Annotated in this window: 53 protein-coding genes and 1 pseudogene; 22 read left to right on the top strand and 32 right to left on the bottom strand. The window is 69.8% G+C overall.

The window, feature by feature from the left end:
- On the bottom strand, positions 1-1,095 hold a 1,095-nt coding region (locus ACIPEK_RS30065; protein WP_402002488.1), incomplete at its 3' end, for an SH3 domain-containing protein.
- A 485-nt stretch (positions 1,096-1,580) separates the two neighbouring features.
- Between ACIPEK_RS30065 and ACIPEK_RS30060 the strand changes: the two genes are divergently transcribed.
- Positions 1,581-2,756, top strand: coding sequence for a glycosyltransferase (locus ACIPEK_RS30060; protein ID WP_402002297.1), 1,176 nt, complete (start codon positions 1,581-1,583; stop codon positions 2,754-2,756).
- Between the two features lie 262 nt (positions 2,757-3,018).
- Here the strand turns inward: ACIPEK_RS30060 and ACIPEK_RS30055 are convergent, their stop codons facing one another.
- Positions 3,019-3,654 carry a TetR/AcrR family transcriptional regulator gene (locus ACIPEK_RS30055; protein WP_402002486.1) on the bottom strand — a complete coding sequence of 212 codons (636 nt, stop codon included), beginning with the start codon at positions 3,652-3,654 and terminating at the stop codon, positions 3,019-3,021.
- Positions 3,655-4,017: 363 nt separating this feature from the next.
- On the opposite strand from ACIPEK_RS30055, the gene ACIPEK_RS30050 reads away from it, so the two are divergent.
- On the top strand, positions 4,018-4,488 hold the full coding sequence (locus tag ACIPEK_RS30050; RefSeq protein WP_402002294.1) for a hypothetical protein: 471 nt from the start codon (positions 4,018-4,020) through the stop codon (positions 4,486-4,488).
- 168 nt (positions 4,489-4,656) lie between these two features.
- On the opposite strand, the gene ACIPEK_RS30045 is transcribed toward ACIPEK_RS30050, so the two are convergent.
- The 5 genes from ACIPEK_RS30045 to ACIPEK_RS30025 form a co-directional block, all read right to left on the bottom strand.
- The gene (locus ACIPEK_RS30045; protein ID WP_402002292.1) at positions 4,657-5,991 is read right to left on the bottom strand and encodes a dicarboxylate/amino acid:cation symporter; all 1,335 of its coding nucleotides are present in this window, start codon (positions 5,989-5,991) and stop codon (positions 4,657-4,659) included.
- Between the two features lie 412 nt (positions 5,992-6,403).
- A complete protein-coding gene (locus ACIPEK_RS30040; RefSeq protein WP_402002484.1) occupies positions 6,404-6,658 on the bottom strand; it encodes a DUF4229 domain-containing protein in 255 nt (84 codons plus the stop codon).
- 185 nt (positions 6,659-6,843) lie between these two features.
- Positions 6,844-7,368, bottom strand: coding sequence for a GNAT family N-acetyltransferase (locus tag ACIPEK_RS30035; protein ID WP_402002289.1), 525 nt, complete (start codon positions 7,366-7,368; stop codon positions 6,844-6,846).
- A 121-nt stretch (positions 7,369-7,489) separates the two neighbouring features.
- A complete protein-coding gene (gene mqnE / locus ACIPEK_RS30030) occupies positions 7,490-8,653 on the bottom strand; it encodes an aminofutalosine synthase MqnE (protein ID WP_383066986.1) in 1,164 nt (387 codons plus the stop codon).
- 90 nt (positions 8,654-8,743) lie between these two features.
- Positions 8,744-9,199 carry an Lrp/AsnC family transcriptional regulator gene (locus tag ACIPEK_RS30025; RefSeq protein WP_093898451.1) on the bottom strand — a complete coding sequence of 152 codons (456 nt, stop codon included), beginning with the start codon at positions 9,197-9,199 and terminating at the stop codon, positions 8,744-8,746.
- A gap of 132 nt (positions 9,200-9,331) precedes the next feature.
- Between ACIPEK_RS30025 and ACIPEK_RS30020 the strand changes: the two genes are divergently transcribed.
- Entirely contained in the window at positions 9,332-9,466 is a 135-nt protein-coding gene (locus tag ACIPEK_RS30020; RefSeq protein WP_327274611.1) for a hypothetical protein, read from the top strand.
- A gap of 8 nt (positions 9,467-9,474) precedes the next feature.
- Here the strand turns inward: ACIPEK_RS30020 and ACIPEK_RS30015 are convergent, their stop codons facing one another.
- The gene (locus ACIPEK_RS30015; RefSeq protein ID WP_383066984.1) at positions 9,475-10,149 is read right to left on the bottom strand and encodes a UbiX family flavin prenyltransferase; all 675 of its coding nucleotides are present in this window, start codon (positions 10,147-10,149) and stop codon (positions 9,475-9,477) included.
- Between the two features lie 123 nt (positions 10,150-10,272).
- Here ACIPEK_RS30015 and ACIPEK_RS30010 point away from each other — a divergent pair, with 123 nt between their 5' ends.
- Complete coding sequence (locus ACIPEK_RS30010; protein ID WP_402002284.1) at positions 10,273-10,908, top strand: rhomboid family intramembrane serine protease; 636 nt, start codon at positions 10,273-10,275, stop codon at positions 10,906-10,908.
- 28 nt (positions 10,909-10,936) lie between these two features.
- On the opposite strand, the gene ACIPEK_RS30005 is transcribed toward ACIPEK_RS30010, so the two are convergent.
- The 4 genes from ACIPEK_RS30005 to ACIPEK_RS29990 all read right to left on the bottom strand — a co-directional run bounded on the left by ACIPEK_RS30005 (position 10,937) and on the right by ACIPEK_RS29990 (position 15,946).
- Positions 10,937-11,635: a DUF4232 domain-containing protein gene (locus tag ACIPEK_RS30005; protein ID WP_402002281.1), complete on the bottom strand. Its 699-nt coding sequence runs from the start codon at positions 11,633-11,635 to the stop codon at positions 10,937-10,939.
- Between the two features lie 663 nt (positions 11,636-12,298).
- Positions 12,299-13,216 carry a menaquinone biosynthesis prenyltransferase MqnP gene (gene mqnP / locus ACIPEK_RS30000; RefSeq protein ID WP_402002278.1) on the bottom strand — a complete coding sequence of 306 codons (918 nt, stop codon included), beginning with the start codon at positions 13,214-13,216 and terminating at the stop codon, positions 12,299-12,301.
- Positions 13,213-14,670, bottom strand: a complete 1,458-nt coding sequence (locus tag ACIPEK_RS29995) for a menaquinone biosynthesis decarboxylase (RefSeq protein WP_093898521.1) — start codon at positions 14,668-14,670, stop codon at positions 13,213-13,215. The genes mqnP and ACIPEK_RS29995 overlap by 4 nt, the downstream gene beginning before the upstream one ends.
- 319 nt (positions 14,671-14,989) lie before the next feature.
- Positions 14,990-15,946: a LysR family transcriptional regulator gene (locus ACIPEK_RS29990; protein WP_402002274.1), complete on the bottom strand. Its 957-nt coding sequence runs from the start codon at positions 15,944-15,946 to the stop codon at positions 14,990-14,992.
- 70 nt (positions 15,947-16,016) lie between these two features.
- Between ACIPEK_RS29990 and ACIPEK_RS29985 the strand changes: the two genes are divergently transcribed.
- The 7 genes and pseudogenes from ACIPEK_RS29985 (at position 16,017) to ACIPEK_RS29955 (ending at position 23,416) form a co-directional block, all read left to right on the top strand.
- Positions 16,017-16,949, top strand: coding sequence for an NAD-dependent epimerase/dehydratase family protein (locus ACIPEK_RS29985; RefSeq protein ID WP_402002271.1), 933 nt, complete (start codon positions 16,017-16,019; stop codon positions 16,947-16,949).
- A gap of 15 nt (positions 16,950-16,964) precedes the next feature.
- Positions 16,965-17,849, top strand: a complete 885-nt coding sequence (locus ACIPEK_RS29980) for an aldo/keto reductase (protein ID WP_402002268.1) — start codon at positions 16,965-16,967, stop codon at positions 17,847-17,849.
- 273 nt (positions 17,850-18,122) lie between these two features.
- Positions 18,123-18,524: pseudogene (locus ACIPEK_RS29975) on the top strand (SAM-dependent methyltransferase); the annotation flags it as partial.
- 72 nt (positions 18,525-18,596) lie between these two features.
- Positions 18,597-19,001, top strand: coding sequence for a PLD nuclease N-terminal domain-containing protein (locus ACIPEK_RS29970; protein ID WP_114245120.1), 405 nt, complete (start codon positions 18,597-18,599; stop codon positions 18,999-19,001).
- 126 nt (positions 19,002-19,127) lie between these two features.
- On the top strand, positions 19,128-19,556 hold the full coding sequence (locus ACIPEK_RS29965; RefSeq protein WP_402002482.1) for a nucleoside deaminase: 429 nt from the start codon (positions 19,128-19,130) through the stop codon (positions 19,554-19,556).
- Between the two features lie 115 nt (positions 19,557-19,671).
- Positions 19,672-21,858 carry a hypothetical protein gene (locus tag ACIPEK_RS29960; RefSeq protein WP_402002265.1) on the top strand — a complete coding sequence of 729 codons (2,187 nt, stop codon included), beginning with the start codon at positions 19,672-19,674 and terminating at the stop codon, positions 21,856-21,858.
- Positions 21,851-23,416 carry an ABC transporter substrate-binding protein gene (locus ACIPEK_RS29955; RefSeq protein WP_402002262.1) on the top strand — a complete coding sequence of 522 codons (1,566 nt, stop codon included), beginning with the start codon at positions 21,851-21,853 and terminating at the stop codon, positions 23,414-23,416. The genes ACIPEK_RS29960 and ACIPEK_RS29955 overlap by 8 nt, the downstream gene beginning before the upstream one ends.
- 7 nt (positions 23,417-23,423) lie before the next feature.
- Here ACIPEK_RS29955 and ACIPEK_RS29950 read toward each other — a convergent pair whose 3' ends face one another.
- The 8 genes from ACIPEK_RS29950 to hemL all read right to left on the bottom strand — a co-directional run bounded on the left by ACIPEK_RS29950 (position 23,424) and on the right by hemL (position 31,978).
- Positions 23,424-23,951 carry an SRPBCC domain-containing protein gene (locus ACIPEK_RS29950; RefSeq protein WP_402002259.1) on the bottom strand — a complete coding sequence of 176 codons (528 nt, stop codon included), beginning with the start codon at positions 23,949-23,951 and terminating at the stop codon, positions 23,424-23,426.
- 55 nt (positions 23,952-24,006) lie between these two features.
- Positions 24,007-25,092, bottom strand: a complete 1,086-nt coding sequence (gene ccsB / locus ACIPEK_RS29945) for a c-type cytochrome biogenesis protein CcsB (protein ID WP_402002256.1) — start codon at positions 25,090-25,092, stop codon at positions 24,007-24,009.
- Positions 25,089-26,864 carry a cytochrome c biogenesis protein ResB gene (locus ACIPEK_RS29940; RefSeq protein ID WP_402002253.1) on the bottom strand — a complete coding sequence of 592 codons (1,776 nt, stop codon included), beginning with the start codon at positions 26,862-26,864 and terminating at the stop codon, positions 25,089-25,091. The genes ccsB and ACIPEK_RS29940 overlap by 4 nt, the downstream gene beginning before the upstream one ends.
- Before the next feature lie 5 nt (positions 26,865-26,869).
- A complete protein-coding gene (locus tag ACIPEK_RS29935) occupies positions 26,870-27,634 on the bottom strand; it encodes a cytochrome c biogenesis CcdA family protein (RefSeq protein WP_402002250.1) in 765 nt (254 codons plus the stop codon).
- A gap of 4 nt (positions 27,635-27,638) precedes the next feature.
- A complete protein-coding gene (locus ACIPEK_RS29930; protein WP_402002247.1) occupies positions 27,639-28,250 on the bottom strand; it encodes a TlpA family protein disulfide reductase in 612 nt (203 codons plus the stop codon).
- A 67-nt stretch (positions 28,251-28,317) separates the two neighbouring features.
- The gene (locus tag ACIPEK_RS29925) at positions 28,318-29,562 is read right to left on the bottom strand and encodes a hypothetical protein (RefSeq protein WP_402002244.1); all 1,245 of its coding nucleotides are present in this window, start codon (positions 29,560-29,562) and stop codon (positions 28,318-28,320) included.
- A gap of 410 nt (positions 29,563-29,972) precedes the next feature.
- Complete coding sequence (locus tag ACIPEK_RS29920) at positions 29,973-30,665, bottom strand: histidine phosphatase family protein (protein ID WP_402002241.1); 693 nt, start codon at positions 30,663-30,665, stop codon at positions 29,973-29,975.
- Complete coding sequence (gene hemL / locus ACIPEK_RS29915; protein ID WP_383066951.1) at positions 30,662-31,978, bottom strand: glutamate-1-semialdehyde 2,1-aminomutase; 1,317 nt, start codon at positions 31,976-31,978, stop codon at positions 30,662-30,664. Before hemL ends, ACIPEK_RS29920 begins: the two co-directional genes overlap by 4 nt.
- Before the next feature lie 129 nt (positions 31,979-32,107).
- Here hemL and ACIPEK_RS29910 point away from each other — a divergent pair, with 129 nt between their 5' ends.
- Positions 32,108-32,698 carry a hypothetical protein gene (locus ACIPEK_RS29910; RefSeq protein WP_383066949.1) on the top strand — a complete coding sequence of 197 codons (591 nt, stop codon included), beginning with the start codon at positions 32,108-32,110 and terminating at the stop codon, positions 32,696-32,698.
- 266 nt (positions 32,699-32,964) lie between these two features.
- Here the strand turns inward: ACIPEK_RS29910 and ACIPEK_RS29905 are convergent, their stop codons facing one another.
- The 4 genes from ACIPEK_RS29905 to ACIPEK_RS29890 form a co-directional block, all read right to left on the bottom strand.
- Positions 32,965-34,227, bottom strand: a complete 1,263-nt coding sequence (locus ACIPEK_RS29905) for a mannosyltransferase family protein (protein WP_402002237.1) — start codon at positions 34,225-34,227, stop codon at positions 32,965-32,967.
- A gap of 78 nt (positions 34,228-34,305) precedes the next feature.
- Complete coding sequence (locus ACIPEK_RS29900; RefSeq protein ID WP_402002235.1) at positions 34,306-34,683, bottom strand: hypothetical protein; 378 nt, start codon at positions 34,681-34,683, stop codon at positions 34,306-34,308.
- Complete coding sequence (locus ACIPEK_RS29895) at positions 34,676-35,173, bottom strand: SigE family RNA polymerase sigma factor (RefSeq protein WP_402002232.1); 498 nt, start codon at positions 35,171-35,173, stop codon at positions 34,676-34,678. The genes ACIPEK_RS29900 and ACIPEK_RS29895 overlap by 8 nt, the downstream gene beginning before the upstream one ends.
- 472 nt (positions 35,174-35,645) lie before the next feature.
- Positions 35,646-36,206 (bottom strand): NAD(P)H-dependent oxidoreductase, encoded by a 561-nt coding sequence (locus ACIPEK_RS29890; protein ID WP_402002229.1) that lies wholly within the window; start codon positions 36,204-36,206, stop codon positions 35,646-35,648.
- Positions 36,207-36,320: 114 nt separating this feature from the next.
- Here ACIPEK_RS29890 and ACIPEK_RS29885 point away from each other — a divergent pair, with 114 nt between their 5' ends.
- Entirely contained in the window at positions 36,321-36,974 is a 654-nt protein-coding gene (locus ACIPEK_RS29885) for a TetR/AcrR family transcriptional regulator (protein WP_402002226.1), read from the top strand.
- A gap of 25 nt (positions 36,975-36,999) precedes the next feature.
- On the opposite strand, the gene ACIPEK_RS29880 is transcribed toward ACIPEK_RS29885, so the two are convergent.
- The 3 genes from ACIPEK_RS29880 to ACIPEK_RS29870 are packed head-to-tail and all read right to left on the bottom strand — an operon-like array spanning position 37,000 to position 39,636.
- Positions 37,000-37,722, bottom strand: coding sequence for an FAD:protein FMN transferase (locus ACIPEK_RS29880; protein ID WP_402002479.1), 723 nt, complete (start codon positions 37,720-37,722; stop codon positions 37,000-37,002).
- 34 nt (positions 37,723-37,756) lie between these two features.
- Complete coding sequence (locus ACIPEK_RS29875) at positions 37,757-38,197, bottom strand: FMN-binding protein (protein ID WP_402002223.1); 441 nt, start codon at positions 38,195-38,197, stop codon at positions 37,757-37,759.
- A gap of 23 nt (positions 38,198-38,220) precedes the next feature.
- A complete protein-coding gene (locus tag ACIPEK_RS29870) occupies positions 38,221-39,636 on the bottom strand; it encodes a ferric reductase-like transmembrane domain-containing protein (RefSeq protein WP_402002220.1) in 1,416 nt (471 codons plus the stop codon).
- Between the two features lie 221 nt (positions 39,637-39,857).
- Between ACIPEK_RS29870 and ACIPEK_RS29865 the strand changes: the two genes are divergently transcribed.
- On the top strand, positions 39,858-40,592 hold the full coding sequence (locus ACIPEK_RS29865) for a response regulator transcription factor (protein ID WP_383066932.1): 735 nt from the start codon (positions 39,858-39,860) through the stop codon (positions 40,590-40,592).
- The gene (locus ACIPEK_RS29860; protein ID WP_402002215.1) at positions 40,589-42,013 is read left to right on the top strand and encodes a sensor histidine kinase; all 1,425 of its coding nucleotides are present in this window, start codon (positions 40,589-40,591) and stop codon (positions 42,011-42,013) included. The genes ACIPEK_RS29865 and ACIPEK_RS29860 overlap by 4 nt, the downstream gene beginning before the upstream one ends.
- Positions 42,014-42,286: 273 nt before the next feature.
- Here ACIPEK_RS29860 and ACIPEK_RS29855 read toward each other — a convergent pair whose 3' ends face one another.
- Together ACIPEK_RS29855 and ACIPEK_RS29850 are read right to left on the bottom strand one after the other, a co-directional pair.
- Complete coding sequence (locus ACIPEK_RS29855; protein ID WP_402002212.1) at positions 42,287-44,731, bottom strand: glycoside hydrolase family 65 protein; 2,445 nt, start codon at positions 44,729-44,731, stop codon at positions 42,287-42,289.
- A complete protein-coding gene (locus ACIPEK_RS29850) occupies positions 44,731-45,489 on the bottom strand; it encodes an HAD family hydrolase (protein WP_402002209.1) in 759 nt (252 codons plus the stop codon). Before ACIPEK_RS29850 ends, ACIPEK_RS29855 begins: the two co-directional genes overlap by 1 nt.
- Before the next feature lie 195 nt (positions 45,490-45,684).
- Here ACIPEK_RS29850 and ACIPEK_RS29845 point away from each other — a divergent pair, with 195 nt between their 5' ends.
- Both ACIPEK_RS29845 and ACIPEK_RS29840 read left to right on the top strand, forming a co-directional pair.
- On the top strand, positions 45,685-46,146 hold the full coding sequence (locus tag ACIPEK_RS29845; protein ID WP_402002206.1) for a cyclic nucleotide-binding domain-containing protein: 462 nt from the start codon (positions 45,685-45,687) through the stop codon (positions 46,144-46,146).
- 271 nt (positions 46,147-46,417) lie between these two features.
- Positions 46,418-47,311 carry a universal stress protein gene (locus tag ACIPEK_RS29840; protein ID WP_402002203.1) on the top strand — a complete coding sequence of 298 codons (894 nt, stop codon included), beginning with the start codon at positions 46,418-46,420 and terminating at the stop codon, positions 47,309-47,311.
- 123 nt (positions 47,312-47,434) lie between these two features.
- Here ACIPEK_RS29840 and ACIPEK_RS29835 read toward each other — a convergent pair whose 3' ends face one another.
- A complete protein-coding gene (locus ACIPEK_RS29835; RefSeq protein ID WP_402002200.1) occupies positions 47,435-47,725 on the bottom strand; it encodes a hypothetical protein in 291 nt (96 codons plus the stop codon).
- A 165-nt stretch (positions 47,726-47,890) separates the two neighbouring features.
- Here ACIPEK_RS29835 and ACIPEK_RS29830 point away from each other — a divergent pair, with 165 nt between their 5' ends.
- Together ACIPEK_RS29830 and ACIPEK_RS29825 are read left to right on the top strand one after the other, a co-directional pair.
- A complete protein-coding gene (locus tag ACIPEK_RS29830) occupies positions 47,891-49,051 on the top strand; it encodes a hypothetical protein (protein WP_402002197.1) in 1,161 nt (386 codons plus the stop codon).
- A 147-nt stretch (positions 49,052-49,198) separates the two neighbouring features.
- Positions 49,199-49,516 carry a hypothetical protein gene (locus ACIPEK_RS29825; protein WP_402002194.1) on the top strand — a complete coding sequence of 106 codons (318 nt, stop codon included), beginning with the start codon at positions 49,199-49,201 and terminating at the stop codon, positions 49,514-49,516.
- A gap of 22 nt (positions 49,517-49,538) precedes the next feature.
- Here the strand turns inward: ACIPEK_RS29825 and ACIPEK_RS29820 are convergent, their stop codons facing one another.
- Complete coding sequence (locus tag ACIPEK_RS29820; RefSeq protein ID WP_402002191.1) at positions 49,539-49,751, bottom strand: hypothetical protein; 213 nt, start codon at positions 49,749-49,751, stop codon at positions 49,539-49,541.
- 183 nt (positions 49,752-49,934) lie between these two features.
- Here ACIPEK_RS29820 and ACIPEK_RS29815 point away from each other — a divergent pair, with 183 nt between their 5' ends.
- Positions 49,935-50,747, top strand: coding sequence for a DUF6597 domain-containing transcriptional factor (locus ACIPEK_RS29815; RefSeq protein WP_402002188.1), 813 nt, complete (start codon positions 49,935-49,937; stop codon positions 50,745-50,747).
- 69 nt (positions 50,748-50,816) lie between these two features.
- Positions 50,817-51,362, top strand: a complete 546-nt coding sequence (locus tag ACIPEK_RS29810) for a GNAT family N-acetyltransferase (protein ID WP_402002185.1) — start codon at positions 50,817-50,819, stop codon at positions 51,360-51,362.
- Positions 51,363-51,406: 44 nt separating this feature from the next.
- On the opposite strand, the gene ACIPEK_RS29805 is transcribed toward ACIPEK_RS29810, so the two are convergent.
- Positions 51,407-51,844, bottom strand: a complete 438-nt coding sequence (locus tag ACIPEK_RS29805; RefSeq protein WP_383066912.1) for a GNAT family N-acetyltransferase — start codon at positions 51,842-51,844, stop codon at positions 51,407-51,409.
- A 165-nt stretch (positions 51,845-52,009) separates the two neighbouring features.
- On the opposite strand from ACIPEK_RS29805, the gene ACIPEK_RS29800 reads away from it, so the two are divergent.
- Positions 52,010-52,392, top strand: a 383-nt coding sequence (locus tag ACIPEK_RS29800; RefSeq protein WP_402002181.1) for a DUF4277 domain-containing protein, incomplete at its 3' end; no start/stop codon positions are given.

The raw sequence follows: 52,392 nt of genomic DNA, 5'->3' as shown, positions 1-52,392 counted from the left end.
ACCAGTCGCACCGTCCGCACCATTGGTACCGGACGCACCCGTCGCACCCGTCGGACCGGCAGGACCGGTGGAACCGGTGGCACCCGTGGCGCCGTTGGCACCGGACGCACCGGTAGCGCCGGTGGCGCCCTGCAGACCCGTCGCACCCGTCGGACCGGTAGCACCGGTAGCACCGTTAGCGCCATTGGCACCCGTCGGACCAGCAGGCCCAGTCGCACCGGTGGCACCGTTAGCACCATTAGCACCTGTCGGACCAGTAGCACCCGGGGCGCCGTTGGCACCGGACGCACCGGTGGCACCGGTGGCGCCCTGCAGACCCGTCGCACCCGTCGGACCAGCAGGCCCAGTCGCGCCGGTGGCACCGTTAGCACCGTTAGCACCATTGGCACCCGCCGGACCGGTGGCACCGGTGACGCCCTGCAGACCCGTCGCACCCGTCGGACCAGCAGGACCAGTCGCACCGGTGGCACCGTTAGCACCGTTAGCACCATTGGCACCCGTCGCACCCGTGGCACCGGTGACGCCCTGCAGACCCGTCGCACCCGTCGGACCGGTCGCACCGGTCGGGCCGTGAGCACCAACAGCACCGGACGCACCCGTGGCACCGGTGGCACCCTGCAGACCCGTCGCACCCGTCGGACCAGCAGGCCCAGTCGCACCGGTGGCACCGTTAGCACCATTGGCACCCGCCGGACCCGTGGCGCCGGTGGCACCGTTAGTACCCGGCAGACCCGTCGCACCCGTCGGACCAGCAGGCCCGGTCGCACCGTTGGAACCTGCCGGACCCGTCGGGCCCGTGGGTCCCATGGGCCCCGTCGGGCCGGTGTCGCCCGAGCCCGGGTAGTCGTCACAGAACGGCACTGTGGTCTGCGTCGAGATGTAGCGCGCGCTCATCCAGCCGCTGCCGTCGGACAGCAGGTACCAGAATGAGTTCCCGCCGACGTTCTGGCCGACTACCTGGCAGGCGATGGACACAATGCCGCCGGACGGCACGCTGCCCACGATCTGCGACTGGGTGGTGGGACCGCTACGGATGTTCTGAGAGGTCTGGGAGATGACCGTCCCGGACACGCTGGCCGCCACCCGGCCGGCCATCACTCGGTTGGCAGCCGCCGAACCCGTGGGGTTCGGCGCTCCATGAGCGATGTCCATGGGGCACAGCGTCAGGGTCACACCCAACGACATGGCACCCAGGGTTGAACGGGACAGGATGTCCCAGCTTCTCGATTTGTGCATCTTCGGATTCCTTACCGGGTCTGCGTGTATCGGAGCCGTGACTGTGACAGCCGCAACAGGGCAAGGGCATATGCGCCACGCCGATGATCTACCGTCTGAGTGCTGACAGCTCCCCTTGTGAGTGAGTAAAGCTTCGACCATCTGCCCCTATTCGCATATTAGTTAGGCCCGTTGGCCATTTCGGCCCGGCCGGCTGCGCACCCCGAGAATTCCGTGTCGCGCCACGGCCACTGCATTCCGGCGCACTAGCGTCGCTTTTCTCGGTGACCGGATCGGCCGATCCCGTACACCGCACCAATTCGCCGTGGAGCATTACTCCATAGAAGCCAGATTGGGAGATGTATATGACAAATCTGATCGACCGTCCCACCGAAGAACGGCCGCCCGCCCTGCACCGCAAGCCGTCGATCTGCCTGTGCATGATCGTCAAGGACGAGGCGAAGGTCATCGAACGATGCCTGAACTCCGTACGCGACCTGGTGGACACATGGGTCATCTCCGACACCGGCTCCAGTGACGGAACACAGGAACTGATCCGCGCCACGATGAAGGGGATTCCGGGGGAACTCCACGAGGACCTCTGGGCCAACTTCGGCCACAACCGCACCCTGAACATCCAGCGCGCACGCGGCAAGGCCGACTATCTCCTGCTCATCGACGCCGACATGGCCGTCCGACGGGAGGGCTCACTGTCCGAACTGTCCGAACTGAGCGCCGACTCCTACATGCTGCGGCATCTCGGTGCCCTCGAATACCGCATCCCCCGACTGGTCAAGGGGGACATCCCATGGCGCTACGAGGGTGCGACCCACGAATTTCTGACCACCGCCCAGCAGCACACCGTCGCCGATCTCCCGGCCCTCAGCATCGAGCATTTCGCCGACGGCGGCTCGCGCGGGGACAAGTTCACCCGGGACGCCCGCCTGCTGCGCGAAGACCTCAAGCGCAACCCGGACAATCCCCGCACGGTCTTCTACCTCGCGCAGACTCTCCGCGACATGGGTGAGACCCGAGAAGCGATCGCGGCGTACGAACGTCGGGCCGGTATGGGCGGATGGGACGAGGAGGTGTACTACGCCCTGCTGCAAGTGGGAGTGCTCAAGGCCGACTCCGGTGACTGGCCCGGCGGCATGGACGCTCTCACCCGCGCATGGGAGAGCCGGCCGCAGCGGTTGGAGGCCTGCTACGAACTGACCTGCCGGCTACGGAAGATGGGACGCTATCAAGTGGCCAACGCAGTCGCCGTCGCCGGTCTCAATCGCCCCATCCCCGAGGACTGGCTGTTCATGGAGCCCTGGATCTACAGCTGGGGCCTGCTCTTCGAGCACTCCATCACGTCCTACTGGACCGGCGACGCGCGCGGATCACTGGCTTCCTGCGATCGCCTCCTCGCCCTGCCCGACCTTCCGGCCGACTACCGCGAACAGACCATCAACAACCGTAAGTTCGCGGCCGACCTTGTCGCCGCACGCTCCCGCCGGTCGGCACCCGCCACTTTTGCCCGCCCTAAGACCGCATGACAGGCGCGCGGGACGGCTGAGGGGAAACCGGGAGAGGCGCGGAACAGGTCCGGCCCCGGTGACGATGTGCCGCCGCTTGCTCGGTCACTTCCGGTACAACGCCTCGATCTCCTTCTCGAAGTCCCGTGCGATCACATCCCGTTTCAGCTTCAGCGACGGCGTCAGGTGTCCGCCCTCCTCCGTGAAGTCCCCGGGCAGCACAGCGAACTTGCGGGATCGACGACGCGGGACGGCGGGGGAGCGGATTCGTGACCGGCCGCTGCTACCTCCGACCGGCAAACTGGCTCGGCGGCAGCCACGGGCGACCGTGCATGAGGTTCCCCAGACCCGCCCAGGCGAAGTTCATCAGCGTGGCCGCGGCTTCCTTCGCCGAGACGCCCGGGGTGTCGTTGGCCCAGCCGGCGAGCGACTCCGCGGCCCCCACGAGGGCCTGCGCCAGACCCGCCACATCGCGGTCCGGCAGTGCCGGATCATGGTGGGCCTCACGGGCCGCCGCACCGATCAGACCCGTCACGAACGCAACGATCTCGTCGCGCATCACCATGACCTCGGTGGCGAACGGCTCCCCGTGCGTACGCGCCTGCCGGTGCAGTACCGCCCAGCCGTCCGGGTTCTCCGCGGTGTGCGTGAAGAATGCCCGCAGCCCCGCCCACAGTTGCCGATCCGCCGGAAGCTCCGGCTCCACCCCCGACTGCACCGCTGCGACCAGTGCTTTCGCCTCGCGCTGGATGCAGGCGGTGAAGAGCTCCTCCTTGGAATTCAGATACAGATAGACCAGCGGCTTGGACACCCCGGCCAGCTCCGCGATCTCGTCCATCGAAGCGGCCCGGTATCCGCGCTGCCCGAACGTCCGTACCGCAGCGTCCATCATCTGCTGCTCGCGCACGGCACGCGGCATCCGTTTGCTCTTCACAGCACCCACGTCCGACTTCCTCCCGCCCCCACTGCCCTGCTCCTCGGCAAGAGTACGGCGCAGGCCCCTCGCCCGTCGTACGGAGAGGGCTTCCGCGGCCGCCGGGTGGCCGGTTGCGCCCCCGCCGAATGCCATGTCTCCCGGGCCCGGGATCACCCTGTGGTGGGACAGCGGTTCCCCCTGCGCGCGATGTTCCCGCACGGTCGGATCCGTAGCGTCCTCACCTGCCCAGCCCCGCGACGCCGCCCCCATGTGCCGGTCGGTCCATGTCGCGTCCTTCTTCGATCTGCATCTGCGGGGCACGCCCCAGCCGCTCCTGGACGGCCCGACACCGGACAACCCGACAAGGTGCTGCACGCCATCGCCGACCCCGCTGCCGCACTGCGCGAGGCGCGGCGCGTCCTGATCGCCGGCGGGCGGGCCGTCCTGATCGGACAGGACTGGGACACCTTCGTCATCGACTCCGACTACCCCGCACTCACCCGTACCGTCGCGCACGCGAAGGCCGACACGGTACCGAGCCCCCGGGCCGCCCGCCGCCACCGGAATCTGTTGCTGGACGCGGGCTTCGAGGACGTCGGGGCGCAGGTGCATACGGCAGTCCTCACCGACGCCGCGGCGCTGCCGGTGATCACCGGACTGGCAGAGGCGGCTGGCGCAAGCCTCCCGAGGTCACGTCGATCAAGGTCACGCCGGTCGGCGCAATGGACGAGGGTCCTTCGAGCTGACCGGCTTGGCCCGGTCGGCGAGGCAGCCGTCGATGGACGTCCTCCCACACCGGTTCCACGACAGGGGCATAGTCGTGCACCTCGACAGTGAAGCCCACATCTCCGGTGTGCAGCCCGGCGACCAGCCACAGAATTCCGGGCGCCGCGGCTCCGAGGCCCGAACCCAGATCATCGGCGCACGCGCAGCACACCCACCACCGGAACGTGCCCCACACCCAAATCGCAGGTGCGCGGCACGTTCCGTACGAGCCTGGGGACGTCAGGCGGCGGCGAGCACAGCCTGCGGCTCGTCCACGGGGGAGGACGTCGCCGCGTTGTACCTGTCGCGGTCGAGGATCTTCTCCCGCGAAGCCACAATCAACGGAGTTACAACTTGACCAGCAACGTTCGTGGCCGTGCGCATCATGTCCAGGATCGGGTCGATGGCCATGAGCAGACCGACGCCCTCCAGCGGGAGGCCCAGCGTCGACAGCGTGAGGGTCAGCATGACCGTCGCACCGGTCAGACCGGCGGTGGCCGCGGAACCGATCACCGAGACGAACGCGATCAGGACGTAGTCACCGACACCCAGCTGGACGTCGAAGATCTGCGCGATGAAGATCGCCGCCAGCGCCGGATAGATCGCGGCGCAGCCGTCCATCTTGGTGGTCGCGCCGAACGGGACCGAGAAGGAGGCGTACTCCTTCGGGACGCCGAGGCGCTCGGTGACCTTCTGGGTGACCGGCATCGTGCCGACCGAGGAGCGGGAGACGAAGGCCAGCTGGATCGCCGGCCAGGCGCCCTTGAAGAACTGCAGCGGGCTGAGCTTGGCGACGGTGACGAGCAGCAGCGGGTACACACCGAACAGCACCAGGGCGCAGCCGATGTAGACGTCGGCGGTGAACGTCGCGTACTTGCCGATCAGGTCCCAGCCGTAGTCGGCGATCGCGTAGCCGATGAGGCCGATGGTGCCGATGGGCGCGAGGCGGATGACCCACCACAGGGCCTTCTGGAGGAGCTCCAGGACGGACTCGCTGAGGGTGAGGATCGGCTGGGCCTTCTCACCGAGCTGGAGAGCCGCGATACCGGCGACGGCCGCCATGAAGACGATCTGGAGCACGTTCAGCTCGGTGAACGGCGTGATCACGTTGTCCGGGATGATGCCGGTGAGGAAGTCGAGCCAGGAGCCCGCGTGCTCCGGGAGCTTGCCGTCCTTCGGGGTCAGTCCCGTACCGGAACCCGGGTTGGTGATCAGGCCGATCGCGAGGCCGATGGCGACCGCGATCAGCGAGGTGATCATGAACCAGAGCAGGGTGCGGGTGGCCAGCCGGGCGGCGTTGTTGACCTTGCGCAGGTTGGTGATCGACACCAGGATCGCGAAGAAGACGAGCGGCGCGACGGCCAGCTTCAGCAGCTGGACGAAGATGTGGCCGACCTTGTCGAGCGTGGCGTAGAGCCAGTTGATGTCGTATGTACGGGCAAGCCACCCGAGTACGACGCCGAGGACGAGACCGGCGACTATCTGGGCCCAGAACGGGACCTTGGGTATACGGAAACCGGAGCCGGAGCCTGACGGGCTGTCGGTCGCGGCGGCGGACGCGGGATTCGCGGACACGGACACACTCCAGATGTGACGCATCGGGGCGCACGAGAACGTCGTGCGGGGGGACGGGGGTGCGGCGCCCGCGTCAGGGGCGGCGCCGCTGCATGGTGCCGGTTCAGACGTTGCGGCAACAGACCGCGGACATACAGCGGCATAGATCGACGTGCAGGCGCTCCACGAGCGGGACGCTCGTGGTGAATCGATGGCGCACTGCTGTCTTCATGTCGAACACGTTAACACTTGAACTTTGAGAACCTCAAAGGTCTTCTTTGAGCGAGAACGCGGGCCCCGGAGCGTCCGGCACACGTGCGGGAACGACGAAACCCCAGTACAGGAGCGCTCGCTCCGGCACCGGGGTTCCATACGGAAACTGTGCGGGGTGTGAGGAACCTTACGTAGCCCTTACGTCGTCCTCACCGGGTCGTCACTGGGTGACGTGGTCCTCGCGGGTCCGGTTCGCTTCGAGCCGCGCCTTCGTGCGGTCGACCCTGGACACGATCTGCGCGGACATCTCGTCACGCTGCTTGCGCAGCAGCACGTAGCTGAGCGGCGCGGAGAGGACCAGCGCGAGCAGGATCACCCAGATGAAATTGGAGCCACTCGCCCCCGAGGGAAGCAGACCGAAGTGGACGGCCACGGCTGCGACGGCGAAGCAGCCGACGAAGATGCTGAGGCGCATCGCGGTGTACCGAATCGTCGCGCTCGGCTTGGCAGCGGACACAGTTGGCCCCTCTCTCTACGTACGACAGTCCTGCGATCCTGCCCGACCAGTGAAGCATGCCCCGGAATCGATCACTTCGGAGGGCTGCACCAAAAGGAGGCCGACGGGCCGCGTACCCGTCCGGCGGATCGGGGCCGAGGACCTCAGGCGAGCGGCAGCAGCATGATGATGTCGTCGCGGTCGTCGCCGTCCGCCACCCGTATCGCGTCGGGCACCCGCCCGACCTCCTTGTACCCGCACGAGGTGTAGAACCGGTCGGCACCGGTGCCGCCGCGGCAGGTGAGCCGGATCGCCTCCACCCCCTCCATCCCGCGCGCGGCCTCCGCCGCGGCGTCCATCAGGTCGCGCCCGTAGCCCTTGCCCTGGTGGCGGGGGTGGACCATCACCGTGTAGAGCCAGAGCCAGTGGGCCATCAGCCGGTGTGTGTTGAATGCCAGGAAGGCGGTGGCCGCGACGGCGCCCTCCTCGTCGTAACCGACCAGCAGCCGGGTCCGCCCCTCGGCCATGGCGACCAGGTGCTTGACCAGTTCGGGCCGGACGTCGTCGGCCGTGACGGGCGGTACGAAGCCGACCGCACCGCCCGCGTTGGAGACATCGGTCCACAGCTCGGCGATGCCGTCCCGCAGGGTGCGGTCGAACTTGGGATCCAGCTCAAAAGTAAGTGCCATAGGTGGAGATTAACTATTACCGATCCATCACCTCAAGCCTGTCCGGTACACGAGAAAGCCCCGGCCGACGGCCGGGGCTTTCGTACATCCGAACTATTGACGACGCGACAGGCCGGACCGGTCAGACGCGCATCGGCTGCGGCGACTCGCGCCGCCCGGCGTCCGGGCCCGGGTACTCGCGGATGATCTCGTACCGCGTGTTGCGCTCGACGGGCCGGAAGCCCGCGTCACGGATCAGGTCCAGCAGATCCTCACGGCCGAGCTTGTTCGGCGTGCCGTAGTTGTCCGCATCGTGCGTGATCTTGTACTCGACGACCGAGCCGTCCATGTCGTCCGCACCGTGCTGCAGCGCGAGCTGGGCGGTCTGCACACCGTGCATCACCCAGAAGACCTTGACGTGCGGGACGTTGTCGAAGAGCAGCCGCGAGACCGCGAAGGTCTTCAGCGCCTCGGCGCCGGTCGCCATCGTCGTCCGCGCCTGGAGCTTGTTGCGGACCTTGCCGTCCTTCATGTCCACGAAGTCGTGCTGGTAGCGCAGCGGGATGAAGACCTGGAAGCCGCCGGTCTCGTCCTGCAGCTCGCGCAGTCGCAACACATGGTCGACGCGGTGACGCGGCTCCTCGATGTGCCCGTACAGCATCGTCGCCGGGGTCTTGAGCCCCTTCTCGTGGGCGAGACGGTGGATGCGCGACCAGTCTTCCCAGTGGGTGTTGTGGTCCACGATGTGCCGGCGGACCTCCCAGTCGAAGATCTCCGCGCCGCCACCGGTCAGCGACTCCAGACCGGCCTCGATCAGCTCGTCGAGGATCTCGGATGCCGAAAGCCCGGAGATGGTCTCGAAGTGGTGGATCTCGGTGGCGGTGAACGCCTTGAGGGAGACCTGCGGCAGGGCCTCCTTCAGCGCACTGAGCGAGCGCGGGTAGTAACGCCACGGCAGGGTGGGGTGCAGCCCGTTGACGATGTGCAGCTCGGTGAGGTTCTCGCCCTCCATCGCCTTCGCGAGGCGGACGGCCTCCTCGATGCGCATGGTGTACGCGTCCTTCTCGCCCGGCTTGCGCTGGAACGAGCAGTACGCGCACGACGCGGTGCACACATTGGTCATGTTGAGGTGCCGGTTGACGTTGAAGTGCACGACGTCGCCGTTCTTGCGCGTACGCACCTCGTGCGCGAGGCCGCCGAGCCAGGCCAGGTCGTCCGACTCGTAGAGGGCGATGCCGTCCTCGCGGGTCAGCCGCTCCCCTGCGCGGACCTTCTCCTCCAGCTCGCGCTTGAGCCCAACGTCCATGCGGCTGCCTCCCAGTTGTCGACGCGCTGTGCCTTTCCCGGTGATACCGGGCGAAACCCCCGGTCACCCGGGGGCTCCACCACGTTACGCCTACGCCTCCTCGGGAAGTTCCCCGACCCGGTTCTCCCACTTGGTGGAGAGCACGATCGTGGTGCGCGTGCGCGAGACGCCCTTCGTACCGCTGAGCCGGCGGATGGTCTTCTCCAGGCCGTCCACGTCACCGACCCGCACCTTGAGCATGTACGAGTCGTCGCCCGCGATGAACCAGGCGTCCTCGATCTCCGCGAGGTCCTTCAGCCGGCGCGCCACGTCCTCGTGATCGGCGGCGTCGGAGAGCGAGATACCGATCAGGGCCGTGACCCCGAGCCCCAGGGACGCGGCGTCGACGGTGGCGCGGTAGCCGGTGATGACACCGGCGGTTTCCAGCCGGTTGATGCGGTCGGTGACGCTGGGCCCGGAGAGCCCTACGAGCCGCCCCAGCTCGGCGTACGAGGCCCTGCCGTTCTCCCTGAGGGCCTGGATGAGCTGCCTGTCCACCGCGTCCATATGACTGAAACCTTCCATTGTTCAGCAGTATCGCGAGTTTACGTGTAGAATCTAAGGCATGCAGGCTTCAACGCCTGTAAATCTTTCCGAACATCCAAAAAATGCTTTCGAATCTTCAGGAGTGAGAACACCGTGTACACGATCGAGATGGCCTACGCCCGAATGCGCGAGCTGCAGGACCTGGCCAACCGCTCGCGTGCCCACCAGCCCGCCGCCGCGCACCGGGTCGACAAGACCCGCACCTCGCGCGCCAAGAAGAAGCGCTGACCACAGGCTCAGCCTCCGGAGCCCCGAGAGCCGCCACCGAGCTCTCCCTCCCACCGGCGGTACAGGTCGTGCGGCACCCCCGCCGCGTCCAGCACCCGCCCCGCGACGAAGTCCACCAGATCCTGGATGTGCGTCGCCCCCGCATAGAACGCCGGAGAGGCGGGCAGCACGACGGCGCCCGCCTCGTCCAGGCTCACCAGATGCTTCAGCGTCTGCCCGTTCAGCGGTGTCTCGCGCACCGCGACGACCAGCTTCCGCCGCTCCTTGAGCGTCACGCTCGCGGCCCGCTGGAGCAGATCCTTCGAGAGTCCGAGCGCCACCCCGGCCACACATGCCGTCGAAGCCGGGACGATCAGCATCCCCTTCGCCGGGTACGACCCCGAGGACGGTCCGGCGGCAAGATCACCGGCCGCCCAGTGCCGTACATCCTCGACGTCCACATCGAAGGTGTGCGGCTTCCCGTCCGCCCCTCGCGCCAGCCAGCTGCGCAGATCCTCCTGCCAGTGCGCGTCGCGGAACGCGATCCCGGTCTCGTCCAGCAGCGTCAGCCGCGACGCCCGGCTCACCACCAGATCGACGCTCTCCCCCGCGGCCAGCAGACCGCGCAGCACGGCGGCGGCGAATGGGGTGCCCGAAGCGCCTGAAACCCCGACAATCCAAGGCTGCCGCTGGTGCTGACTCACTGAAGTCCCGGAATCCACACAGCCGAGCCTATCCGGCTGCCCGAACCCGGAACCGAGTAAGGTGCCTCAGCCGTTCTGAGGGGTGGAAGCAGGGGCGACACAGGAGACCGGCAGGGGGCCGCGATGGCCGCATCGTCAGATCGAATTGCGCCGGCGTGGACCGCGGGCGACCGCGCGAAGACCGCGGCCAAGCTGATGCTGGGCTGGGTGGCGTTCCTCTGGATACTCGAAGTCGTCGACGTGTCGAGTGGCCACGCACTGGACACGTACGGGATCGAGCCGCGCCGGCCCGGCGAACTGCTGGACATCGTGCCCGCGTCCTTCATCCACTTCGGCTTCGGCCATGTCGCCTCCAACAGCGTGCCGCTGCTGGTCTTCGGCTTCCTGGCCGCGCTGGGCGGCATCCGCCGGTTCGCGGCCGTGGCCGCGCTGATCATCGTGGTCGACGGTCTCGGGGTCTGGCTGGTCTCGCCGGCCGGCTCCAACACGGCGGGCGCGTCCGGCCTGGTCTTCGGCCTCTTCGGCTATCTGCTGGTCCGCGGCTTCGTGGACCGCAGAGTGCTGGACATCGGCGCCGGTCTGGTGATCGGCGCGATATGGGGGTCGTCGATCCTGCTGGGGATCTCCCCCACCAACACCTCGGTCAGTTGGCAGGGCCACCTGTTCGGACTGGCGGCGGGCGTGGCGGCGGCGTTCGTCTTCCGCCGCCCCGCGCGCGGCCGGAGCACGGTGCCGCCCGCCCGGCCGCTCATACCGTAGAGCGCGGACGGATCCCCTGGTGTCCGGGTCAGCCCTCGCCCTGACCGGCGCTCCCCATCGGGCCGACCTTCACCGGGGAGCCGGAGCCGTCCGTGACGGGCAGCGTGGCGGCGCCCGGCCATTCGAGGGAGAACGACTTCGTCTCGTCCGGCGGGGTCACCACCAGGGCCGTGATGCGGACGCCGGAGCCGCCCGACTTGTTGATCGGGTAGTTGATACCGAAGTACACCGACTTCCCGTCCTTGAGGATCATCGGGGTGGCCTTCTCACCGGTACGCTCCGCGGACAGCGACCCCGAGCTGGTCTTCAGGTCGACACCCGCGTACCCGGAGAGCACGCAGTCCCGGCCGCCGCCGTTCTTCAGCTCCACCGCGACGGTCCCGTCGGGGTCGCCGTCGATGGTGCTGTCCGACGCGGTGATGTCCAGGTCGTCGGTGCGGCACTTGCCGACCTTGCCGTTCCCGCTGGAGCCGGTCCCGACGGCCGTGCCCTGCCCGCCGGCCCCCTTCCCGGCGACCGTGCCCTGCCCGCCGGACCCCTTCCCGGCCGAGTCCTTCCCGCTGTCCTGGTCCGAACCGCCCGAGCCCGAACCGCCGCTCGCGGAAGACGCGGAGGACGCGGACGACGGGGCGGTCTGTCCCATGTCGTTCTCGCCGTTCTGACAGGCCGTGAGCGAGAGACCGGCGACAACGGCCAGGGCGGCGAAGGTGAGCTTCTGTACGCGCATGGTTTCTTCCTCAGTGTCGGTGGGGGGTGTCGGCCGCTCTGCACGGTCGGTACGAGCGAGCGTTTCTGATCACCAAGAGCCGCCCGGCCCGGCGACCCGTTCCGCCCAACCACCCGCTAATACACCCCTGTTACACGCACAGCCAGGCACAACGCGCCCCACCACCGGGCACACCCCGCCCGCACCCGCCCCCTGCCGCACTTGCTCCCTGCCGTCGTCCGGCACGGGAAACGGGGCCCGAACACAGTGCGCCGCACCACTCCGGGGCACGCCAGCGACGGGCCGGGACGGCGGTTCCCGCCACCGTTTCGCACCTGTTGGCGCCCGCAGCCCACTGGGACGGACCCGTGACGCGGCGGTCCTTGACCACAACAGGTGACATGCCTCCTCGGCCCGCCTCGCGCGCGCCCGGGGCAGCCGTCCGCCGAGGACGAGGTCCTGGATCCGCCGGACACGACCCCGGGCAGGCTCAGAGCCTGTCGGGTGACCTCCGACCGGGCGGCCACGCCCTGGCACGCACGCTTCCCGCGTTGTCGTCAGTCACCAACTCCCCCATAGCTGAAGGCATGGGGGACCCCCTTCGCGTCGACTCCCTCCTCCGCCTTGGAATCGCACGCACCAGACCGCGTCCGCTATCCGATCGGAGGTCACCCGACAGGCGTCTCAGACGGTCAGACCCCGCACCAGCAGATCCAGCAGCGCGCACGCGAACAGCGCTATTCCGATGAACCCGTTGACCGAGAAGAACGCCCGGTTCAGCCGGGACAGATCGTGCGGCCGCACCACCCTGTGCTCGTACACGAAGGCGACCGCGACGATCACCATGCCGATCCAGTAGAACAGGCCGGCCTCCGTGGCCAGCCCGAACCAGACGAGCAGCCCGGTCGTCACCACATGGCAGACCCGCGCACCCCACAGCGCGGCCGGGATCCCGAACCGGGCCGGCACCGACAGCACCCCGTGCGCCCGGTCCGCCTGGACGTCCTGGCAGCCGAAGATCAGGTCGAAGCCACCGATCCAGATCCCGACCGCGAGACCGAGGATCACCGCGTCCCACGACCAGCTGCCGGTCACGGCCAGCCAGGCGCCGATCGGCCCTATCGCCTGCGCGATGCCGAGGATGGCGTGCGGGTAGTGGGTGAACCGCTTCCCGTACGGATAGACCACCATCGGCACGACGGCGACCGGCGCGAGCGCCAGACAGAGCGGGTTCAGCAGAGCCGCCGCCCCGAGGAAGATGACAACGGCGACGAGCGCCCCCGCCCACGCGGACTTCACGGACACCGCCCCGGTGACCAGTTCCCGGCTCGCGGTGCGCGGGTTACGGGCGTCGATCTCCCGGTCGATGATCCGGTTGCAGGCCATCGCGAACGTCCGCAGCCCCACCATCGCAATGGTGACGAGCAGCAGCGTGAGCCAGTGGATGGACTTGTCCGCCCGGAACATCGCGGTCAGGGCGGCGATGTACGCGAAGGGCAGCGCGAAGACCGAGTGCTCGATCATCACGAGCCGCAGAAACGCCTTGACCTTGCTGTTCGGTTGTACGGGCCCTGAGCCCAGTGCTGCTTCGGCGGCGCTCACAGTCCGTATTCCTTCCACCGGCGGTCGACCTTCGCCGCCGTCCGAGGGTCGGACTCGACCATGTTCGGCCAGCCCCCGTCCCGGGTGTAACCCTCCTCGGGCCACTTCTTCGTCGCGTCGATGCCCGCCTTGCCACCCCAGAACTGCTGGTAGGAAGCATGGTCGAGATGATCGACGGGCCCCTCGGTGACGGTCAGGTCCCGCGCGTAGTCCGTGTTTCCGAGCGCCCGCCAGGCCACCTCGTGCAGATCGTGGACGTCGCAGTCGGAGTCCACGACGACGATCAGCTTGGTCAGCGACATCATGTGCGCACCCCAGATGGCACTCATCACCTTCTGGGCGTGCTTCGGGTACTTCTTGTCGATCGAGACGATCGCACAGTTGTGGAAGCCGCCCGCCTCCGGCAGGTGGTAGTCCACGATGTCCGGCACGATGATCTTGAGGAGCGGCAGGAAGAACCGCTCCGTGGCCCGCCCCAGCGGCCCGTCCTCGGTCGGCGGCCGGCCCACCACGATCGACTGCAGCAGCGGACGCTTCCGCATGGTCACGCAGTCGATGGTCAGTGCGGGGAACGGTTCCTGCGGCGTGTAGAAACCGGTGTGGTCGCCGAACGGCCCCTCGGGAAGCATCTTCCCGGGCTCCAGCCACCCCTCGATGACGACCTCCGCCTGCGCCGGGACCTGCAACGGCACGGTCTTGCAGTCGACCATCTCGATCCGCTTGCCCTGGATGAACCCGGCGAAGAGGTACTCGTCGATGTCGCCCGGCAGCGGCGCGGTGGAGGCGTACGTCACCGCGGGCGGCGCCCCGAACGCGATCGCGACCGGCAGCCGCTCCCCGCGCTTGGCGGCGACCTGGTAGTGGTTGCGGCTGTCCTTGTGGATCTGCCAGTGCATCCCGATGGTGCGCCGGTCGTGACGCTGGAGCCGGTACAGGCCCAGGTTCCGCACACCTGTCTCCGGGTGCTTGGTATGGGTGAGCCCCAGATTGAAGAACGATCCGCCGTCCTCGGGCCAGGTGAAGAGCGCGGGCAGCTGATCCAGATCCACGTCGTCGCCGGTGAGCACGACCTCCTGCACGGGCGCGCTCTCGGACTTCACCTTCTTCGGCGGCACATGCACCATCGAGCCGAGCTTCCCGAATGCCTCCCGCACCCCCACGAAGCCGTGCGGCAGCTCCGGCTTGAGCAGCCCGCCGATCTTGTCGCTGATATCGGCGTACGACTTCAGCCCGAGCGCCTTGAGCAGCCGCTTGTCGGTCCCGAAGACATTCATGGCCAGGGGCATCGAGGACCCCTTGACGTTCTCGAAGAGCAACGCGGGCCCGCCCGCCTTGTTCACCCGGTCGACGATCTCGCCGACCTCCAGATACGGGTCGACCTCGGCCTTGATGCGCTTGAGCTCGCCCTCGCGCTCCAGGGCCCGGAGGAGGGAACGAAGATCGTCGTAAGCCATGCCGTCCAGTTTGTCATCACCCCGGTGGATCACCCGGGGTGCCCCACCTCTCCGCCTCTCCACCTCTCCGCAACAGGGACGCGCGCGTTGAGGGTGGCCTCGATCGAAGCGACGTCAGAGGATGGGCGGCCTGCCGGCGGAAGCGAGTCGCGCCACGATGTCCCAGCTCATCGGTGACCGCTCGCCCTGGCCGCCGCGCAGTCCCTCCCTGAAGCCGTCGAGGAGGGCCCGTAGCGCGGCGCGGTCGCGAAACCGCCACAGGGTCAGCAGGGCCCAGGTGGCGAGATACTTGGCCGGTCGGAGACGGATGTGCGGTCAGTCACGCAGGACTGGCAGCGGCTGGGCTGCCTGGCAGTCGTTGTTCGGGCCCCGCTGATTGATGCATCGCCTGCTCGCGGAGGGCCTCGATGAACGTTGTGACGTGTGGGTGGTCGCGACGGCGGCCGATCGTGGCAACGCCGATGTGCCGGGTCGGAGTCGGCGGCTGGATCGGGACGACGCGCAGACCCGGCACCGTCGGGACGAACGCGATGGAAGGGATCAGGGAGATTCCCATTCCCGCGGCGACGAGCGAGCGGGCAAAGAAGTAGTCGGTGGTGGTGCCGCGTACTTCCGGTTCGAAGCCTGCCCGCTCGGCGTAGCGGCGCAGGTATGTCTCGGTCTTGAGGCAGCCGAGTACCCAGGGCTCGGCCGCCAGCTCGGTGATGTCGAGCGAATCGCGGTCGGCGAGTCGGTGCTCCTCGTGCATGACGACGTGCAGGGGGTCTTCCAGGAGTGCGGCCCACCGCAGGCTGGAGCCGGGGCCCGGCCCGACGGGCAGCGGGCCGTCGAAGTGGTAGGCGAGTGCGAGGTCGACGGCGCCCTGTCGGACGAGGGGCAGGGTCTCTTCGGGCTCGCCCTCCTTGACGTGGAGCAGGGTGCGGGGATGGGTTGCCATGAGCCGGGGGAGAGCGCCGGGCAGCAGGTGCCTGCCGCCGCTGGTGAAGGTGGCGACGGTGAGCTGTTCGTGACCCGTGCTGAGTTGCTCGACCTGTTGCTTTGCCTGTTCGAGCTCGGCTGCGACGGACTCGGCGGCCCCGACCATGATCTGGCCGGCCTGAGTGAGGGTGACCCCGCGCGTACTGCGTGCCACGACCTGGGCACCGAGGCTGCGTTCCAACACCGCTACGTGCTGGGAAACCGCGGAGGGGGTGAGACGGAGAGCCGTGGCCGCCTTGCTGAAGCTGCCGTGGTCCGCCACCGCTCGCAGGACGCGGAGCCGCTGCACATCGATCAACAGTATTCCTTAATACGCTTTCAGTAAGTCGCTACTTCTGCTGATGACGGTAGGCATCCAGGGTGGGGGCATGCAAAGGATCTGTGTCATCGGCGGAAGCCGGTACTTCGGAAGGCTCCTGGTCGAGCGTCTGCAGGCCACCGGTCACCAGGTCACTGTGATCAACCGCGGCTCCACCCAGCCGCCCGCCGGAGTCGAGCACCTCGTTGTCGACCGCAACGACGAGGCATCTCTCATTGCCGCGCTCGGCTCCCGCATCTTCGAAGTGGTTGTCGATCAGGTCTGCTACACCCCCGTACAAGCCGCGATCGCTGCCCGCGCCTTCGCCGGCCGCACCCGGCGCTACATCATGACCTCCACGATCGAGGTCTACGACCCGGCGACCGCCGCGCTGCCGGCAGGCACCTCGGTGCCGGAGGAGAGCGTGGACCCGGCCACCTGGCTGGTGGCCATGGATCTGCCCTGGCACGACGAGGCGTACCTGGAGGCTCACTACGCCGAGGGCAAGCGCCAGGCGGAGGCCGTCTTCACCCGCGCCGACAGCTTCGCGTTCGCCTCTGTGCGCAGCGCGCATGTGCTCGGCGGCGGCGCGCAGGAGTTCACCGGCCGACTGGCGCACTACACCGAGCGCATCGCCCGGGGCGACGAGATCGCTGTGCACGCCGAGGCACTGCCGACGGTGTTCATCCACCACGAGGAGCTGGCGGACCTGCTGCTGTGGGCGGCCACTGCCCCAGACTTCAGCGGTCCGGTCAACGCCTGCTCCGACGGCCTGCTCGACGTGCACGACCTGGCCGCGATCATCGCCGCGCAGACCGGCCGCGAGCCCGTCTACCGGACCGTCGACGCGGGCGGGACCGCCTCGCCTTTCTCCTTCGACCGCCGCTACGCCATGAGTAACACCCGCGCGAAACAGCTGGGCTTTGCCTTCTCCCGTACTGCCGACTGGCTGCCTGGCGCCGTCGCCGAAGCCCTCACAGCATCCGCCGCCCCCGTCGCCTGAGGAACACGAACCGCCATGGAACACCGCACCATCGCAGACACCACCGTCAGCGCCGTCGGACTGGGCGCCATGCCGCTGTCCATCGAGGACCGCCCGGACGAGACGCGGGCCATCGCCACCGTCCACGCCGCCCTCGACGCCGGCGTCACGCTCATCGACACCGCCGACAGCTATCACTGGCACGCCGACGAGGTGGGCCACAACGAGCTCCTGGTCGCCCGCGCGCTGGCCAGCTACGGCGGCGACACCTCCGGCGTCCTGATCGCGACCAAGGGCGGCCGCGGACGGCCCGGAGACGGCAGCTGGACCGTCACCGCCGCCCCGGAACATCTCAAGCGCGCCGCCGAAGCCTCCGCCAGGCGACTGGGCGTCGAAGCGATCGGCCTGTACCAGCTGCACAAGCCGGACCCGGCAGTGCCCTGGGCGGAGTCCGTCGGCGCTCTGCGCGACCTGCTCGACGCCGGCACGATCCGCGCCGCCGGCATCTCGAACGTGACCATCAGCCAGATCCGACAGGCGCATCAGATCCTCGGCGACGGGCTCGTCTCGGTACAGAACCAGTACTCGCCCGCCGTCCGGGACAGCGAGCCCGAGCTGCAGCTGAGCACCGAGCTGGGCCTGGCGTTCCTGCCCTGGAGCCCCCTCGGCGGCATCTCCCGCAGTTCCCTCGACGGCCCCTCCGGCCCGACCTCCATCGGCACCGCTTTCCACCGCATCGCGGCCGAACACGGCGTCAGCCCGCAGCAGATCGCCTTGGCGTGGCTGCTGAGCCGCTCCCCCGCGGTGATCCCGTTGCCGGGAGCCAGCCGCCCCGCCTCCATCACTGACTCGGCCCGGGCCGCGGAACTCACACTGAGCCCGGGGGAGCTGACGCAGCTTGACCACACGCTTCCGGGCTGATGCAGCTCCAGGCGTCGATGCTGAGCTCCTCGGCCGAGGACGGCCGCTCCCACCAGTCGACTCGGCCACCACCCGACGGCGGGGCGGGTTGCGCCAGTGCTCACGAGGACGAGTCCTTGTCCGGTCGAGCTGGGCTTGCGTGCCCGTCACCTTCATGTCACGTTGCCGACGGCGCCCCCAAGCCTCCAGGGGTGCGTCACCGCCTCGGTATTCACGGCCCGTGAACATCTTCGGGCTCCGCGCCCCACCCCGCCGGCCTGCCCTGCTTAAGCCGTCCGGCCCGGCGGCCTCGTCGCCGCGGCGGGCATCAACCGGTACGCCTCGCTGTTCGAGCACACCGCCTTTGCCCACCTCGACCGCCCGGCCCTCCAGGACGGCATCGGCCGCATCCTGGCCACCGGTTCGCACGACGGGAAGAAGGGATTCACCGAAGCGCACTTCCACACCGGTCCCGAGCTGGAGGCGGAAATGTGCGAGGCCGGCTTCACCGACACCCGGGTATACGGCGTCGAGGGCCCCGCCTGGGCGCTGCTGAAAGCGACCGAGCAGCATACCGGTGAGTCACTCACCGGATCACGGATGTTCACCTCCGCGCTGGCCGCGGCCCGCATGGCGGAGCCGTACCCCGACCTGCTCGCCGCCAGTTCCCACCTGCTCGCCGTGGGCCGTAATTGACACCGGCTACTCTGGGCCCGTCACCGGGGCGGGACAAGCCCCGCCAACTCTCCGCAGGGGGACCTTTCCACCATGTTCCGGGCCCTGATCTATCTCCTGCCTCTGGCGCTGACGATCTACGCGTTCATCGACTGCCTGAACACCCCCGAGGACGAGGCCAAACACCTGCCGAAGATCGCCTGGGTCTTCATCATCCTGCTGTTCTGGATCGTCGGCCCGATCGTCTGGCTGGCCGCGGGCAAGATGCGCCAGGTGCCCGCCGGGGGCCGTACGCCGTCGGAATGGCACCGCAATCACCGCTCGCAGTGGGTGGCGCCGGACGACAATCCGGAGTTCCTGAAGGCGCTGAAGGAAGAGAACAAGAAGGACGAGTCGCTCCTCAAGGACTGGGAGGCGGATCTGCGCCGCCGTGAGGAGGAGCTCAAGCGTCGCGAGAGCGGGGCGGGGCCGGAGGAGTCGGCGCCACCCGCTTCGTAATCGCGAAGGGCCGGCCGGCCCTTGTCGGCGGCCCGTACATGTCGTTGGACACGCTGCGGCCGTCGTGGGTGCCGGGAATCGACTGTCCGCACGGTGGAGAGTGGGCGCGTGAACGACTACCGCGCCATGCTCGCCACCGCCCTCGCCGAGGCCCGCGCCGGGCTCGCCGAGGGCGGCATTCCCATCGGTGCCGCGCTCTACGGGCCGGACGGCAGCCTCCTCGGCCGCGGCCACAACCGCCGTGTCCAGGACGGCGATCCGGCCATGCACGCGGAGACGGCGGCTTTCCGAGCGGCCGGACGGCAGCGCTCGTACCGGGGCACGACGATGGTGACGACGCTCTCCCCGTGCTGGTACTGCTCCGGCCTCGTGCGGCAGTTCGGGATCTCGCGGGTGGTGATCGGCGAGGCGGAGACCTATCCCGGCGGGCAGGACTGGCTGGCCCGGCACGGGGTGGAGATCGTGCTGCTCGACGATGCCGAATGCGTCGCACTCATGCGGGACTTCGTACGGGACCATCCCGACGTGTGGAACGAGGACATCGGCGTTGACTGATTTACCGCCCCGCGTCCCCGATCGTTCGAAAAACTTCACCTTGCTCCAACACCCTGCCGATATCCTCGTGTTGACGGTGTGACAGATCGGGTGGGACATCGGCGCTGGGGGTCCTGTGGAGAGAGAGCTGTACGGGCGCGAGGCGATCTTCGGCAACGACGGACTTGCGGCGCGTCTGACAGGTCTCACTCCGTACGGCTCCGCCCGGGTCGCCTACGAGCACCGTGACGATCCGCCGGTCGCCGTGCTGACCGGCGGCCGCGGCATGGGAAAGACGGCCGCGCTCAAGCAACTGCGCCATCTGTACCGGGAGATCACCCCGGTGGCCCTGGTCGACTGCGAGACCGTCGTGCCGCCCGCGGACCCGGGCCCCGGCTGGACTCCGGTCACCGGGGCGCTGCCGGAGCTCGCCACCCAGCTGACGGCGAAGGTGCATGCCGCGAGGCCGGTGCAGTTTCCCCGGCTGAGCCTCGGGCTCGTGGCGGTCGCCTCGATCTCCTGGACGCGGGAGGACGAGACGCGGGCGCAGCGGGATCTGCAGTCGCTCGGACCGGTGCTGGCGACGGTCGACACCCGTGGGGACGCGGCGACGGGCTGGGTCACCAAGGTGCTGACGAAGCTGGCCGCGAGTGCCTTCGACTCGGTGGTCCCACTGGCCGGGATGGTCGCCGAGGCCACGATCGAGACGGTGCTGGAGGAGACGTTCAGCCGGTTCCAGCGGCGTTCGGCGGACTGGTACGGGAGTTATCCGCACGCGGGCGGCAACGGCAGGATCGGGCTGCGGCAGCTGGCGGTCGACTTCGAGCGCGGCGGCGATCTGCGCCGCCGGGCCGAGGATCATCTGGTGCTCGCGCTGGTCGCGGATCTGGTGCGGGCGTACGGGGGTCTGGCGCGGGGTGCCCGCCGGGGCCGTCCTGTGCTGCTGCTGGACAACGCGCACACGTTGCTGGGCCGGCAGCTGGTGGAGCCGGTGCTGCGGCAGCGGGCCTCCGGGGTGCGCGATCAGATCGCCCTGTTCGCCTCCTCGCGCGCCCGTGACCACGAGGGGCTGAGCCATGCGGTGCGCCGGCGGCTGCCCGAGGTGGCGCACGGCTCGCACTGGGCCCGCGGTTCGGAGGTGACGTCCGGGATTCTGGCCGTGGAGCTCACCGCGCTGGGCCCGGCGCACGTGCAGGCGGCGTTCGACCGGCACGATCCGGTGGGCCGTACCCCGGCCGGGCTGGCACGTGGGGTGCACCGGCTGACGGGTGGGCGCCCGCTGGGTGTGGCGCTGTTGGCGCAGGCGGCGGGCGAGGCGCTGGTGCCGGGGACGCCGCGGCCGGGATCGTCGCAGCCGGGCAGCACATCGCAGCCGGGCTCGCTGGTGCCGGGGGCGCTGCTGGACCGCACGGTGGAGCTGCGTGAGGACCGGGCGCCGGTGCGGGTCGCGGACGAGCTGTTGGCTCAGCTGCTGCCTGGGCAGCAGCTCGACGTACTGAGTGTGCTGGCCGCCGCGCACGGGGAGGACTCGGCGCGGCTGCTGGCCACGGCCCGGCTGCGCGGCCGGTCGCTGGACGGCGATGTGGCGCTGCAGGTGCGGGACGTGCTGCGGGCCCAGGACTGGCCGGTCGGCCCCGAGTACTTCGTCGCCGATCCGCTGCTGCGTGCGCTGCTGCTGCACCGGCTGCGGTTCCAGGACGACGACCATCCGTACTACGCGGTGTGGCGTGCGGTGCACGAGACGCTGCGCACGGCGTACGCGCCCGGGGGCCGCTGCCCGAGCGTCCCGCACCGGCTGCACCAGGAACTGGTGCTGGGCAGGACGAGGGACTGCGTGACGCATCTGCGGGAGCGGTTCACCGACGGGGATGTCACCGCCTGGCTCGGCTCGTTGCGGTTCATCGCCTCGGCCCCGTATCCGCGTCCGCCCGGTTACGCCGGCCCCGATCCGCGGCGGGCGGTCGCGCTCGGCCGCGAGGCGGCCGGTTCGCTGCCGGACGGGGAGACGGGGCTCGCGGGGCTCGGCGAGCGGGCCGTGGAGCTCCAGTTGCAGCTGCGCCGGCTGCTGCACGCCGTATGGCTGCTGTCCGATCCACTGGCTCTGCCGGACGAAGAGGTGATCGACAAGATGGCGCACGAACTGCGACAACTGTCCGGCAGGCATCCGACGGGCAACAGCGTGCTGTGGGACGCGGCGACGCACTGGCCGCAGGACATCAGGGCCTGGCGGCCGCTGTCCATGCCGCCGGGGTCGCCGGACACGGGCGGACCGGGCACGGGCGGCAGCGGGCAGAGGCGGGGGGACGGTGGCTCGGATGCGTAATCCACTGCGCTATCGCGTCTGGTACACGGCAAGGCAGAAAGTGGTCACCACGGTGGTGGTCGGCGCCCTGGTCGTCACGTCCGGCTGGTACGGCATCGGCCGGCTCACCGCCCCCGAGGACCGCTCCTGCGCGAAGGGTGTCGAGCGGCCGCAGGGCAGCGACGAGTGCATAGGTGTCTCCGGCGACGGCTACGACTTCGGGCGGCCGAAGCTGACCGAGGTCGCCGCGGCCATCGCCCGGGAGAACGACACCCTGAAGCCCGGCCGGTACGCGACGGTCGCGCTGCTGCTGCCGCTGACGTCGACGGACGAAGCCATGCAGACCAAGATGCAGCGCGAGCTGCAGGGCGCGTTCGCCGAGCAGTACCGGGCCAACCATCTGTCGAACGAGCAGGTGCCGGGGATCCGGCTGGTTCTCGCCAACACGGGGAAGAACAACCTGCTGTGGCAGCCGACGGTGGACCGGCTGAAGAAGATGACCGGGGCCCCGGACCATCTGCGGGCCGTGTCTGGGGTCGCCACCAGCAGTACGCAGGTCAGGTCGGCGGTCAAGGAGCTGACCGCCGCGCACATCGCGGTCGTCGGTACCACGATCACCGCCGACGACATCGCCAACGGCCCGGGCGGCGACCCGTTCCCCGGTCTGGCGCGGGTGTCGCCGACGAACCGGGACGAGGCGCGGGCGCTGGCGCACTTCGGGAAGGTGAAGGCGGACAAGGCGCTGCTGGTGCAGGACACCCGCACCGGGGACCACTACACGGACACGCTGCGGGCGGCGTTCACCTCGCTGGTGAAGGGCACACAGTACGAGCCGCAGCTGTTCACCTCGCGCAAGGACCCCAACGACGAGGGCACCACGGCCAACACGTTCCAGCAGATCACGCATCTCATCTGTGACACGGACGCGGATACGGTGTTCTTCGCCGGACGCCACACCCAGCTGCGGCAGTTCATCAACGCGCTCGGGGCCCGCGGCTGCCAGAGCCGCCCGTTCACGATCCTGACCGGCGACGAGGGCTCGTACCTCGGCAGCGACAAGAAGCTCGACCGGGGCGCGCTGCGCCGCAAGGTGACGGTCCGCTACGCCTCGCTGGCGCACCCGGACGCCTGGGCGGTGGCGAAGGAGAAGGGCGGGGCGGCGACGGGCGGTTCCCCGGCGGACTACCGCAGCTTCCTGGACCTGCTGGCCACGGTGGCGAAGAAGCCCGTGGGACCGATCGGTCCGACCGGTCACCAGGAGCTGACCGACGGCCAGGTCATCATCGCGCACGACGCGATGTCGCTGGCGGTGCACGGCATCCGGCAGGCGACGCCGGACGGCAAGCAGCTTCCGCAGCCCGCGGACGTGGGTGAGCAGTGGCCGCGGGTGAAGGGTTCGCTGCGGGTGTCGGGGGCCAGTGGCTGGATCTGCCTGGACAACCACGGGAACCCGTACAACAAGGCGGTGCCGGTGGTGGAGCTGGCACCTGAGGACGCCCGTCAGCGGTTCGTGGCGATCGCCTGGCCCGAGCGCACGCCGCCGGACCCGAAGTGCCTGCCGCCGTCCTCGGCACCGTGACGCCGCGTCACCGCTCGGCCGCCGCGTACTCCTCGCGCAGCCCCGCCCACCGGACCGGGGTCCACTTCGACCAGTCGGCGGGATATCCGTCGAGCGCGTCGACGAGGTAGCGGAAGTGGTCGTGCCAGCCGGCGAGGCAGTCCAGGCGCAGCTCGTCGTCGCCCCGGAACTCGTTGGTGAAGCGCAGCAGCACATGGTCGCCGCGCGGTGGCTCCAGGTGGAAGCGGATGCGGCCGTGGAGTCCTTCGAGGGTGTATTCGGCGACCCGCTCGATGTCCCAGGCGGTGACGGTGCCGGAGGCGACCGTGGCATGCCCGTCCGGGTCGGTGTTCAGCCAGCGCAGCGTGACGGCCCCGCCGATGCGCGGTTCGAACGGGTCGGCGGCGGCGAGCCAGCCGGGCAGCCCCTCGGAACTGGCAACGGCTGCCCACACCCGTGGGACGGGGTGGGGCAGCCGTAGCGTGAACCGCAGCATGTGCTGGTCACCATGGGTTTCGCTGGTGCCACGCTCGATGACGGGGATCGCATCGGTCATGGTTCCAGCGTGGCCCGGTGGTGCGGGATCCGCACCCGTACGGGGTGGGGGCCGGTCAGACGCCTGCGTAGGAGTGCTTGCCGGTGACGAAGATGTTCACGCCGTAGTAGTTGAAGAGCCAGCAGCCGAAGGCGACCAGTGCCAGGTAGGCGGCCTTGCGGCCCTTCCAGCCTGCGGTGGCGCGGGCGTGCAGGTAGCAGGCGTACGCGACCCAGGTGATGAAGGACCAGACCTCCTTGGGGTCCCAGCCCCAGTAGCGGCCCCATGCGTCGCCCGCCCAGATGGCGCCCGCGATGATCGTGAACGTCCACAGCGGGAAGACCGCGGCGTTGATGCGGTACGAGAACTTGTCGAGCGTCGAGGCGGCGGGCAGCCGGGAGAGCACGGACCGGGCGAACGAACCGGGCTGCCCGCCGCCCGCGAGCTTGCTCTCGTAGCTGTCGCGGAAGAGGTAGAGCAGCGTGGCGACCGCACCGATGTAGAAGACGGCACCGCAGATGATGGCGGTGGAGACGTGGATCCACAGCCAGTACGAGTGCAGTGCGGGCACCAGCTGGTCGCTGGACGTGTAGAGCACCGTGGTCGCGATGCCGAGGTCCAGCAGGACGGTGGTGACCAGGAGCAGCCCCATCCAGCGGACGTTCTTCTTCAGCGCGAGGAGGCTCAGGTACGCGGCGACCGCCACCGTGGAGAAGGTGATGGAGAACTCGTACATGTTGCCCCAGGGGGCACGCTGCACGGACAGCGCGCGGGCGAGGACACCGCCGGCCTGGACGAGGAAGGCGAGCACGGTCATGGAGACCGCCATGCGTCCGTACAGGTCGCCCTTGAACGTGCCGCCGGCCGCGCCGGGCCCGTCCGGGACGTCGCGGGTACCGGCCGCGGAGCGCGTGATGATCTTCGGGCGGTCGAGTACGGCGGTGCCGCCGCCCTTCTGCGCGACCTGCACCTTCACCGTGGCGGCGGCCGCCCCCTCGGTACCGGTCAGCGCGGCGGCGGTGCGGCCGACCTTGCTGCGGCTGCCGAACACCCATTCCGCGATGTGCGCGAAGAAGGCCAGGGTGTAGACGGCCATCGACGAATAGATCAGCACATTGCTGGTGTGCGCCAGGTTCTCGTTGGTTGCGGCGGCGAGATTCACTTCTCAGCCCCTTCGGCAGGTTCTACGGGGGATTCTTCGACGGAGCCGGAATCTGATCCGGGGTCGGTGTCGGAGCCGGGCGCGGTGGGCGCGACGGCATTGAGCGTGACCGCGAGATCGGCCAGCTCCTCGGGAAGCTTCGCGGACTCGCTGCGGCCGAGACCCGCCATTTCGACGACGGTGACGCCGTCCGCACCGCGCACGGCCCGCACCCAGATGCGGCGCCGCTGGATGAACAGCGAGCCTGCGAGCCCGGCGATCGCGGCGATGGCGCCGGTGAGCGCCCAGCCGCTGGCGGGCTGCTCGGAGATCTGGAAGCTGGCCCACTCCTCGACGCCCTCGAAGGTGATCGAACCGGCGCCGTCGGGCAGCTTCATCGTGTCGCCGACCGCCAGGCGCTGCTTGAGCAGGTTGCCCTTGCTGTCCTTGAACTCCTTCATCTTGGACTTGTCCAGCTGGTACACGTTCTGCGCCAGTCCGGAGTCGGGCCCGAGGTAGCCGTGGTAGCCGTTGAGGGCGAGCCGCGGATTGTCGGCGGCGGGGAACTGGGAGAACATCGTGCCCTGGTTGTCGCCCGCGAAGGTCGGCACGAAGAACGCCTGGAAGCCCAGCTGGGTCTTCTTGCCGTTCTTGTCGCGGTAGCCGTCGAACACCTTGATCGCACCGGTCGAGGTGACGTTGTTGTCGATGGGCAGCAGCGGCACGGCGGCCTTGTAGACCTCCTTGCCCCTGCCGTCCTTGACGGAGACGACGGGCGCGTAGCCGTGCGCGTTCAGATAGACCTTGGTGCCGTCGACGACCAGCGGCTCGTTGACCCTGATGACGGTCTTCTGCGGCTTGCCGTAGGCACCCTTCTCGTACGTCACATGGGCCTCGTAGGTCCGGGGCGTACCGATCTGGGGGCCGCTGCGCTCGTACGTGCCGATGAACTTGTCGAGCGTGAAGCTGAACGGGGCGAGCGAGTCGGTGTCGAACAGCGAACCCGACTTGAAGTCGTCGTACTGGGTGAGTGTGTTGGAGAAGCCGTCGCCCTCGACGATCAGCTTGGCACCCTCGGACTTGAAGAGCTGCCCGAAGGCGAACGCCACCAGCATCACGATCAGCGCGATGTGGAAGATCAGGTTCCCGGCCTCGCGCAGATAGCCCTTCTCGGCGGCGACCGCGTCCCCCGCGATGTGCGCGCGGTAGCGGCGCCTGCGCATCATGGCTAGCGCGGCCTCGCGGACGTGCTCGGGCTCGGCCTCGGTGCGCCAGGTGGTGTACGCGGGCAGCCGGGTCAGGCGCCTCGGGGCACCCGGCGGGCGGCTGCGCAGCTGGCCGATGAACTGGCCGGTGCGCGGGACGATGCAGCCGATGAGCGAGATGAACAGCAGGATGTAGATCGCGGAGAACCACACCGAGCTGTAGACGTCGAAGAACTGGAGCTTCTCGTAGATCGGCGTGACGGTGGTGTGGGCGTCCTTGAAGGTCTGCACCTTCAGTTCGTCGACGCTGTTCTGCGGGATCAGCGAGCCGGGGATGGCGCCGAGCGACAGCAGGAAGAGCAGGATCAGCGCGACCCGCATCGAGGTGAGCTGCCGCCAGAACCAGCGGACCCAGCCGATGACGCCCATGGCCGGCAGATCGGCCGCGCTCTCCTCGCGCGGGGCGGTGGAGAGCTGGGAGCCGGCCGCACCGAGTTCGCGGGCGTTCTCCCGGTCCTGCTCGTCCCGGATCTCCCGCTCGTCCCGGTGCTCGCGCTCCGGGGCCGGGTTGGACTTGGTGTCGCTCATGGAACTCAGATCCCCACAGTGAAGCCGTTGGACCAGCCCTGCAATTCCTGCATCATGGTGTCCCAGACGCCGGTCAGCAGGAGCAGCCCGGTCGCGATCATCATGACGCCGCCGATCCGCATGACCCATGCGTAGTGGCGCTTGACCCAGCCGAAGGCGCCGAGCGCCTTGCGGAAGGCGACCGCCGCGAGCACGAAGGGCAGACCGAGCCCGAGGCAGTACGCGACGGTCAGTATCGCCCCGCGTCCGGCGGTGCCCTGCTGCACGGCGAGGATGCTCACCGAGCTGAGCGTCGGGCCGAGGCACGGGGTCCAGCCGATCCCGAAGAGGGCGCCCAGCAGTGGTGCGCCCGCCAGCCCGGTCACCGGCCTCTTGTGGATACGGAATTCGCGCTGCGTCATCCACGGCATGAGGCCCATGAAGAAGATCCCCATCAGGATCATCAGCACACCGAGGACCTTGGCGAGCGTCTGGCTGTGCTCCTGGAGGGTGTCGCCGAAGAAGCCGAAGAGCGCGCCGCCGGAGACGAACACGGCGGTGAAGCCGAGCACGAAGAGCGAGGCGCCCGCGACCATGCGCCCCCGCTTGGCCTGCGCCAGGTCCGTGCCGCTGACCCCGGTGACGTAACTGAGGTAACCGGGGACGAGCGGCAGGACGCACGGCGAGAAGAACGAGACGAGCCCGGCGAGTACGGCGACGGGCAGGGCGACGATCAGCGCCCCGTTCACGATGGTCAGGTTCTCGCCCTGGACCGCGGCAAGGGTGTGCACGGAATCACTTCTCCGCGATCAGCGGGTCGATCATCTTGTGCAGCTTGTCGGCGTCGAGCGCGGCCAGCGAACGGGCGGCGATCTTCCCGTCCCGGTCCAGCACCACGGTCGACGGAATGGCCTGCGGACGCAGCGTGCCCTTGGGGAAGCGGAGCATGAGCTTGCCGGTCGGGTCGTAAAGGCTCGGGTAGGGGATCCCGTAGTCCTTCTCGAAGCTCAGCGCGGGGCCCTTCTTGGGGTCGCGCGTGTTGATCCCGACGAACTGGACGCCCTTGTCCTTCGTCTCCTTCGCCACCCTCGAGAAGTACTGGGCCTCCAGACGGCAGGGCCCGCACCACGAGCCCCACATGTTCAGCACGACGACCTTGCCCTTGTAGTCGGCGACGTCGAGCTGCTTGCCTTCGAGGGTCTCGCCGTCGAGCTTCGGGGCGGCCTTGCGGTCGCCCTTGGCCACGGTGGAGATTCCGCCACTGCCCGTGACGAAGTTCGTGTTGCCACCGCCACCCGCCTTGTTGTCGTCGCCACCGCACGCCGTCAGCGTGAGTGCGAGTGCGACGACCGCTGCGGGGGCGGCGAGCAGGGTGAAGCGGCGTCGAGGTGCCCGGCCATAGCTCATGTGAAAAGTTTCGCATGACGGTTCCGGCGATCTCGGGCACCCCCCTCGGTGCCCGTAAAGCCCGTTGTCAGGCCTGTTTAAAGAAGGCGTTCCAGCCGCCTTCGGGCGACTGTCCGACTCCCAGCGTACGGAGCTTGTCGAGCACGGCCGGGGTCTGGACGTCGAGCCAGTCGACGAACTGCTTGAAGGAGACGAGCCGCACATCCGGCTTCCCCGCGATTTTCTTGAGCGCTTCCTCGACCGCGTCCATATAGATGCCGCCGTTCCACTCCTCGAAATGGTTTCCGATGTAGAAGGGCGCGCGATTCGTCGTGTACGCACGGTCGAAACCGGCGAGATACGACTGGGCGGCCTGCTTGCGCCAGCCCGGATAACGCGAAGGCATGCCCTTGGTCGAATTCACCGACTGGTTGGCGAGGATGTTGTAGTCCATCGAAAGGACTTCGAAGGAGTGCCCCGGGAACGGCATGCCCTGCAGCGGCAGATCCCACACGCCCTGACGCTTCTGGGGCCACACCTGGGTGCCACCGGGCGAGCTGGCGTCGTAGCGCCAGCCGAGCTTGCGTGCCGTGGGCAGCAGATTGTCCTGGCCGAGCAGGCAGGGAGTGCGTCCGCCGACCAGTTCCTTGCGGTAGTCGAAAGGCAGCGGATCGAGGTCGCTCCAGCCGGTGTTGGTGCGCCATTCGGTGACGAAGGAGACCGCCTGATCGATTTCGCTCTGCCACTGGGAGGCCGACCAGTTCGCGACCGATCCGGAACCGCCGCAGAAATGCCCGTTGAAGTGGGTGCCTATCTCATGCCCGTCGAACCAGGCCTGACGGACGCACTTCAGCGTCTCCTTGATGTGGTCATCGGTGAGATAACCGATGTCGGAAGCACCGATCGGGTTGTTGGGCGGCCGGTACTTGGACTTCTTCGACTCGGGCAGCAGATAGAGGCCGGAGAGGAAGAAGGTCATCGACGCTTCGTGATCCTTGGCGAGTTCCAGAAAGCGCGGGAAGAGCCCGTTGCCGACCTCGCCCGCCCCGTCCCAGGAAAAGATCACGAACTGCGGTGGCGTCTGCCCGGGTTCGAGCGGAACCGGCGCGGAAGGCTGATGCGGCTGCTTCCCGGTGTCCGCGGTGGAACCGTCCCCTATCTCGCGGACGTCCTTCTTCGCAGGTCCGGTCCCCCGGGTGTGCCCGTCGGCACCCTTCTCCCCCGCAGCAGCGCCCGGCAGGCCCGTGTCGGAGGAACCGCACCCCGTCAGACCGATGGCGGCCGTGGCCCCAAGCCCGGCTCCGAGCAGACCCCTTCGGCTGATGTCGCGCATGCGTTCCCCATCTGCGGTCGTTTTGCCTCAAGTCCATACAAACTGACAAAGGCTTAGATGAGGGAAGCGGTAGAAGGGTTCCGCCGATTAGCATATTTTTCTGTGCGCGACCAGACCTCGACTTTGGTCGAACGCATGACCGAGCGAGCCGGACGCGGCGGGAGCAGGGCTCAACCGCCGGCGGAGTGATCAATCGCTGAAGGGGACTCAGTCCCCGGTCCCGAGGCGGCAGCAGAATCGCCTGCCTCGGGACGGCGGCAAAAAATCGCCGGACGGGCGGAAAATCAAGCCCGTCCGGCGATTGAGGACAGAACGGCAACCGGACGACCGGGAAGGTCGGCAGGCAGGGGCCCGGGGCTGGGGCTCGGGTGCACTCCACCCCACCCCACGCCCCGCCGGCCCCGGGCCGGCTACGCGCCGAACGCCTTCGACTTCCCCTTCACCGGCTTCGCGCCGGCCCGCAGATGCGCCGGCACCAGATCCCGCGCCGGCTCCGTGTACCCGACCGACACGATCTTGTCGCCCTGGTACGTGAAGCTGGTCAACGACGCGAGCGTGCACTGCCGCTTGCGCGGGTCGTGCCACAGCCGCCGCCGCTCCACGAAGCTGCGCACGATCCAGATCGGCAGCTGATGGCTGACGCACACCGCCTCGTGCCCGCGCGCCGCGTCACGCGCGGCGTCCAGGGCGCCCATCATCCGTACGACCTGCTCGATGTACGGCTCGCCCCACGACGGCCGGAACGGATTCGTCAGGTGCTTCCAGTTGTCCGGCTTGCGCAGCGCCCCGTCGCCGACCCCGAAGGTCTTGCCCTCGAAGACGTTGGCGGCCTCGATGAGCCGCTCGTCGGTGGCCAGGCCGAGGCCGTGCGTCTTGGCGATCGGTGTGGCCGTCTCCTGGGCGCGCTCCAGCGGGGAGGCGACGACATGAGTGATGTCGCGGCCTTCCAGGTGCTCGGCGACCCGGTCGGCCATCTGCCGGCCGAGTTCGGAGAGGTGGTAGCCGGGGCGGCGCCCGTAGAGCACGCCCTCCGGGTTGTGCACCTCGCCGTGCCGCATCAGATGGACGACGGTGATGTCCTTGCGGCTTCCGTTCTCGCTCATGCGGTTGCCTCCGATGCGGCGCGGGCAGCGGCGGGCAGGGCGGCGGCGATGCGCTCGACGGCCTGCGTGTCGTGGGCGGTGGAGACGAACCAGGACTCGAAGGCGGACGGCGGCAGGTAGACGCCCTGCGACAGCAACGAGTGGAAGAAGGCGGTGAAGCGGAAAGCTTCCTGCTGCTTCGCGTCCTCGTAGTTCCGCACCGGCCGGTCGGTGAAGAAGACGGAGAACATGTTGCTCGCCGCCTGCACGGTGTGTGCCACGCCTTCCTTGGCGAGCGCCTCGCCGACCAGGCCGCGGATCTCCGCGGAGACGGCGTCCACCTTCGCGTACGCGGCGTCGTCGAGCAGCCGCAGCTGGGCGAGACCGGCGGCGGTGGCGACCGGGTTACCGGAGAGGGTGCCCGCCTGGTAGACGGGACCGGCCGGGGCGAGGTGCGCCATCACGTCCGCACGGCCGCCGAAGGCCGCTGCCGGGAAGCCGCCGCCCATGACCTTGCCGAAGGTCATCAGGTCGGGCCGTACCCCGTCGATGCCGAACCAGCCGGCCTTCGAGGTACGGAATCCGGTCATGACCTCGTCGGAGATGTAGAGCGCGCCGTTGGCGGCGCAGATCTCCTTGAGCCCGGCGTTGAAACCGTCCAGCGGCGGGACGACGCCCATGTTGCCCGGCGACGCCTCGGTGATCACACAGGCGATCTCGCCGGGCTGCGCGGCGAACGCCTCCCGCACGGCGTCCAGGTCGTTGTACGGCAGCACGATCGTGTCGCCGGCCTGCGCACCGGTGACCCCCGGGGTGTCCGGAAGGCCGAAGGTCGCGACCCCGGACCCGGCGGCGGCGAGCAGTGCGTCGACGTGGCCGTGGTAGCAGCCGGCGAACTTCACCACCTTGGCCCGGCCGGTGAACCCGCGGGCGAGACGGATCGCGGACATGGTCGCCTCGGTGCCGGACGACACCAGTCGCACCTGCTCCACGGGCTCGATCCGGGCCACGATCTCCTCGGCGAGCGCGACCTCGCCCTCACCGGGCGTACCGAACGAGGTGCCGCGGGCGACAGCCTCCTGGACTGCGGCGATGACCTCGGGGTGGGAGTGGCCGAGGATCATCGGCCCCCACGAGCACACGAGGTCGACATACTCACGGCCGTCGGCGTCGGTGAGGTACGGACCGGTACCGGACACCATGAAGCGGGGCGTACCGCCCACGGCCCGGAAGGCACGGACGGGAGAGTTCACGCCGCCGGGCGTCACGAGGGACGCGCGGTCGAAAAGCGTCTGCGAAACTGGGGCGTCATAGGGAAAGCTCACACAAGCCATGGTGTCAGAGCCACGGACGGTCTTGCGGACAGGTGTTTCACCGCACGCCCGTGGGGGAGGTCACTGAGACGATGATCGGGTTGCGCGGCGGGGGCTGTGTCTCCTAAGTAGTAGTCGGGTGGATGAGATATGCATCGCGGTGGCGGAGTGGGCGAAGGGACCGACGACCTGGGGCCCGAGCCTGCCCGGCGGGGTCGGCACCGGCGTGAGGCGGAACGCAGGCAGGGCATACAGGCCGGTGGTGCGCAGGGTGTCGGAGCCGGAAGCAGGAGTGGTGGCCGGGTGGGGGTGACCTACAAGTATTTCGGTGCCCCCGACGGGGCGACCGCGGCACGCGTGCCCATTTCGATGCGCCCCGAGGAGCTCGGCGGCGACGAACTGGGCATGGGCGGCATGTTCACCAAGATCAAGCCGGAGACGGTGTCGGCGATGGTCCTCACCGGCATCCAGGGCATACCCCTGCACAGGGTCCCACCGCTGGAACTGGTCGTACTGCACCCCGACTACGCGGTGGTCAAGCTCCCGATGACGGTCGTCGACCCGCTGCGCGGCGTCGGCGAGGAGACGGTGGGTGCCGCAGCCTTCATCTGGTCCACGGTCCCGGACCGCGGCGGCCCGCGCGACGCGTTCAACGTCTACCAACTGCTGCACGAGTGGCAGGATTTCAGCCATCGTCTGCATGACGCGGGGCATCAGGCGTACTGCCTGGTCTGGCCCTGACCTGGATTCTCATTCAGTACGGACGGCCCACCGGAGAGGTTGCCCGGGGGCCGTCCGGGAACGCCTGTCAGGCCGCGTCGCCGACGAACACTTCGAAACGGCGCGGAAGCGACTCGCTCCCGCCAAAGCAGCCCACGATCGGACCACCCGCACCGCAGGCCGGGCCCGGGGACCGGTCCGGCGTCACTTCCGCGGTGCCGGCCGGAGTGCTGAACGCCCGGGCCCGGCCGATCGATTCGGCGTCACCGCTGCTTCCGCGGTGTGGGTCAGCCGGCCCACCGTCCGGAGAGGAAGGTGACGGCGAAGACGGTCATCAAAGGTGCTGCGATGACGAGGTAGGCGGTCTTGACGCGGGCGTTTCGCAGGCTCCAGGCAGCGAGGCCGGTCCACAGGGGCCACCACAGGAGGGTCGCGCGGGGGATGGAGGTGTACCAGTAGGAAGTGCCCAGGGCCCACAGGCTGAGGCCGATGTACACGGCTTCCGGCCAGCGTCGCTGCCGGATCAGCAGGCCGCACAGGCCGATGCCGACCAGCATGGTGAGGAGTTCGGCCTGGCTCATCAGGGCGTACCCGGTGCTCTGGGAGTGCCCGAAGGCGGCGTGCCAGGTGTTCTGCCAGGCGTCCCAGGGGGCGTGGAAGTCGCGGTACCAGCCGCGTTCCTCGGCGTGTTTCCAGGCCATCCAGTCGCCGGTGTGCGTCTGCAGGTACCAGCTGTAGAGAAACGGCGGGAGGGCGGGCAGGGTCAGCCAGGGCAGACGTCGCCAGTGGGCGGGGGTGCGGGCGGTGACCAGGAAGTGGACCGCGACAGCCGCGGCGAGGAAGAGGCCGCTGACACGGACGGTGGTGGCCAGGCACGTCAGGACGGCCGCGAGCGGCCAGTTGAGGCGCTGGGCGGCCAGCCAGGCCGGCAGGGCCAGGGCGAGGAAGAGCGCTTCGGTGTAGCCGGCGGCCAGGAAGACCGCGCACGGGGAGAGCAGGAAGAACAGGGCCGCGCGCTGGCCCGCGTCGTCCTGTGGCAGGTGCAGCCGGGCGATCCGGGCCAGGGCCAGCACGGCCACGCCTCCGGCAACGAGGGAGATCAGCGCACCGGCCGCGGGCCAGCTCGGAATGACGGTGTGAACAGCCCGCAGTACGAAGGGGAAGCCGGGGAAGAAGGCTTCCCTGTTGTCCCAGCCGGATATCCAGGGGCCGGACTGGCCCGGGAAGTAGCCGTCCTGGGCTATGTGCAGGTAGTGCCACCAGTCCCACCGCTGCCACGGTGAGAAGAACGAGGCGGCGTGGTGGGCCTGGCGGTCGTCGGCGAACAGCCAGCGGGTGCAGTAGGCAATGATCCAGATGCCCGCGCGGGTCAGCAGGTACAGCCACAGCACCTCGCGGTCGGCGGGCTCGAGCCGGAGCAACAGCCGCCGGAGAAACAGCCGGCCGAAGGATGTCGTGCCCGGTGACGGCGTATCGCGGGGCGGCCCGGGAGCGGTCCTGGTCCGGGCGGGCGGACACTCACGCTGCCGATGGGTGGGTGAAAGGCTCACAACAGAATCTCCTGGGGCGAATGTGCGCGTGCCGAACGGCCCCGGGCAGGCGTCACCCGGGGCACGGGAGGCGGAAGGTCAGCGGGGCGGGTCGCTCTGGCTGTGGGTAGGGGTGGCCGGTGCCCCGGATGCGCTCCGGCCGGGGGAGGGGTTCCGCATCGGCGGCGGGCTGGTGCGGGGCGAGGAGGGCAGGGAGGACACGGGAGAGGGCCGGGGGGTGGAAGGGGTGGTGGCCGGGACGGTGGTGCCGGTGCTGTCGGGCAGGAGTGCCGCCACGGCCGCGCCCGTGCCGGAGAAGACCAGACAGACTCCGACAGCCAGCGCAAGGATCCGGCGTCTGCGCACTTGCTCCGCACGCTCGGTGATGAAGGAGAGCGGAGCGGAACGGGTGCGGGACTGGCCGGTGGCGGCAGCCTCCTTGAACAGGGACCGCAGCGGGTCTTGGGATTCAGACACAGGGCCCCTCCTCGGTACGCGGATCCTGCAGACGATGCGAGAGCGTGGCCCGGCCCCGGGCCAGATGCGTCTTGACGGTGCTGGCCGCCAGACCGGTCTCCGCGGCGATCTGCTCGACAGTCAGATCGCATACGTAGTGCAAGGCCAGCGTGCGGCGCTGTTTGGGCGGCAGATCCCGCAGCACTTCCACCAAGGCCACCGACTCCGGACCGGGAGCCTCCATATGGGGCGGGGCACCACTGCGCTGCCAGGCATCCGCCATACGGCGCCGTCCGCGCCACCGGCTCACCGCCAGTCGCCAGGCGACCTTACGGATCCACGCCTCGGGCTGCCCGTCACGGTCGAGCTGACGCCGTCGGCTCCAGCCCTTGACGAAAGCTTCCTGCACCACGTCCTGCGCCTCGTGCTGGTCGCCGAGCATCACAAACAACTGCCCCGTCAGCCGGGCGGCCGTCTGCGCATAGAACTCTTCGAACTCCTCGACGGTCAACAATCAGCTCCTGGATCTCCTCGGTCTCACCGGGCATACGCCCGGCACCCCGCATCCGGACGACACCGAAACCGAAATGATCAGCGTGACGGTCATCACACAGACCTGACGGTCCGGGGCACCGGATTGCGGTTCACTCAGCCCGCTCTCACAAATGATCGCCTGTGAGCGTTCCGCGAAGACCCCGGGACCCGCCCCGTTTCCGCAGGTGAGCGCATGCAGAAGTCCCCCGGAATCCGCGCGCTGCGCGATTCCGGGGGACTGTCGCCATGGATTCGAGGCCCTGGAAGCCCCTCCACACACGGCAGATACCAAAGGGCCGTCGCAACACACGAGTGTCGCGACGACCCTTTGGTGAGCCGGGAAAGTCCAGGGCTTTTGCCTCCGCGTCGGTCCGCACGGCGGTGACGGTGACGCCCCGACCGGCGCTGCCGGTCTTCGTCGGCGCCTCGACGAGGCGCACGCGAGTGGGTCAGGCAGCCGCGGAAGCGGCCTGCGAGGTCACCTGCTGGATGACCTCGGTGAGCGCGGTGACGACCTCGGCGTCGTCGGCGGGGTGGGTGTCGGCGAAGCGCGTCACGGAGCCCGGGATGGACAGCTTGACGTCCTCCAGGACCACACCGCCCGCGATCCCGGCGGACTTGCGGGCGTCGTCCTGCGCCCATACGCCGCCGTACTGGCCGAAGGCGGTGCCGACCACGGCGACCGGCTTGCCGGAGATGGCGCCGGCACCGTACGGGCGGGACAGCCAGTCGATGGCGTTCTTCAGGACGGCCGGCATGGTGCCGTTGTACTCGGGCGAGAACAGCAGGAACGCGTCGGCCCGGCCCGCCGCCTCGCGCAGCCGGGCGGCAGCGGCCGGGACGCTTCCCTCGACGTCGACGTCCTCGTTGTAGAAGGGCACGTCGGCCAGGCCCTCGTACAGCTCGATGCCGGCACCCGCGGGGGCGTGCTTGGCGGCGGCTTCGGCGAGCTGGCGGTTGTGCGAGCCGGCGCGGAGGCTGCCGACGAGCGCGAGGATGCGTACAGACATGGAGAACTCCCGGAAGGCGGAATCTGCGGAACAAGCGGACCGTGGTCCGTTGAAAGTTGTACCACTTAAGCGGACTGCGGTCCACTTATGTCTTCCGGGCGCTACTCTGAGCCCATGACCGGTCACGTTCCCCCGCCGCTCAGGCCGCCCGACCCCGGCGAGGCGCGGACGAGCCTCCCGCTCGCCCCGACCGGCGAGCCGCCGCAGCTACGGGCGGACGCGGCGCGCAATCGCACGCGCCTGCTGGACGCCGCTTCCCGGCTTCTGACCGAGTGCGGAGCAGCGAACCTGACCATGGAATCGGTGGCCGCCGCCGCAGGGGTGGGCAAAGGCACCGTCTTCCGGCGCTTCGGCGACCGGGCCGGACTCCTGCTCGCGCTCCTGGACCATCGGGAGGAGCAACTCCAGGCCGCCTTCCTCTCGGGTCCGCCGCCCCTGGGCCCCGGCGCCCCCGCGGCGGAGCGTCTGCACGCCTTCGGGCCCGCCGTCCTGCGCCACGAACGCGATCAACACCCCCTGATCCTGGCCAGCCGGACGGACCCGCTGCGCAACTACACCGTCCCGGCCCACCATCTGCGGCTCAGCCACATCACGATGCTGCTGCGTCGGGCGGACGTGGCCGGCGACCCGGAACTGCTCGCACACACCCTGCTCGGATCCATCGACACCGCCCTGGTCCACCACCTCACCGAGGAGCGCGGCATTGCGCTGGAGCGCCTGGAGGAAGGCTGGCACCACCTGGTCACGCGACTCGGGGCGACCCGGTAGCCGACGGGCGCAGCGAGGGCGTGCGTCAAGGCCGTCGGCGGCCGAAGCCGGGGGTGTGCCATTCCTGCCCGTCGGGTGTGATGGCCAGCGCCTCGTACCCGTCCAGCGATTCGAGCCAGGCGGGTGCCGCCGCGCCCATGGCGAACGCGGCTGTGGCGTAGGCGTCCGTCATGGTCAGCCGTGGGCCCGTCAAGGTGAGGGAGGCCAGGGCGCGAGCCGGCTCCCCGGTGTGCGGGTCGAGGATGTGGGCTCCGCGTTCGGCGGTGCCCGAGGTGGCGACGGCCAGGTCATGTCCGCTCACCACGGCGGCCAGTTCGCCGGGGCGCAGCGGGTGGGCGATACCGATGCGCCAGGGGGTGCCGGGGGATGCCTCGCCGCGCAGCCGGAGATCGCCTCCGGCGTTGACGCATGTGTTCCGTGCGCCCGCCTCGTACAGGACGTGTGAAGCGGCTTCGGCCGCCCAGCCCTTGACCAGGCCCGAGGGGTCGAGGGTGCCGCCCGGGGTGGTGCTGAACCAGCCGTCGCTGGTCCGAGTCGCTTCCGCGCAGAGCGCGAGGACGTCCTGGACCTCGGCCGGGCAGGCGTCGAGTCCGCACTCGCCCCGGCCGAGCCTGCTGATGACGCTGTCGGGACGGTAGGTCGAGAACACCTCGTCGACGTGGTGCAGCCCGCGCACGGCCTCGTCCAGGGCGTGGCGGATCGCCGTGGTGGGGCGTTGGCGGATGTCGAAGGAGAAGACGGTGCCCATCACATGCTCGGCATGGCGCAGGCCGTGTTCGGTGTCATGCACCGGACTTGTCCAGCGCGCTCTGGAGGGACTGCATGTATCCCTGACTGGTGTAGCTGGCACCGGACACGGAGTCGATGTGCGCGCTCTGGGCGCCGAGGGCCTCCTGGGTCAGGCGGGGCATTGCGTAGGCGGCGAGCTGCTGGTCCCGGCCGTTCTCGTCCGGTGCCTGGAGTACGCGTACGGCGGTGAGCTTTCCCCGTACGAGGGTGGCGGAGACCTGCACCGTCCCGTACTGCGTGTCGACGGGATCGCCGGTGAAAGTGCCGGATGCGGTGTGGGTGCCCGGCGGAGCGCTCGCCGCGGTGTGCGGGGACGTCGTGACGGCGGGCCGGGTCGGTCCTTCGGCCGTGCCGGGCACCTGGTGGGGCTTGAGCGACAGCAGCACCACGATCAGCCCACTGGTACCGACGGTGACGAGGACGGCTCGACGCATGGTGGTTCTCCTCCGGGTGCTCATCAGAACGCGAATGACTCGTGGTGGATCCGGCGACGCGGCACCCCGGCGCCGCGCAGTGCGCGTACCGCCGCATCGGTCATGCCGGGCGGACCGCAGAGGTAGACGTCGTGCTCGGCCAGGTCCGGGACGAGCCCGCTCAGTGCGTGCGGGGTCAGCAGGTGGACCGGCGGGACGGCATCCGGAGCGGGGTACGCGCCCGGGTGGGGAGCGGTCGGCGCGGGGTGGCCGTCGACGACGTAGTGGAGGCGCGTCGTGGGGCGGGCGGCGGCGATCGCGTCGAGCTCCGCGCGCAGGGCGAGGTCCTCGGTCCGCCGGGCCCGGTAGATGAGCGTCACCTGTCCGGGCAACGTCTCGAACAGGGCCCGCAGTGGAGTGATGCCGACGCCACCGGCGAGCAGCAGAACCTTGGGGGCGGTGCGGCGGTCCGCGGTGAGGCCGCCGTACGGACCCTCGGCCCAGACCCGGGTGCCGGGGGCGAGGTGGGCGAGGGCCTCGCTGTGGGATCCGTCGGCCTTCACGGTGATCCGCAGATGGCGGGGGTGCGGCGGTGCGGACAGCGAGTAGGGGTTGGCGGTCCACCACAGTCCGCGGGTGAGGAAGCGCCAGCGGAAGAACTGGCCCGGCCGGGCTCCCAGTTCGTCCAGGTACCGGCCTGCGAGATGGACCGAGACGACACCGGGGGCCTCGGTGCGGACGGCGGACACCGTCAGCCGGTGACGCAGTCCATGGCGTACGGGGACGGCGAACCGGTACCACACGATGAGGGCGGCGGCCCCCAGGTAGAGGGCGTACCAGGCGAGCTGCGCGGGACGGTCGGCGACGAAGTCCGCTCCGTTGGACAGCTGGTGGCCGAAGGCGAGGAAGACCGCCAGATAGGTGGCGAAATGCAGGTAGTGCCAGGTCTCGTAGCTCATTCTGCGGCGGGCGGCCCGCGCCGAGACGATGCCCGTGACGACGAGGAGCAGAAAGCCCGCTGTTCCCTTGAGGAGGTCCGGATAGTGCAGGACCAGGAGCGTGGTCTGGTCCACCACGTTCGTACGGGAGGCGACGGCGTATCCCCAGATGATGAGCAGGGTGTGGGCGAGGATCAACGAGATGGTGCAGCGCCCGCCCAGCGCGTGCCAGCGAGCCAGCCGGTCGGTTCCGATGCTGTGGTCCAGCAGCGGGACACGGGCCATGAGGGCCAGCAGGACGGCGCACGCGTACCCGGCCAGGAGGCCGGCGATGCGCCCGGCGCCGGTCAGCCAGCCGGTCACGCCGACGACGGCCGTGGTGTCGCTCCACCACAGGGCCAGGACGGCCGCGGCACCCGCCCAGATCAGTCCGGGGACGAGAAAGGGGACGACGCTGCGCGGGGGTCGCCGGTGGCTCGGGCCGCGGCTCGCGTACCTGGTGGTCAGGGGTGTGCCGGCCATGGCGCTCCTCGGGAAGATCCGCTTGTGCGGTGGACTTCGCCAGACTCGCAGCGCATCCTCTGCGTACCTTCTGAACCGGACGCCGTACCTTCTGAAACCGGACGCCCGCCCTGAACCAGACGCCCGCCCTTGTCCCGGCCGGTTACCGGCAGGGATTCAGAGGGAACTCAGAGGGTTCCGGCGGGCCGCCGCGCTCCGGGCCGGGGGATGCTGGACAGACCATGAGCAACCACCGCACGCAGCCGTCCCTGCACCGGCCCGACGGGGAACCGGTGCGGGTCCTCGTCGTCGATGACGAACCCGACCTGACCGAGGTGCTGGCCGGAGCCCTGACCGGCGAGGGCTGGCAGGTCCGTACGGCCACGGACGGCGCCTCCGCCGTCGCCGCGGCCCGGGTCTTCCGGCCGGACGCCGTCGTACTGGACCGGATGCTGCCCGACATGGACGGCCTGCGGGTGCTGCGGGAGCTGCGCCGCGAGGCGCGGGAGGTGTGTGTGCTGTTCCTGACGGCCCGCGACGCGGTGGAGGACCGTATCGCGGGCATCACGGCAGGCGGCGACGACTACGTGACCAAGCCGTTCAGCCTGGAAGAAGTGCTGGCCCGGCTGCGCGGGCTGCTGCGCCGGGCGGGAATGGCGAGCGGATCGGGCGGGAACGGGCTGACCGTGGGCGAGCTCACCATGGATGAGGAGGCCAGGGAGGTCAGACGCGGGGGCGACATCGTGGAGTTGTCCCGTACCGAATTCGAGCTCCTGCGGTTCCTGATGCGCAATCCGCGCCGGGTGCTTTCCAAGGAGCAGATCCTCGACCGGGTCTGGGCCTACGACTTCGGAGGCCGTGCCCACGTCGTCGAGCTCTACATCAGCTACCTGCGCAAGAAGATCGACGCGGGCCGCGCCCCCATGATCCATACGGTGCGGGGTATGGGGTACGTCCTGAAGCCGGGCCCCTCATGAGGCGGCCCGTGCCGCACACCCTGCGGGGACAGCTCACCGCCGGGCTCGTCCTGCTGCTCGCCGTCGCCTGTCTCGCCGTCGGCATCACGACCGCCCTGGCGCTCGAAGGCTTCCTGGTGAGCCGTCTGGACCAGCAGCTCACCGCGTCCGGCGGCCGCTTCGCGGCCAGTCTGGAGCACGAGGCCAGGCCGGACGCCGACAACCGCCCCGACACCCGCGGACAGTCGGAGCACACGTTGGGTGCCCGGCTGCTGAACGGGACGATCACCCAGGCGGCCGTGGTCGACGAGGCGGCCGACCGCCCCGTGCCGCTGACGGCCGAGGACAGGCGCGCCCTGGCCGCCGTCCCGGTCGACGCCGACGGCCACAGCATCCGGCTCTCCGTGCTCGGTGCCTACCGGGTCACCGCGGTGACCGGTGATGATCACGACGTCCTGATCACCGGACTGCCGCTGCACCCCGTGGAAGAGACCGTGCACCGGCTCGAAGTGGTCGAGGCGATCGTGTTCGGCACCGCTCTGCTGGCCACCGGCGTCACAGGAGCCCTGTGGGTGAGGATCTCGCTGCGTCCCCTGCACCGGGTCACCGCGCAGGCCGCGAACGTGGCCGGGCTGCCGCTCGCCAGCGGCGAGGTCGCCATGCCCGGGCCGCTGCCCGTCACCGATCCGCGCACCGAGGTCGGGCAGGTCGCCACCGCTCTCAACCGCATGCTCGGACACGTCGGGGACGCGCTCACCCGACGCCAGGCGAGCGAGGAACGGCTGCGGCACTTCGCCGCGGATGCCAGCCACGAACTGCGCACCCCCGTCGCCAATATCCGCGGCCACGCCGAACTCGCCCTGCGCCACCACGGCCCCGTACCCCCCGAGGTCGTGCGCGCCCTGGAGCGGATCGAGGCGGAGTCCCGGCGGATGAGCGGCCTCGTGGACGACCTGCTGCTCCTCGCCCGGCTCGACGCGGGGCGACCCCTGGACCACGAACCCGTCGACCTGACGCTGCTCGTCCTCGACGCGACGGAGGACGCCCGGGCCGCAGGCCCCGGCCACCGCTGGCTGCTCGACCTCCCCGAAGAGCCCGTGACCGTCACCGGTGACGCGCACCGCCTCCACCAGGCGATCGGCAACCTCCTCACCAACGCCCGCACCCACACTCCCGACGGCACCGAGGTGACCGTGAGGCTCCGCGCCGAGCACACCGCCGCCCGTCTGACCGTGACCGACAACGGGCCGGGCATCCCCGGAGAACTCCAGCCGGAGGTCTTCGGCCGCTTCGTCCGCGCGGACCACAGCCGCTCCCGGAGAACCGGCAGTACCGGCCTCGGCCTGTCGATCGTCCACGCCGTGGTCACCGCGCACGGCGGCACCATCGAGGTCGACAGCCGTCCCGGGCACACATCCTTCGAGATGACACTCCCCCACTGACCGGTTCGGGGCCGGCCGTTCACTCCGACGGCACAACGGCCACCGGCGCCGGGCAGTGGTGCAGGACGGCGTGGGCCATATGCCGGATGCGGGGTGGTCCGGGCCGGCGCGGGTTCGCCCGACGGCCCATGACCACGAGTCCGGCCCCGGCTCCGGCCTCCGGCAGAGGACGTGCGGGCCGCCCGGTCCCGGGTTCCTCGACCACGACGACGGCCGGGTGGCGCTCGCACCACGGTGCCGGCACGGACCGCATCGTCTCCGCGCCCCGGGCGGTCAGTGGCCGGGCGGGGCAGCGCCGTGCCGGACCGGGGGCAGATCGAGCCATCGGGCCGTACCGGGTGCGATCACATGGGTGTGGCCTCCCAGGACCACCCGGACGGCCGAGTGGTGCGAGTCCGGTACGGCGATCCGCAGGCGCTGGGCACGGATGCGCAGGTCCACGTCCCAGTGCCGGCGGAATCTGATGCGTACCCCGAGTTTCGAGAGCTGGGGCAGCGTGGCCGGCGCGAGCCACAGTGCGTCGTCGCGGGTCTCCAGCCCCGTCATCCCGCGCTGTACGAAGTCGAGGGTGCCCGCCATCGCCCCCAGATGGATGCCTTCCTCGGTGGTGCCGCCCTGGATGTCGGCCACGTCCCCGGTCAGTGCCTCCTCGCAGTACTCCCACGCCGCCTCGCGGCGTACGCGGGCCAGCACCCAGGCATGGACCAGGGAGCTGAGCGTGGAGCCGTGGCTCGTACGGGCGAGGTAGTAGTCGACGGTGGCGCGCCAGGTGTCGTCGTCCAGCACATGCCCGAGCTGCCGGAAGAGGCCGGCGAGTTCCTCCGGCGAGAAGAGGTAGCCGAGCATCAGCACATCGGCCTGTTTGGACGCCTGGTAACGATTGACGGTGTCGCCCTCCGCCTCCAGGATCCGGTCCAGCCGCCGGATATCCCCGTACCGCCTCCGGTACCCCTCCCAGTCGAGCTCGGTCAGCTCCCCGTAACCGGCGAACTGACTGATGACACCCCGGTGATACGGCACATGCAGCCGGTGGGAGATGTCCTCCCAGCGTTCCGGTTCATCGGGATCGAGCCGGAACCGGTCGAGGAGCTGCCGGCGTCGTGTCCCGGACAGGGCGCGGTACAGCTCCGTCGAACGGGACAGGACCCAGGCCGCTGTCACGTTCGTGTACGTGTTGTCGTCGAGGCCTGCCGCCTCGGTGTCCGGATAGGCGTCGTGGTACTCGTCGGGTCCGACGACGCCGCGGATGCGATACCGGGCCAGGGACGCGTCCCATTCGGCGCTGTCCGCCCAGAACCTGGCGATCTGCAGCAGCATTTCCGCGCCCTTGGAGTGCAGGTACTCCGTGTCCCCGGCGGCCTGGCAGTACTGCCAGACGTTGTACGCGACGGCCGAGCCGACATGGTGCTGCAGCCGGGAGCGGTCGGGAAGCCAGCGCCCCGAGCGCGGGTTGAGATGGAGTTCCTGGGTCTCCTCACGTCCGTTGTCGGCGCTCTGCCAGGGGTACATCGCCCCGGCCCTGCCCTCCTCACTCGCCGCTTGGCAGGCTGCGGGCAGCCGCCTGTGGCGGTAGTCGAGAAGTCCTCGGGAGACTTCCGGGAGATGCAGATTCAGGAACGGCAGTACGAACAGCTCGTCCCAGAAGACATGGCCCCGGTACGCCTCACCGTGCAGCCCTCTCGCCGGTACCCCCACATCGAGTCCGGCGGTGTGCGGGGAGAGCGTCTGCAGTACGTGGAAGAGGTGCAGCCGGAGAATGCGACCCGCTTCGCCCGGGACCTCCAGCTGGACCTGCTGCCACAGATCGGCCCAGGCCCGCTGGTGCGAGGAGAGCAGATGCGAGAAGTCCGGGGCCCTTCGCACCTCGGCCACGGCTGCCCGCAGCGGGCTGCCGATCGCCAGGTCGCGCGAGGTGTACAACGCCACCGTCTTGTCGACGACGGCGTCGGAGTCCGGGCTCAGCGGGAGCATCAGCCGTTGGAAGACCGCCTTCGCCGTGTGCCGGGAACTCGGGCCGACCCGCTGTTCCTTCCCCTCACCGCCGCACCCGGCCAGTGTGCGGGCCGCCAGCGCGATGCCGATGTCCGACTCCACCGTGCGGCACCTCAGCGACACCGCACCGTCCTCCTCCGTCGCGGTCACCCAGCCGGTCAGGTGCCGGTTCGACAGATCCCGGTACCGCGCGACGCCGGAGTTGCGGACGTCGCCGTCGATCCCCGCCTCCACCTCGATCGCGCCCGCCCATTCCTCCGCCCGGAACACCGTGTGCAGGGCGGCGAGATGCGGATCACCCATGTGCACCAGGCGGCACTGCTCCACATGCAGCCGCCGGCCCGCCCCGTCCTCGTAGACGGACCGGCGGGTCAGCGTGCCCCCGCGCAGATCGAGTGACTGGCGGTGTTCCACGATGTGCTCGTGATCCGGGAAGAGCCACGGTCCCGGGGCGGTACCGGCGGGGTGGATGCGGTAGCGCAGCGGCAGCCAGTTCGGCAGGTTGACCAGGTCCTCGTTCTCCACCCGGCGGCCCCGGACCGAGGAGGCCAGCCGGTTGTAGCAGCCCGCCGCATAGGTGCCGGGGTAGTGCGACCGGCCCTCGGACGTCTCGGACGCGGCTCCGCGGGTGGCGAAGTACCCGTTGCCGAGTGTGCACAGCGCCTCGCGCAGCCGTTCCTCCTGCGGGTCGTACCCCTCGTACGACCAGGTCCAGGCGCGCGCCATCAGTCGTCCCCGGCCGTCAGCAGGTCCCCCGGATCGGGCACCACGATGTCGGCACCGTGGCGGCGCAGCTCGGCGGCGGAGGCGGGGGTGCCCGTACGGTCCACGCCGACCACGAGTCCGAAGCCGCCGCGGCGCCCGGCCTCGACCCCGGCCAGCGCATCCTCCACCACGGCGGTGTCCCGGGCCGGGGTCCGCAGACGCCTCGCCGCTTCGACGAAGAGCGAGGGGTCCGGCTTCCCGGGCAGCCGCAGCCGACGCGCCTCGTTTCCGTCGACCACGGCATCGAACCGGTCGATGAGGCCGGCCCGCGCCAGCAGTTCCGTCGCGTGCCGGGACGCGGAGACGGCGGCACAGGGCACCCGCTCACGGCGCAGCACGCCGAGGAGACGGACCGTGCCGGGCCAGACGTCGACCGGGTCGGTGCGCAGGCTCTGCGTGAACAGCTCGTCCTTGCGGGCGGCGATCGCCCATACCGTCGCGGTTCCCGGTGGGTCGTCGGGGCTGCCTTCGGGAAGGTCCAGTCCCCTCGATGCCAGGAAGGCCGCCGCACCGTCCTTCCGCGACCGGCCGTCGACGTGGCGCAGATAGTCGTCGGCGTCGAACGGCCGCTGCCCCTGGACGGCCGACAGACAGGCGTCGAACGCCTTCTTCCAGGCTGCGGCGTGTCTCCGGGCGGAGTCGGTGATCACTCCGTCGGTGTCGAAGACCACGGCCCGCACGGAGCGCAGGCACGGTGCCAGGGACGGTGCGGCTGCCATGACCGGGGCGGTCCCTTCGTCAGGGGCTCCTCTTCATGGCACCACGGTTCCGGCGCACGGGCGCGTCGTGGACTCCGTACGGCATCGCGGCCGAGCGTCCCCCCGAAACCGCGCATATCGTTCACAACAGGCAGCCGCGTCCGGGCACGCGCGGCCGCCGCAGCCCCCAGGAACCCGCCACGGACGGAGGATTCCATGTCAACGACCAGGAGTCTGCTGGACGCGATCCCGCCCGACGGCCGGACACGCCTGCTCGACGAGGCGGCCCGCGAAGTGCCTCTGGCCCTGGACGAACGCCTCTTCGAAGAAGGCAGACGGGCCGACCACTTCTGGATCATCCGCTCCGGACAGGTCGAGGTCGACATCCGTGTGCCCGGCCGTCGTGCGGCGGTCATCGAGACACTGGGCCAGGACGATCTGCTGGGCTGGTCCTGGCTGTTCACCCCGCACGTGTGGCACATGGGCGCACACGTGATCAGGGCAGGACAGGCCGTGGAATTCGATGCAGCTGCCGTCCGCTCGTTGTGCGAGGCCGACGCGAAGCTGGGCCGGGCGGTGTACAAGTACGTCGCCGAGACGGTGGCGGAACGCCTGTACGGAACACGGAAAAGGCTGCTGCAGCTGTACGGTCCCCGGGGCGCGTCCCTTGAGGACTGAAACGTTGCGAGGCGTGGGACCTTCCGAGGCGGGGGACCTTCCGAGGCGGGGGACCGTTCGGACGCGGAACCCTCCGCGGCGCGGCCGAGGGAGACACGCGCAGATGATCATCCGCCTGGGATACGGGCCGAGCGGGCCGCGTACTCCACGACGTCCCCTCGACGAAGTACTGACGATCGAACCGTAGGAACATCCGGGCTCACGCCCGGACATGCGCCCGAGCAATTCGCCCGAGCCCGCGGTGAACCGAGCACGAAAGGCGGTGGGAGCGATGCAGCTCCCCGTAGTCGTCGGAGTGGACGGATCGGAGGGCAGTCTCCGCGCCCTGGACTGGGCAGCGGCGGAAGCGGCACGCTCACGGCGCCCCCTGCGCGTCGTCCACGCGTCACTGTGGGAGCGCTACGAAGGTACGCGCTCCCCCTCCGACACCGAGCGTCCCACCGAACAGGTCCTCGCCGAGCGTCTCGTCGCCGACGCCCAGGAACGCGCGCAACGGCTCGGCCCCGGGGTGCGCGTGGTGACGTCCGTGGAGCCCGAGGACCCGGTGGCCACGCTTGTCAGGGAGAGCCACGAGGCAGCCCTGGTCGTCCTCGGCTCCCGCGGCCGGGGCCGGATCGCCGGGATGCTCCTGGGGTCCGTCAGCCTCGCGCTCGCGGGCCGGTCCCACTGCCCGGTCGTGGTGGTCCAGTCAACGGCGCCGAGCACCCCGCCGAAGCCGGGCCGCGTCGTCGTCGGGATCGGCAGCGCCGCAGGACCCTCGGCAGCCGCCGCCTTCGCACTCGACCAGGCGGCGACGCGCCACGGCGAGCTGATCGCCGTACGGGCCTGGCGCTCCCCCGCCCACGTGGCCATGAGCCATCCGCTCCTCGCGGGCTCCCCGGCCTCCGTACACCACCAACAGGCCGAGGAACACCTCGAAGAGGTACTGGCGGCGCTGGACCGGACCGGTTCCTCCGACGTCACCATCCACAGGTCGGTGGTGCAGGGACCGGCGCACCAGGAACTGATCGAAGCCGCCGCAGGTGCCGAACTGCTGGTCGTCGGCGCCCGGCGGACCGGCGGGTGGCACGGCTTCCATCTGGGCCCGGTGAACCACGCGATGCTGCACTACGCGCCCTGCCCGGTCGCCGTCGTCCCCGATGCCTACCTTTCGTCCCGCGCCTGAGACGTACCGGACCTGACGCCGGTCGGGAAAGCGCTGCGGTCAGCAGCCGCCGGAGCCGGCAGCGGGGACACCGATACCGATCGAAGCAGTCGAACCGACTGCCACCCGGCCGCCCCCGCCGGTTCACGGCCCCGACGGGTCGCCGGTACTCGGCTCTTCCGCGCTCGGCGTGGGGTAGGTGTCAGGGACGTACGTCGAAGCCGGCCAGGGCTCGTACGCCGGCACGGTGCTCAACGGCGTGGGTTCGGGGCCCGCGAAGGGGCCCACGCGCTCCTGCATGAGGATCAGGATCACCACGGCCAGGAGCAGGGTGATCAGGATCAGCGCGAGGCCGATGGGGTTGCGGGGGTTGTAGACGTAGCGGCTCGTCCCCCACTTGCTCCGTATGAAGACTGGCTCATCGTCACGGTCCACAAACCGGATACTACGTCGAACACTTGAGCAGTCGAGGAGTTCGGGCACGGCGTGACCGACCTCATGTGCGCGAGCGACTGTCGGTCCCCGGCCGTACGGTTCTCCTCGTACCGATGCACTCATGTACGAGTCGATGTACTCATGTACGAGGGGGAGGGCCGACCCATGGCCAAGGCTGCCGCCGCACGTCTTGTCACCACGCTCGCCGCACCGCTGGACCGTAAGCAGGACGGTGCGGACGCCCCGCACCTTTTGCGGTGGCCCGCGCATCAGGAGGACATGCGGCCCGTATCCGGCGACGCGCAGCCCGCCCCCGGCCGGCGTCTGCTCCTCCAGCGCAGCGACACCGAGCTGGTCGCCGTCGACCCGGACACCGAGGGCGCCCCGGCGATCCGTTTCCCCGCGCCCTGGCCCCGCCGCTTCGGTACCTGCACGGTGGCGCCGAGCGGTGATCTCGCGGTCTTCGCCGGGGTGCACGCGCTGCGCGCGGTGGACCCGACGGGCGCGGTGCGCTGGGAGGTCCGGCACGGCTGCTGGGACGGCAGCTGCCGCACGCTCCACATGGCGTACGAGGAGTATGCGACCGACCGTTCGCATCTGTACGCGGACAGCGGCTCGGCCGTGTTCTCGGCGGACGGGACACTGGTGTGGGCCCACATCCGCGGGCCCGTCGCGGAAGCCGGACCCGACCCGGAGGCGCTGGACGAGTGGCTGGTCATCGACGCCGCCGACGGGCAGGTGCTCGGCCGGGCGGACGCGGAGACCGTCGCCGCGGGCTCGGATCATGTCCCGCACCCTGACCCCTCCCGGATGGGGCTGAGTGTCGGCGAGGGCCAGGACGGGGTACCGATGCTGTGGGGCCGGTGGGACGGCGAGAGGCTCTCCGTCGAGCGTTTCTGCGACGACGAGCGGGTCCTGATGGCGGTGAGCCCTTCGGGCGAGCGCTTTCTGACGGTGACTCATTACGAGGAGACACTCGGTGTGCACCGGGTCGACGACGGTTCCGTACTGTCCGAACTCGACACCGAGGACGCCATTCCCCGCCACCCCGAGGCCGATCTCGACGACAAGGACGCCGACGAGACGCTCTGGGACTACGAGTGCGGCTTCCTCGACGAGGAGACCGTCATCGCCGGTACGTCGGAGAGGGACGAGGAGTACGGCGAGGAGCGCCACTGGCTGGTGAGCACGGACGCTGCGCAGATGCGGGTGGCGGCGCAGATCACGTACCCCTTCCCGATATCGGGCGGAGTCACGGCCCTCGGCGACGGCACCTGGTACACGGTGTCGGAGGCGGGCGACGCCGTGCATGTGTGGAGCCGGTAGGCCGGGCCGGTGGCGTCGGCCCAAGGCTGCCGCCCCCAATCACCCGCATTCGGCCATTCATTGGCCGAAGAATGATCTTCAGCTGATCTGCCGATCCTGCCGATCCAGAAGACATCTACGTTGTTCCGCGCCGTGAGGAGGCCTGCCATGGACGACACTCTGCCGGCCCTGTCCATCCCCGTGCTGGTCTTCGCCGGCGGTATCTACGCGGCGTGCGAGAGCTGGTGGCGGCGTCGGCACCCCGCGCCGCCGTCCCCGTACACGCATCAGGCGGCGCGGCTGGCCGAGCGCGCGATGCTGGTGGACGCCGAGGACATCGTCGACGGCGTCTGCACGAGGCTGGGCGGCCTCTACGACAGCCCGAGTTCGCCGGACACGCACCCTCCGGCCCCCGGCGTCACGCGCCGGGAGGCCGCCGGCCCGGATCCCGGCCGGTCAGCGCCAGCACCTGCTCGACGGGGCTAGCCCCGTCCGGTACGGGATGGGGCTAGCCGGACACCTTCGCCTCCCGGGCCATCGGCGCCATGGTGGCCGGTCCGGGACCGATCCCGCTCAGCACGGACTCGTCCGGAACGAACTCCTGGCCGGTGGCACGGGCCGGATCCCGGGCATGAACGGTCAGACCGCCCAGCACCATGTTCCCGGCGGTCCTGGCCGGGAGCCCCATGGACCCCGCGGTCCCCTCGTCGGCGCGGGGCACGGCGTGGGATCTCCCAGGCTGTTGTCATCGATCCCGAGCGTCACGGGGACGGCCCGCCCGGCGGCCGCTTCCAGCAACTCGCCGATCTTCTCCGTGCATCGCCCCCGCATGCCGGAGCTGACCGGCGCCTGATGAAACGCGACACTGCCCCCACGGAGTTCCGCGCGTCATAGGATCGCCGCCATGGCAGGTCCTCGACGCGACACCCGCGGCATCGTCGACGCCCCCGGACTCTTCGCGCAGGTACGTTTCCGCCGCCGCGAGCCCGCCCCTGTACTGCGGCCGTACCTGGAGCACTACTGGTTCATCGACTGGGATCTGCCGAAGCCGTACGCCTCCCATCTGGTGCCGCACCCGTCCGTGAATCTGGTCTTCCAGCGGTACGGGACCGGTGAGGACCACGGTGCCGGGTTCGCAGAGGTCTCGGGCATCGGTCTGAAGCTCTTCACGCAGAAGCTGGAGGGCCGGGGGCGGGTCTGCGGGGTGCAGTTCCGGCCCGGCGGATTCCGCCCGTTCGCACCGGACCGGCCGGTATCGGAGTGGACGGGGCGGCGGCTCCCCGCGGGCGAGGTGTTCGCCCCGCCCGCCCCGCCGTCGGCCGTGCTGGACCCGGCGGACGAGGACGCGCGGGTGGCGGCACTCGACGCGTATCTGCTGGGGCTCGGACCGGAACCGGACCCGCAGGCCGACCGTGCGATGGCCCTGGTCGACCTGGTACGCACTGACCGCACGGTGCGCCGCGTCGACGAGCTCGCCCGCGTCGAAGGGCTGTCGTCGCGCTCGCTCCAGCGGCTCTTCGCCGCGTATGTCGGCGTCGGCCCCAAGTGGGTCATCCTCCGCTACCGCATCCACGAGGCGCTGGAGCGGGCCGAGTCGGACCCGGAGGTGGACTGGGCGGCACTCGCCGCGGAGCTCGGTTACAGCGACCAGGCCCACCTGATCAGAGACTTCACGGCCACGCTCGGTGTCCCGCCGACGGCGTTCGCCCCACACTGATTGCCGGAGGGCCCCCTCCGATTGCCCGAGCCCCATCCGGCTGTCAGTGCCGCGTCCTACAGTTTCGGCATGGAACGCACCGCTTCATCATCCGTACGGATCGAGCCCTGGTCGGACGAGGACCTGGAGCTGCTCCGCCGTGCCAACGCACCTGAGCTGATGGACCATCTGGGCGGCCCCGAGACGGAGGAGCAGCTCATAGCGCGTCACGAGCGCTACGTGGCGATGAGCGCGGACCGGACGGGCGGAGGCAGGATGTTCCGCATCGCCCTGGCCGACAGGGGCGAGGCCGTGGGCACGATCGGTTTCTGGGAGCGGACCTGGCAGGGCCGGGAGGTGTACGAGGCGGGGTGGGCCGTCCTCCCCGGATACCAGGGCCTGGGCATCGCGACGGCCGCCACGACAGCCGTCGCCGAACAGGCCCGCGCCGAGCACAAGCACCGCTATCTGCACGCCTATCCGTCCGTCGGCAACGGCGCGTCGAACGCGGTGTGCCGCAAGGCCGGCTTCGCCCTGATCGGCAAGTGCGACTTCGAGTACCCGCCCGGCAATGTGCTGCTGACGAACGACTGGCAGCTGGACCTCACCCCGGACGCCCAGGGCGCTGGACGCTGAACCTCGGCCCACGCTCAGGCCCACGCCGGGCCCGGGCCTTGAGCTCAGTCCAGATCAAGGACCTTGTCGAAGTTGAACGCGACGATGCTCAGCCGCTCCCGCAGATAGAAGCGGTGGGCGTCGGTGCGCTGGGTGCCCGAGTCCAGGCTGAGGTGCAGACAGCCGGCCTCCCTGGCCCGCCCGTCGAGATGCCCGAGGAGCCGGCGGCCGACGCCGGTGGAACGAGCACCTTCGGCGGTGACCAGGTCGTCCACATACAGCGTCCGGATCTGGCTGGTGTTGTCGACGATGCGCCAGCCGGCCGCGCCCACGCAGGCGCCCTCGTCGTCGTAGGCGGCGCTGAACCGCAGCCCCTGTGCGTGCCCCTTCTCGTACACCTCCCGGAAGAGGTCCTCGGTGAGATGCGGGCGGAGTTCGCGCAGGACGGGAAGCAGGTCGGCGGCCAGTCGGGCATCGCCGGGTTCGAGGTCGAGGATCTTCATGCGGGAACTCTAGGCCCGGACTTCGCGGGTCGTTGATTCGTATGGCGTGACCGTTCCGGGGGTGTCCCGGGCCGGTGTTGTGGCGTTGGGTGGGGTGTGTCGAAGTCTTCCCGGTCCCCGCGGCCACGGCCCCAGCGTCAGCGCTTCGAAGTAGCGGTGACGTCCGTGGTGGAGAAGCGTCTGGGCGCTCTGCCTGTCGTTTCCGAGTTCACTCGTCGGCTGGATCTGGCCGGGGTCGTCGATGCGGTGTGTCCAGGTGGCGCGAGCGCGCTGGTGACGCACGGGCAGGTGATCGAGGCGCTGGTGGCCAACCGGCTGACCGCGCCCGCACCGTTGGTGCGGGTCGGGGACTGGGCCCGCACCTGGGCGGTGGAGGAGGTCTTCGGGATCGAGGCGGGCCTGCTCAACGACGACCGTCTCGCGCGGGCGCTGGACGCGATCGCCCCGCACCTGGAGCACATCACCGGGACGGTTGGGGCGCGGGCGATCGCCGAGTTCGGCATCGACGTGTCCCGTCTGCACTGGGACATGACCAGCATGTCCGTGCA

Source organism: Streptomyces sp. NPDC088246, assembly GCF_044741025.1.
Taxonomy (GTDB): Bacteria; Actinomycetota; Actinomycetes; order Streptomycetales; family Streptomycetaceae; genus Streptomyces.
The sequence above is the reverse complement of the archived record's forward strand: the minus strand, read 5'-3'. Positions and strand labels throughout refer to the sequence as shown.

Excerpts from the sequence above, each read along its gene's own strand:
- ACIPEK_RS29805 (WP_383066912.1), bottom strand. The coding sequence starts at position 51,844 with ATGAAGATCCTCGACCTCGAACCCGGCGATGCCCGACTGGCCGCCGAC.
- ACIPEK_RS29965 (WP_402002482.1), top strand. The coding sequence starts at position 19,128 with ATGCTCGCCACCGCCCTCGCCGAGGCCCGCGCCGGGCTCGCCGAGGGC.
- mqnE (WP_383066986.1), bottom strand. The coding sequence starts at position 8,653 with ATGGACGTTGGGCTCAAGCGCGAGCTGGAGGAGAAGGTCCGCGCAGGG.
- ACIPEK_RS29970 (WP_114245120.1), top strand. The coding sequence starts at position 18,597 with ATGTTCCGGGCCCTGATCTATCTCCTGCCTCTGGCGCTGACGATCTAC.
- ACIPEK_RS29985 (WP_402002271.1), top strand. The coding sequence starts at position 16,017 with ATGCAAAGGATCTGTGTCATCGGCGGAAGCCGGTACTTCGGAAGGCTC.
- ACIPEK_RS30005 (WP_402002281.1), bottom strand. The coding sequence starts at position 11,635 with ATGCGCGTACAGAAGCTCACCTTCGCCGCCCTGGCCGTTGTCGCCGGT.
- ACIPEK_RS29995 (WP_093898521.1), bottom strand. The coding sequence starts at position 14,670 with ATGGCTTACGACGATCTTCGTTCCCTCCTCCGGGCCCTGGAGCGCGAG.
- ACIPEK_RS29815 (WP_402002188.1), top strand. The coding sequence starts at position 49,935 with ATGGCAGGTCCTCGACGCGACACCCGCGGCATCGTCGACGCCCCCGGA.
- ACIPEK_RS29950 (WP_402002259.1), bottom strand. The coding sequence starts at position 23,951 with ATGACCGATGCGATCCCCGTCATCGAGCGTGGCACCAGCGAAACCCAT.
- ACIPEK_RS30035 (WP_402002289.1), bottom strand. The coding sequence starts at position 7,368 with ATGGCACTTACTTTTGAGCTGGATCCCAAGTTCGACCGCACCCTGCGG.
- ACIPEK_RS29980 (WP_402002268.1), top strand. The coding sequence starts at position 16,965 with ATGGAACACCGCACCATCGCAGACACCACCGTCAGCGCCGTCGGACTG.
- ACIPEK_RS29845 (WP_402002206.1), top strand. The coding sequence starts at position 45,685 with ATGTCAACGACCAGGAGTCTGCTGGACGCGATCCCGCCCGACGGCCGG.
- ACIPEK_RS29910 (WP_383066949.1), top strand. The coding sequence starts at position 32,108 with ATGCATCGCGGTGGCGGAGTGGGCGAAGGGACCGACGACCTGGGGCCC.
- ACIPEK_RS30040 (WP_402002484.1), bottom strand. The coding sequence starts at position 6,658 with ATGCGCCTCAGCATCTTCGTCGGCTGCTTCGCCGTCGCAGCCGTGGCC.
- ACIPEK_RS30025 (WP_093898451.1), bottom strand. The coding sequence starts at position 9,199 with ATGGACGCGGTGGACAGGCAGCTCATCCAGGCCCTCAGGGAGAACGGC.
- ACIPEK_RS29880 (WP_402002479.1), bottom strand. The coding sequence starts at position 37,722 with ATGGGCACCGTCTTCTCCTTCGACATCCGCCAACGCCCCACCACGGCG.
- ACIPEK_RS29860 (WP_402002215.1), top strand. The coding sequence starts at position 40,589 with ATGAGGCGGCCCGTGCCGCACACCCTGCGGGGACAGCTCACCGCCGGG.
- ACIPEK_RS29825 (WP_402002194.1), top strand. The coding sequence starts at position 49,199 with ATGGACGACACTCTGCCGGCCCTGTCCATCCCCGTGCTGGTCTTCGCC.
- hemL (WP_383066951.1), bottom strand. The coding sequence starts at position 31,978 with ATGGCTTGTGTGAGCTTTCCCTATGACGCCCCAGTTTCGCAGACGCTT.
- ACIPEK_RS29885 (WP_402002226.1), top strand. The coding sequence starts at position 36,321 with ATGACCGGTCACGTTCCCCCGCCGCTCAGGCCGCCCGACCCCGGCGAG.
- ACIPEK_RS29855 (WP_402002212.1), bottom strand. The coding sequence starts at position 44,731 with ATGGCGCGCGCCTGGACCTGGTCGTACGAGGGGTACGACCCGCAGGAG.
- ACIPEK_RS29830 (WP_402002197.1), top strand. The coding sequence starts at position 47,891 with ATGGCCAAGGCTGCCGCCGCACGTCTTGTCACCACGCTCGCCGCACCG.
- ACIPEK_RS29875 (WP_402002223.1), bottom strand. The coding sequence starts at position 38,197 with ATGCGTCGAGCCGTCCTCGTCACCGTCGGTACCAGTGGGCTGATCGTG.
- ACIPEK_RS30060 (WP_402002297.1), top strand. The coding sequence starts at position 1,581 with ATGACAAATCTGATCGACCGTCCCACCGAAGAACGGCCGCCCGCCCTG.
- ACIPEK_RS30010 (WP_402002284.1), top strand. The coding sequence starts at position 10,273 with ATGGCCGCATCGTCAGATCGAATTGCGCCGGCGTGGACCGCGGGCGAC.
- ACIPEK_RS29930 (WP_402002247.1), bottom strand. The coding sequence starts at position 28,250 with ATGAGCTATGGCCGGGCACCTCGACGCCGCTTCACCCTGCTCGCCGCC.
- ACIPEK_RS29890 (WP_402002229.1), bottom strand. The coding sequence starts at position 36,206 with ATGTCTGTACGCATCCTCGCGCTCGTCGGCAGCCTCCGCGCCGGCTCG.
- ACIPEK_RS29840 (WP_402002203.1), top strand. The coding sequence starts at position 46,418 with ATGCAGCTCCCCGTAGTCGTCGGAGTGGACGGATCGGAGGGCAGTCTC.
- ACIPEK_RS29925 (WP_402002244.1), bottom strand. The coding sequence starts at position 29,562 with ATGCGCGACATCAGCCGAAGGGGTCTGCTCGGAGCCGGGCTTGGGGCC.
- ACIPEK_RS29940 (WP_402002253.1), bottom strand. The coding sequence starts at position 26,864 with ATGAGCGACACCAAGTCCAACCCGGCCCCGGAGCGCGAGCACCGGGAC.
- ACIPEK_RS29870 (WP_402002220.1), bottom strand. The coding sequence starts at position 39,636 with ATGGCCGGCACACCCCTGACCACCAGGTACGCGAGCCGCGGCCCGAGC.
- ACIPEK_RS30055 (WP_402002486.1), bottom strand. The coding sequence starts at position 3,654 with ATGCCGCGTGCCGTGCGCGAGCAGCAGATGATGGACGCTGCGGTACGG.
- ACIPEK_RS29865 (WP_383066932.1), top strand. The coding sequence starts at position 39,858 with ATGAGCAACCACCGCACGCAGCCGTCCCTGCACCGGCCCGACGGGGAA.
- ACIPEK_RS29810 (WP_402002185.1), top strand. The coding sequence starts at position 50,817 with ATGGAACGCACCGCTTCATCATCCGTACGGATCGAGCCCTGGTCGGAC.
- ACIPEK_RS29955 (WP_402002262.1), top strand. The coding sequence starts at position 21,851 with ATGCGTAATCCACTGCGCTATCGCGTCTGGTACACGGCAAGGCAGAAA.
- ACIPEK_RS29920 (WP_402002241.1), bottom strand. The coding sequence starts at position 30,665 with ATGAGCGAGAACGGAAGCCGCAAGGACATCACCGTCGTCCATCTGATG.
- ACIPEK_RS29850 (WP_402002209.1), bottom strand. The coding sequence starts at position 45,489 with ATGGCAGCCGCACCGTCCCTGGCACCGTGCCTGCGCTCCGTGCGGGCC.